We start from the raw sequence: 57,671 nt of genomic DNA, 5'->3' as shown, positions 1-57,671 counted from the left end.
CACCTTGGATAATATTATGAATCGATTGACCCACAACCCGTTCTGAAAGGGTGAAGGTCGGAACTTCCGCATTTGTACTATCACCTAATAGAAGTAGAACGCCTTCATTACCAATTTCAGCCATACGGTGAATATCAGCCGGCTCTCCAACAGGTGTAAAGTCAAATTTATAATCCCCTGTAAAGACAATGTTTCCTTCAGGTGTTTTTACAACAATTCCGTGTGCTTCGGGAATCGAGTGAACGGTTCTATAAAAGCTAATCGATAATTTACGGAAGTTAACGACTGTATCTTCATTAAATTCAGTAATTTCCGCATCACGCAATAAGCCATTTTCTTGTAGTTTGTCGCGAATTAACGCGGCAGCAAGAGGGTCAGCATAGATTGGTACATTGATTTGTTTTAAAAGATAAGGAATTCCACCAATATGGTCTAAATGCCCATGACTGATAAAAAGACCTTTAACTTTATGACGATTTTCTAAGATATATTGAAAATCATTAATTACGTAGTCAATTCCTAATAATTCATCTTCTGGGAAGAGAATTCCGCAGTCTAAAATAACAATTTCGTCTTGGAATTGGACACCATACATGTTTTTCCCAATTTCGCCTAGTCCACCAATGGCGAATACTCCGACTTCATTGTTTCTAAGATTTACTGCCATCTAGGGTTTCACAACCTCAAAATCAGGATTGTTTTCTTTCTCATATTCTAAGAAATCTCCTGATATTTCAGTGATGTGTTCGATCATGTATGGTGTAGTTTCAGATAAATATTCTCGCACTTCACTTACTGCATTAGCTTCCACGTACATAGTTTTAGTATATTCACGACGCGGTGCTTCATTTGTTGTTTCTTGATAAAATACTTTAAATATCATTAATATTTGCTCCTTTTCATTAATTTGTTTTCAAACGAGTAGTGAATTAATTGAATTCACAGCTATAACCATTTTATCACATTCATTATTTCAAGTATATCCCAATTTAGTTAACTCATTTAAAAAGGGAAAAACGGATGATGTTACTCCAATACTTCATATTATCCTTTCAAATCCAGAATAGTCAAATATTTTAACGCAAAATAACGATTTTAAAAAAAGTGAAAATAAAATAATGGAAATGGCCATTTTTTACGTATATATATATAGGCTAGTTTAAAGGAGTGAGATGATGATTGAAGGTGATGCAAAAAAACTAATACAAGCGGCGATCGATGAATCGGTCTCTGATATTCACATATTACCAACGAAGGAACAGTATGTGATTCATTTCAGAGCGAATGGACGGTTAATGTTATTTGAGGAGAAGTCATTAGAGTGGGGAAAGCGATTGATTAGTCACTTTAAGTATTTGGCAAATATGGATGTGGGTGAGAAGCGAAGACCACAATCTGGTTCCACCACTATTGAACTTGAAACTGAAGCGGTAGAATTAAGGTTTTCAACTATTACAAATGTCTTATTACTTGAGTCAATGGTTATTCGAGTTTTACAAACTCAGAAGTTTGACCGTGATCAAGTGGTCACTTACTTTCCCCAAGATATTGAGGAACTTCGGAAGTTAACCAAAAGAAAGAGTGGGTTGATTTTATTCTCTGGTCCGGTGGGGTCGGGAAAGACGACGACAATCTATCAATTGTTGCGTGAGCTGATTCAACATGAGTCACTACAAATAATAACGATGGAAGACCCGGTAGAGATATTTGAAGAGCGTTTCTTGCAGACGGAAGTGAATGAGAAAGCAGGAATAACTTATGATTTGTTGATTAAGTCTTCTTTGCGACATCATCCGGATGTCTTAATGATTGGAGAAATTCGTGATCAAGAGACGGCTCGGATGGCCATTCGAGGGGCGTTAACAGGGCATTTAATGATTGCGACCATCCATGCTAAGAATACCCGAGGGGTCATTGCAAGACTGCAAGAGTTAAGTATTAGCGATGAACAACTCAGACAAACCTTAATTGGTGTTATTTCGCAAAGATTGGTGCCGTCCGCAATTCAAAAGGATACACAATATTCACGGGCAGCAATCTTTGAGATTTTGGCTAAAGGAGCATTAAACGGCGTATTACATAATAATCACACATTAAGTCAGTATGACACGTTAAATGATAAATTACGAAAGGCATGGGCATATGGTTACATTGATGAAGCAACGTATACAAAATTCGAAATTATCTAAGAATATAAAAATACCTAAGAACTTGCAAGCCTACTTATTGCAAACTTTAAGTGAGTTATTGTTAGAAGGCTTCTCTATTCATCAAAGTTTAGTTTTTATGCGTGTTTTGATGAAGAAACAAACAACGGCGATTGACTATATCATTAGACAGTTGGAGTCGGGTATTTCCTTTGAAAAGTCTTTACGTGCTTTAGGTTATTCTAATTCACTCATTGCTCAATTATTCTACGCCCAACGACAAGGCAGATTCACTGAGTCATTGGCTGATGCGAGTAAGCAATTAAAAGAGGCTCATCATTATAAGCAGAAACTCGTAAAAACCTTAGTCTATCCAGTATTTCTATCGGTGGGATTGGTTGGGATGTTATTTGCTATGAGGCAATTTCTTCTACCGCAGGTCGCCAGCTTTATTTCGCAAGAAGTGTATGATGAGCAATATTTAGTTCGTGTTTTAGTTTACTTTTTTACTTATTTGCCACAGATTTTTGGAATATTACTAGCCTTCGTGTTAATTATTTATGGCGGTGTTGACATGTATTTGCTGAAACAAAGTGAAATGAGACGCTACCAAATATTAACTCGAATTCCATTAGTCGAAAAATGGGTAAGAAGTTATAGTTCTTATAAAGTTTCTAAAGAAATAGGGCATTTCTTTTCTGGAGGGTATTCTATTCAACAAACGCTGACGGTTATCGTCGATTATCCGATTGATCCATTCTTAAGTGAACTAGCCATTGAAATACAAGAAAGAATGTTAAAGGGTGAAGACTTGGCTGCCATTTTAGATGAGTTGAATATCTTTACGAAGGAATTACCTTTAGTGATTTACCAAGGAGAGTTAACAAGTCAAACAGCACAGAAATGTTATCTGTATTCAAGGAAAGTCTATTTAGATTTGATGGATGATATTCAAGCGAAGCTAACTTTAGTCCAGCCAATATTATTCATCCTAATCGGAATTTTAGTCATGTCGATGTATTTATTGATGATGTTACCTATGTTAACGATGCAAGGCATATGAAAGGATATAAAACATAATGAAAAAATTCAGAAAATTAAACAAAAAAGCGTTTACTTTAATCGAGATGCTAATTGTTTTAGTCGTAGTAAGTCTGCTTATGGCAATTATTATTCCAAACGTCGCAGGACAAAGAGAGCGTATTAATGAACAGGCACGTACAAATATCGAAGAAGTAATTGAAACACAGTCAAGTACGTATCAAATGGTGAATGGGTCTGAGGCACCAGATTTACAAACATTATTTGATGAAGGATACATTACTGAACGACAACTCCAAGAAGCTCAAAATTTATTAACGAATGATACCGGTAACTAATATGTATGAGTAAAAAAGGCTATACGCTCATGGAGTCCCTGGTAGTACTCGTCCTACTTTCAGCCATGAGTTTGCTACTAATGTTTCGTCCCAATATCAACTTAAGTAAGCAAATTGAAAGTCGAATCTTCTTTGATGAAGTCATGAGTCACTTAAAGCAAGCTCAACAAATAGCAATCTTACAAAAGCGACTAATTTCAGTTGAGTTTCACGCCAGTTTAAATCAGTTAAGAATTAGAGATGCTTATAGTCAAGAAAGGATTGCGACGTTGGACGCTCCTGAACATATACAGTTTCAAACACCTTATATGTTTATGTATTTGCAAGGTGGGGGTGTGGATCAATTTAGAACGATTAGTTTTTATGACTATGATCGTAATCAACGAATTTATTTAGTCTTTCAGTTAGGGAATGGTCAATTTGAATTACAAACATAAAGCCGGATTTTCAATGATAGAAACGGTGATTGGTTTTTTCTTATTTAGTTCGATGATGCTCCTCTACTTGCCGGCTTATTATAATGAGTTGAGGCGGATAGAGGATGCGGCACAGACGAGTCAAGTCTGGCGCTTATTCTCTGAATTAGTGGATGTCGAATTGGATGAGCAGATAGAAGATGAGGCGAAAGCACTTGTAAGCGAACAATTAATTCTAAATTGGGAAGCCTTAAATGAAGATAACGTGAGTGAATTCGCATGTGATTTAAATTATTGTTACATATCGTTAGAAGGCGGGAGTGAATTGTATGTCGAAATTCAAGACTTCAACTTTTAAAAAAGGATTTACTTTGTTAGAAGTAATAATCAGTCTATTCGTATTGAGTTTATTCATGCATTCCCTTATGACAATCTACAATAGTTACAACACAATTGAAACAGAAATTCGCACAGATCGCAGTGCGGATTTCTTACACTTTATGACGCTGCTTGAATTAGAATTGGAAAAATATACGGTGACAGGGGTCGATTCTAACATTATTCGCATTGAAAGTACTGAAACAAAGAGAAGTAGTCGCATCATCAACCAGAACAATAAAATTTATATCGCACCCGGTCATCAACCATTATTGTACGACGTATATTCCTGGCAAGTATTTCAAGTTGCTAACAAAGTAACTGTGACGGTAACCTTTAATAATGGACAAGTCTTTTCAGGCTTCATTTCAGTGAAACTTAATAGATAGTTAGAGGAGTATAATGATGCGAAATAACAAACAAGGAATGGTAATGGTTTACGTTATTGTCTTTTTACTCGTTAGCCAACTCATCTATTGGGGCTTACTGAGACTGAATCAAATCAACTTAAGTCGGTATTTGAATTTTAATGATTATTACACAGCGAATATTCAAGAAGAACTTGTGATGAATTTATTGCCACTGATTGAACAGATGGACGCACAAAACTTAGAAGAAGCCATTAAGATGCGCTTTAATGAGCAGGCTATAGCTTATATGCCGAAACAAGTCTTAGATCACATTGATTCACACAAGCAATTTGGTGTCTTACAATTAACAGCTAACCAACAATACGAGCAACTATATGTCTATACTCAAGAGGTATTTCTGCAAGATGCAGCACTAGACTATTGTGATGCATTCAATGCCATCGTTTGTAGTGGCGTGATTACACGACCAGGTCAAGTTGAAGGAACCAATCCAGAACTTGAAGCTTTATGGAAGGCGACAGAGGCATCTATATTAGACCAAGGTTTCCGTTTGAGTAAAGTTGATGACTTCCTACGAACATATGATTGGACTCCAGAAGATATTAGATTGTTACAAATACAAACTAATCATGGTATCACAAGCTACTCCCGAACAAATGGGGTTGAAATGCGGTCAACGGAATTAATGCCACGGAAATTTAGTCGACGAGAACAAAGTGAACAAATGCGATATAACTACTCTGTACGTTGGAGGGGCTACCTTTTTGAGAGAGAGTTCACTGAAGATATTTAAGCCATCTCTTCATTTAAATTAATAATAGCAACAAGTTTAACATCTATGTTTTATTTGATATAATACAACTATTGATTTAGAAAGAGGGCAAAGTATGAATAATAGAATAACTGAATTAAGATTAGAAATGAAAAAACAAAACTTAGACGCATTTTTAGTAACAGCGCCTAAAAATGTACGCTACTTATCAAGCTTCACAGGATCAGCGGGATTAATAGTCATTACACCTGAACATGAATACTTTATTACAGACTTCCGATATACTGACCAAGCCAAAGAGCAAGCGAAAGGCTTTGATGTCATTATCCATCAAGGAAAAATGTATGAAGAAATTAGCGAACTTCTTAACGCAGAAGACGTTAGAGCTATGGGAATTGAAGCTGATGATATGAATGTATCAACTTATTCTCGTTTAAGTGACTTATTCGAACCAATGTTAGTTCAAACATCTGGCGTCATTGAAACGATTCGTGAAGTTAAAAGCGAAGACGAAATTGAAACGATTCGCGAAGCTTGTGACATTACTGACCAAGCCTTTGAACATATCTTAACGTTTATCAAACCAGGTGTTACCGAAATTGAAGTGGCGAATGAATTAGACCGCTTCTTAAAAGGTAAAGGGGCATCAGGTATGTCGTTTGATACAATTGTTGCCAGTGGCGTAAGATCATCAATGCCTCACGGTGTTGCCAGTGATAAAGTAATTGAACACGGTGATTTAGTAACACTTGACTTTGGTTGCTACTACAAAGGTTATACTTCAGATATGACTCGTACAATTGCTGTAGGTGAAGTAGATCCGAAATTAGAAGAGATTTACAATATCGTCCTAGAAGCACATAACCGTGTAATTGCTGGAACTAAAGCAGGGATGACTGGTAAAGAAGTCGATGCCCTTGCACGTGATTACATTACCGAGAAAGGTTATGGACCAAACTTTGGTCATACAACAGGTCATGGGATTGGTTTAGATGTTCATGAAGGACCAGCGGTTGCTAGCCGAAATGAAAAAACATTAGTTGAAAACAATATCATTACCAATGAACCTGGTATTTATGTCTCTGGTTTAGGTGGCGTTCGTATTGAAGATGACTTAATTGTTAAAACAGACGGGGTAGAAAGTTTAAACCGTAGTCCTAAAAAATTAATAATTGTATAGCACTTTCTTAGAAATTCCGCTACAATAAGGAAAATGCGAACATAGATGAGTAAAGTATATAAAGGAGGGCTATTATGGCTAAAATAACCGAAGTACCATTTGAAACTCAAGCGAAAGAAAATTTAGGTGAAATTAAAATTACCACAGGTGTCCTAGAATCAATTGCCGCTCAAGCAGCAAGTGAAATCGAAGGTGTTGCCTCTAAAGTAACTGGTTTCCAAAAAGAAGTAGGAAACTTCTTAGGGATGGACCGTGACCGTATTAACACAAAAATCAAAACAGAGAACAATTCAATCGTTGTCGACGTTGAAATTCGTGTTCTTTATGGTTACTCAGTACCTGAAATTGCTATCGCAATCCAAGATAAAGTGAAAGAACAAATTCTATTCATGACCGACTTAGCAGTGACAGAAGTGAATGTTCACGTTATGTCAGTTGAGACTGAATCTTCAGAATCAGACTCAAATCTTGTTGAAGAAGCTGTTGAAACAATTGGTGAAGCTTTTGAGTAAGAAAGTAGTGAAACGACGTGAAGTGCGTCAAGTTGTTGTCCAAACACTTTATCAGATGATTTCAGCTCACAAAGATTTAGATATCAATGAAGCTGTGGCTTATGCATTGGAAGCAGGCGTATTTCCTGAAGAAGGCTATGAAGGCATCGATAATGAATACTTTTATGAGCTCATCGAAGGGGTTCGTTCAAAAGAAACCGAAATTGATAAACTCATTGAACCTTATTTAACAGGTTGGAGTTTAGATCGAATTGCACGTATTGATTTAATTATTTTACGCGTTGCATTCTATGAAATCTTTTTCGTCTCAAAAGAAGAAGTTCCAAATAATGTAGCAGCTGACGAAGCGATTGAATTAAGTAAATTCTTTAGTGACGACAAATCACGTCAATTCGTGAGTGGTGTTGTTGCAAAAGTTTTAGATGATACAAAAGCCGAAGCAGATAACGAATAAGCAAAAAACGCGATCCATTCAGTTGGATGGCGTTTTTTGCTATCTAATACTAAATATTATTCACATTTACGAAAAATGTATGAATAATATTTGCAGAAATGTCTCAAAGTAAAATAAAGAAATGTTCTGTGATATAATAAGGGTACATAAAAATTATAAATGGGGTATATAAATGAAAAAGAGATTACTATTGTCAGCAATGATTGCCTTAGTCGGTGCACCATTAACTCAACCAGTATTAAACTTTAATACAGATGGTATTCAACACGTTCAAGCACAAGAATTACAATTAGTTGCCTTAGGTGGATCATTAGATCAAAACCAAGCACAACAAACATTACAATTGTTAGGTGCAAACGCTGTTGATTCGAGCAACATTATCTATGTTGATGGTACGATGATTAACCAATACTTACAAGACGGTTCAGGTCCAGGAACAGTTGTATACTCAAGTGCATACATCCAAGGTATGAACGAAGGCTACGGTGTTCAAGTTCAAATCGTCACACAGCAAAACATTACTGGCGTATCAGCAACAACTTACCAAAATGCTGCAATTACTGCCGGTGCACGTAACGCTCAAATCCGTATCGCAACAGTATCTCCTGTAACAGGTGAAGGAGCTTTAGCGGGTGTTTATGCGTTACTAGAGCAACAAGGTGTTGCATTAAATCCTGAAGATGTTCAAGTAGCTCAAAATGAAATTTCGTTAGTAAATGAAATTATTGAGAGCGAAGGAGCAACGATTTCTGATTCACAAGTCAACCAAATGATTTCAGAAATCAAACAGGAAATTGTAAATACTAATATTAATGCTGAAAACTCGGACGTCAATGTTGATAACAGTGAAGAAACTAACACAAATATCAATAATATCGTCAACAACATTACAAACAATTACGGCGTATCTGATGAAGAATTACAACTTGCTTTAGAACAATTCGCACAAGAGTTTGCTAAAACTGAAGCGGCACAATCTGAAGATACAATTGGCCAACTTGAACAAAGTATCCAAGAAGATTGGACAGATGTGTTAGCTGGCTTAGAAGGTTCAGTTCCAGCTGAGGAATTATTATCTGCTGAACGTGTGGACTTCTCGGACACTGAAACTTATCACCCAATCTTACAAGCATTCTCGGATGAACTATATCGAGTGATTGAAGCTGGTGAAGTTGTTGACCGTGTTTATAGTGATACATTTATCTTTGAAGCAATGTCTCCAGATTTAACATCTGAAGAAAAATCTGCTTTAAACCACTTAAGAACAGTAATGTATCAATACGCTGCGAACCAAGATGAATTTATTGCATCTGGTGAGTATCAACCTGGTTTTACAAGCATTAAAGAAAACTGGACAAACAAATTAAACGCTTTTGAAGGCTTAAAAGCATCAGATCCAGTTCAAGCAGAAATTATTTCATGCTTAGCGATTGCTACTGGTCGCGCACCGCAAGTGTATAACTATGTGAATCCAACTCAAGAAGGAACTGTTATTTCATTAGAAAACATGTGGGATAATCCAGCGGGTAACCAAGCTGATTTCACAATGTATTCATTTGACGTTGCGACAGACGAGATGAGTGAATTAGATGTTGTAACGAATGAGATGGTTCCATTACAAGCTGCTTACGACTTTAACGCTATCTACGGAGTTTCTGTAGAGAACTTATACCAATCACAAGTTGAAATTCCAGCAGACTACACTCTTCCTGGTTATGTTCCAGAAGAATCAGAAGTAGAAGAAACAAGTTCAGAAGAAGAGACAAGTGAAGATGAAGTTTCATCTGAAGAGTCACTTTCAGAAGACGTTCCTTCTGAGGAAGTTCCAGTCGAAGAAGAGCCAGGTGAAGACTTATCAGAAAGTGAAGCAACTGAAACGGAAGAACAATCTGTAGAGGAATTAACTGATCCTGTTGAATAATCAACCAGTTAGATTCTCAATGACAATTCAATAAATAAGCATCGAACTTTAAATATTATAAACTCAGATAATTTGCTGAGTATAATATTTAAAGTTCGTTTTTGTGATTAAAACGTATGTCCTAAACAATTCGAACGATATGGGCAGTTACTTACTTTAAATGTCGACTAAGATTGTTAGATTTTACGAATTCAGTTATACTGAGTCTACGAATTAAAGTGACCGATGGGGTTTATAGATATCGGTTAATCTTGAATTTAAATTGCAGAAAGAAGGCGATACAATGTCTAAAACTCTAGTCTTAGATGGAAAGCAATTATCGTTACAACTACGTGAAGAATATAAACATGCGGTAGAAAAGCTGAAGGGAAAGCATATCATCCCGAAATTAGTCGTAATTACTGTTGGTGAAGATCCAGCAAGTAAAATTTATGTTGGGCAAAAAGAAAAAACGGCTCAATATATTGGCTTTGATTTTGAGTGGCTCACTTTAGAAGATTCGATTACTCAAGCTGAATTACATGAAACGATTGAAGGGTTAAATGATGACCCAACAGTCACTGGGATGATTGTTCAATTCCCACTACCAAAACATTTAAGTCAAGTGGCAGTAACAGAAGTTATTCGACCAGATAAAGACGTTGATGGCTTTCATCCTTATAATATGGGGAAAATTGTCGAAGGCACTGGCGATTTATATCCTTGTACACCAAGAGGAATTTTACGTTTACTTGACCGTTACAATATCGATATTAAAGGGAAAGACGTTACTGTTGTAGGTTACAGCCAAATTGTTGGAAAACCATTGTCGATTTTATTAGCTAATAAAGGTAGTACTGTCACAATTACACATCTCTTAACGCGAGAATTGCATCAACATTTAATTCATGCCGATGTTGTCATGGTCGCTGCCGGTTCACCGCATCTGGTGAAAGAAGAGGATTTAAAAGAGGGCGCGATTGTCATTGACGTTGGGATTAATCGTTTAGATGATGGGAAACTCGTCGGGGATGTTGATTATGAAGGGGTATTTGATAAAGTGAGTGCCATTACTCCAGTACCTGGTGGCGTTGGTCCAATGACGGTAGCGATGTTAATGGAACAAACGATTCTATGTGCCTGCATTCAACATGGATTAAATAGCGAGGACTATATAGACGGAGTTAGTTTATGAGTGAAAAAAATCAAGAGTACTTAACAGTACAAGCGTTAACCAAATATATTAAAAGAAAATTTGATGTCGATCCACATTTACAACGAGTGTTTGTTGTAGGAGAGGTTTCAAATTTTCGCTTGAGACCCAATTCTCATCAATATTTTAGCTTGAAAGATGAAGGAGCAAGAATTAGTGCAGTGATGTATCGTTCGGCTTTTCAACGCGTCAAGTTTAATATTGAAGAAGGGATGAAAGTATTCGTTACCGGAAAGATTACTTTATATGAACCCTCTGGCGCATATCAAATCGTGATTGATAGTATTCAACCAGATGGTATTGGTGCTTTATATCAACAACTTGAACAATTAAAAGAAAAATTCAACAAAGCCGGTCTATTTGATCGACCTAAATTACCAATTCCACGCTTTCCTAAGAAAATTGCAGTTATAACGAGTCCAAGTGGAGCAGTAATTAGAGACATTATTACGACCATCAATCGTCGCTATCCCATTGTTGAAATTACTGTCATTCCAACCAGAGTACAAGGGAAAGAAGCCGCTGGAGAAATCGTGACAGCCTTCAATAAAGTGAAAGATAGACAAGACGAATTTGACACAGTCATTGTTGCACGTGGTGGAGGTTCTATTGAGGACCTTTGGTGCTTTAATGACGAGCAAGTCGCGATGGCTATTCTAAATTGCCCGCTTCCAGTAATATCTTCAATTGGTCACGAAACAGATATAACCTTGTCTGATCTTGTTGCTGACATTCGAGTTGCTACGCCGACTGCTGCGGCTGAAATTGCCGTACCGGTCTTACAAGAAGTGTTAACTTATTTAACTCAGATGGAAGAGCGCGTATTTTACTCAATGAATCAACGCATTCAATATATGCGAAAGTATTATGACCGCTTTGCCCAATCTTATGTCATGACTCAACCTGAGCGTTTATATCAACCATACATGCAACAGCTAGACTTAGCGAATGAAAGACTGAATAATAACAAAGATAATTACTTTACTGAGCAAAATAATCAAGTAAAAGTATTAAAACAACGACTGTCCTTACAACAACCGCAAGGACTTATTAATCAATATCAAAAAGATTTAACTGCTTTTAGGAAACAATTAAATCGTAATATGGAACAATATCAATACAATAAGAAAGTTGTCTTTGGCAATCTCATGCAATTACTTGACGCATATAGCCCATTAAAGAGCGTTCAAAGGGGTTATGCTGTCGTGACTTCAAAAGATAACATTGTAAAACATATCACTGATGTTGAAAAAGATGATATGATTAAGGTGAATTTAAGTGATGGACAAATCGAAGCGCAAGTAACAAAAACATCCACAGACAATATATTTCAACAGCTTTCTGATACAGAGAAGGAGTAAACAATGGCAAAAACAAAACAACCAGAAAATTTCGAAGAAGCATTACAAGAATTAGAACAAATTGTATCTCAACTTGAAAAAGGCGATTTACCTTTAGAAAAAGCGTTAGAATCTTTCCAACGCGGTGTAGAATTAAGCCAATATTGCCAAAAATCTTTAACTGATGCAGAAAGCACAGTCGCTAAGATGATGACAGACAAAGGCGATGTTGAATTAGATAGAGAGGTTATGAATGATTAAGCAAGATTTAAACGATTTAAGAAATGTATTTGAAACTGAATTAGACAAACATATTCGCCTTCTTCAAACTCCGATTGAAATGTTAAAACCAATGATTTATTCATTAAAAGGTGGCGGCAAACGACTACGTCCGTTACTATTACTGGCTATCTTAAACGCAGAATCAGAGAAACATATGAAAAAAGGAGCAACTACAGCGGTTGCTTTAGAATTTATTCATACGTATTCTTTAATTCATGATGATTTACCAGCGATGGACAATGATGACTTGAGACGGGGTCAACCAACCGCTCATATTAAATTTGATGAAGCGACAGCTATCCTAGCAGGGGATGCATTATTAACGGACGCATTCAGTTTAATTAGCGACGATTCAAAATTAAAGAGCAAACAAAAAGTTAAAATTATTTCTTTACTGAGTTCTTCCGCAGGTTCACACGGGATGGTCGCAGGTCAATTAGGTGATATGCAAGCAGAGAATAAAGAGATAACGTTAGAAGAATTAAATCGAATACATGAATTTAAAACGGGGAAATTATTTACCTTTGCGACACAAGCCGCAGCCATTATTGGAGAATACAGTCCTGAAGTTGAAGAGTTATTAGTAAACTTTGGTGAAACCTTTGGCGTTTTATACCAAATTCACAATGATTTACTTGACGTGATTGATGACAGTACGTTATCTGGAAAAGGACATTCAAGTGATGAATTCAACAAGAAATCAACCTATCCAAACTTACTTGGTTTAGAAGAATCAAAAGAAGTTTTAGGTCAAGAACGTGAAAAAGCTGAAAAAATTATTGAAAAAATTACTAAGTTGAGTGGAACGGATTACAGTATTTTAAATAAATTTCTCTCATTCACAGATATAGACTAAGGAGTCATATGAAAAAAGAACGATTAGATAAATTAGTAGTTCAATCTGGACTAACAGACACACGTGAGCAAGCGAAACGCTTGATTATGGCAGGGCAAATTTATGATGCGAATAACCAGCGCTATGATAAACCAGGTGAGAAGATTGATATTACAAAAGAGTTGCATATTAAAGGAAAGACCATCCCATATGTGAGTCGCGGAGGCTTAAAATTAGAAAAAGCGATTAAACATTTTGGTATCGATATGACTGATCATATCTTACTTGATATAGGTTCTTCTACCGGTGGTTTTACGGATGCAGCCTTACAAAATGGTGCAAAGTTAAGTTATGCCTTGGATGTAGGTTATAATCAATTAGCTTATAAATTACGTCAAGATGAGCGAGTGGTAGTGATGGAGCGTCAAAACTTCCGTCATTCAGTGCCTGAGGATTTCACGGAAGGAATGCCAACGATTGCGAGTATTGATGTCTCGTTTATTTCACTTGGATTAATTTTACCACCACTTATTCCAATCTTAGAAGAAGACGGATCGGTATTAGTGCTTATTAAACCACAATTTGAAGCAGGACCAGAGCGTGTCGGTAAAAAAGGGATTATTAAGGATATGACCGTTCATAAAGATGTCTTACACGAAGTCATCGATATGATGTGCCGTATCGGCTATACCATCGAGAATTTAACTTATTCACCAATTACTGGTGGCGAAGGAAACATTGAATTTCTAGCCCATATTAAAAACTCAAAAGAATTGAACAATGATAGTAAAGCAAACATAAATATTGAAGGGATAGTGCAAATAGCACACGATAATTTATAAAAACCAATGGGGTGAAGTCATGCTACAAAGTTTAACAATTGAGAATTTTGCGATTATTGAAGCAGTGAATATCGATTTTACCGAAGGGATGACGGTTCTTTCAGGTGAGACAGGAGCCGGGAAATCAATTATTATTGATGCCCTAGGTATTCTTTGTGGTGGTCGTGGGTCAAGTGATTATATTCGACACGGAGACGATAAATTATTAATTGAAGGCTTATTTACTCTTGAGCAAATACCTGAAGACTTAGAAGATGTCCTAGTCGAATTTGGATTAGAGGTTAATATAGCCATGGATGGTTTGATTATTCGACGAGAAATTAATAAATCAGGGAAAAATACCATTCGAATTAATGGTCAATTAGCTAACGTCACCTTACTTAAAGAAATAGGGAATTATCTCGTAGATATTCATGGACAAAATGAACATCAAGAATTGTTGGACCGTACAAAGCATTTATCTTTATTGGATAATTATGGCAATAAAAGAATTAAAAAAGAGTTGGAGGACTATCAGAAAGCTTATATAACTTATAGCCAACTTCGTAAAGAATGGCTAGATGCTCAGCAATCTGATACGAATGACCGCCAACGGGTAAACTTCCTTGAATTTCAAATTAATGAGATCGAAGAAGCGCAAATAGTTATAGGTGAAGATGAAGAACTCGAAGAGATGAGTAAACAATTGCAACACGCTCAACAAATTAATCAAAATATGAGCACTATTAATAGCTTACTTAGCGAATCAGATCAAAGTGTCATCACGCAATTAGATCAAATCTTGTTACTATTAGAAGAGATTAAAGATTATCAACCTCAACTCGCAAAAATCCATGACGGACTCTCGTCATCTAAATATGATTTAGAAGAATACAGTCATCAATTGGCCGCACTTGATAATGACTTCGATGAAGAAAATCAAACCATTGATCAAGTTGAAGACCGATTAGGCGAATTAAGTCGCTTAAAGCGAAAGTATGGGATGGAATTAAGTGAGATATTAGATTATTTCAACGAAATATCTGAAGAAGTTTATCAAATTATTCATCGGGAAAGTTATCTTGAAGAACTTGAAGCTCAATTGAGTGAAGCTTATCAAAGTGCGTTAGATAAAGCTAAACGACTTAATGACAAAAGACAATCCATTGCCCAAGATTTAATTTCAGCCATTGAAGCAGAATTAAAAGATTTATATATGGAGAATAGCCGCTTTACAGTTCGATTTAGTGAACCTAGTATTGATACGGCTTTAAACATGGTTAATATCGATGAAATTGTGAGACTAACGCCAACTGGCTTTAATAGTGTGGAATTTTACGTCGCAACGAACGTAGGTGAAGAACAGAAACCCTTGGTACAAGTCGCTAGTGGGGGAGAGTTATCGCGTTTTATGTTGGCATTGAAAACCGTATTTAGTCGTGAAACATCACCAAAAGTGATGGTATTCGATGAGATAGATACTGGAGTCTCTGGCCGAGTTGGACAAGCCATCGCTGAAAAGATTCGCGAAGTATCTCATTTCCATCAAGTATTTTGTATTACGCATTTACCACAAGTTGCAGCAATTTCGAATAAGCAACTGTATATCTTTAAGCATGTCGAAGATCAAAAAACAGCTACAAATGTGAAGCAATTGTCATCGAATGAACGTATTGAAGCCATAGCACTCATGCTTTCAGGAAGAGATATGACTCAAACATCGCTTCGTATGGCTAAAGAATTATTAAAAGAATATCACCCAATGAAAAAGTAAGTATAAAGGATAATGTACATGGATTTAAAATCAATATCAATACTCGTCATAGCCGGACCTACAGGTGTAGGAAAGACGCAACTGAGTATTGATTTAGCGAAAGAATTTAATGGTGAGATTATCAATGGCGATAGTCTGCAAGTGTATAAGCACTTAGATATTGGAACAGGAAAAATTACGCCTTCTGAAATGGACGGCGTTCCCCATCATATGCTTGATATTCTTGAAGTTTCAGAACCTTATAACGCAAGTGAATTTAAACATGAATCTACAAAATTAATCAAAGAAATTCATCAAAGAGGGAAACTACCAATAATTGTCGGTGGAACAGGACTCTATTTAGAAGGCTTGTTATACGACTTAGAATTTGGGAGAGACGATAGCCAAGATGAGGCAGTTCGAAAAGAGTTAGAAGAACAAGCGTCAGAATTAGGTAACTTAGCCATGTGGAACCGATTGAACGACCTCGATCCAGAAGCAGCCAAGAAAATCCCATACCAAAACGTTCGCAGAACCATTCGCGCGCTTGAGGTTATTCAAGTAACGGGAAGGTCTTTTTCCAGTCAAACAGGACATGACACAAAAAAATCGGTATTTAATGAATGCTTATTAGTATTAAATCGCGAACGAGAAGCATTATATGATAGAATAAATTTAAGAGTGCATGAAATGGTCAAAGCCGGCTTAGAAAACGAGGCAAAATGGTTATATGATCAGGCAGAAGGTGCCGATTGGCAAAGTGTGAAAGGTATCGGCTATAAAGAATGGTGGCCTTACTTCAATAATCAAATGGATAAAGAAGAAGTCATTGAAACAATTCAACAAAACTCCAGACGTTATGCCAAACGACAATTAACGTGGTTTAGAAACCGTATGAAGCACCCACAATGGATCGATATGACGAATGAAAAAGGCGCAATAAATGAAGCTTCACGTATAGTGAAAGAACATATAGAGAATAATTGAAAGGTTGATAAAAAAATATGATAGAGACTGAAAATCACCCCGAGAGGGTACTTATAGTCGGAGTACAAACAGAAAACATTTCAGATTTAAAATTTGAAACGATCATGAAAGAAATGAAGGCACTAACGGAGACCGCTAATGGTCTACCGGTTGGAGAAATCACTCAAAAATTAAGGCGCATCGATCAGAAATCCGTCGTAGGTAGTGGAAAACTAGTGGATGTTCGTGATTTTGTCATTAACTCTGATATTGATTTAGTTATCTTTTTAAATAGATTATCACCAAACACAAATATGTATTTAGAAGAACAACTTGACGTAAAAGTCATTGACCGTGTACAATTGATTCTTGATATATTTGCTCAAAGAGCGCGAAGCCAAGCAGGGAAACTTCAAGTTGAACTAGCTCAATACCAATATTTACTTCCAAGAGTCATCGGACAAGGGACATCATTATCTCGACTAGCCGGTGGGATTGGAACTAGAGGACCCGGTGAGACTAAACTAGAACAAGATCGTCGTGTCATTCGTGGTCGCATTCATACGATTGAGAAAGACTTGAAACAATTGGAAGAACACCGTGAAAGAACGCGTATTAGAAGACAGTCTGGTCGAGAATTTAATATTGGTCTAGCAGGTTATACAAACGCAGGGAAATCAACCTTGTTACGCGAATTAACTGAAAGTGAGACGTATGTTCAAGACCAATTATTCGCAACCTTAGACCCTTTAACGCGTAAGTTAGAAATTAACGGTCATGATGCCTTCACTATTACAGATACGGTAGGTTTTATTGATGAACTACCTACAGAATTAATTCATGCATTTAATTCAACATTGGAAGAGATTCGCTTTGTGGATTTATTAATACACGTCGTAGATGCCTCTCATCCTGCAAGCAATATGCATGAAGATACCGTCGTAGAGTTGTTAAAAGAGTTAGATATGGATCATATCCCGGTCTTAACTGTCTACAACAAGATAGATAAAGCAGATCCAGGGTTTGAACCGACATTGCAACCTAATGTAACTATCTCAGCACTGGATAAAAAAGGTATTGAAACCTTAAAACAAGCGATTTGGGATATCTGTATATCGAATGCAGAAGAGTTTCAAGTAGAAATTCAACCTGAAGAAGCAGAGTTATTAGCGCTATACCGACAAAAAACTTTAATAAAAGATATTGAATTTAATGAAGAATATCAGTATTATATACTATCGGGATATCGACGACGTTTAACTGATATAAGAAATGAGGAATAATATGATAACAATGAAAGATTTTGTTCCTGAAAAAGAACCAATCTTAAGAGAAAAAGCTAAGCCAGTAGAGTTTCCAATCAATGAAGAATTGAAAGAGACAGTTGTGGCTATGAGACAATTCTTAATAAACAGCCAAGATTCAAAAATGGCTGAAAAATATAACTTGCGTCCAGGCGTAGGAGTAGCAGCACCACAAATTGGTATCGACCAACAAATATTTGCTGTATATTTAATGGATTATGATGAAGAGGGAAATGAAACTGAACCTCTGATTGATGAAATTTTTGTTAATCCAAAAATCATAAGCCATGCGGTTCAAAAAGTAGCGTTGAAAGAGGGCGAAGGCTGTCTTTCAGTTCCTCGTGAAGTACCAGGAATCGTTCCAAGACCTAAACGTGTAACGGTTAAATATAATGATTTAGAAGGTAACGAAAAGAAAATTCGTTTAAGAGATTATGAAGCAGTGGTTGTACAACACGAAATTGATCACTTAAAAGGAATCTTGTTCTACGATCATATTGACGAAAAAACACCTTGGGAACCAGATGAAGATACAACATTGATTTAGTGAGAAAAAATACGGCAACTCTTTTAAAAATGTTATTGACAAATCAGTCAATCATAGGATATAATATAAGAGTTGTCAGTATTAAACATGGTCTAGTAGCTCAGCTGGATAGAGCATTCGCCTTCTAAGCGAACGGTCGCAGGTTCGAATCCTGCCTAGATCGTACATAAACGTTGATATGATGCGATTTATAGCGTGTCGTTCTAACTGAGGGTAAGTTATTTTATGAAAAATCCCCTAAAAGTCGCCTATTATAAGCTTGTCGTATCATGCTGAAATAGGATTATATTGTTGACTGAATAAACCTCTTACTTACTAAGGTAGGAGGTTTTTTTGCTTTTTAAAATTTCAGATAGAACATCTATCTGAGAATAGTAACATTTTCCTGAAAGGTGTATAGTAGTAATTATCAAAAAAGTTAGGTGATCGGTATGGAATATAAACTCATAACTAAAGACGAAGAAGCAGCATTGAATTTACCGAATGAGCCGTTTGAATTATATGGCAAGTTAGTTGTTTCATTAAATAATAAACAATGGACTTATAAAGAAGAATTGTTCGAGCAAGTTGAAGAACAAACTTTTCCTGAAGAGAACTATATATATGAAGAGATTGTTGAAAAAGGATTTGCCATTGGAGCTTTTCAAGATTCAAAATGTGTCGCATTAGCAATCTTTGAAAATCACTGGAATAAGTATATGTACTTAGCTGATTTAAAAGTAATGAAAGCATACCGCCGATTTGGACACGGTCAAGCATTGATTAAACAGGGTCTCATAGAAGCCCAAAGTCTAGGTTATAAAGGCGTATTCACTATTGGACAAGATAATAATTTAGGCGCTTGTAAATTTTATTTAAAACAAGGTTTTGAGATTGGTGGCTTTAACAATTACGATTATGATTTTACTCAACAAGAGGGTAAATCAGATATATATTTCTATTTAAATGAGATTAGAAATTAGAGACCTTTATTAAAAAATTATTATGAAAAACAAAGCTGTGTTATAATGACATATACGAAAAGAGGAGTGACACATAATGGCAAATAATTATATGACGCGTGTTTATGACAAATTATCAAAAACTTTTGAGCATGAAACAGAATTTTTACAAGCTGTGAAAGATTTTCTTGATGCAATTGAACCAGTGATTGAAAAACATCCTGAATATGAAGATTTGGCAATACTTGAACGAATCACTGAGCCAGAAAGAATTATTTCTTTCCGTGTTCCTTGGGTAGATGACCAAGGGAAAGTTCAAGTGAATCGTGGTTACCGTGTGCAATTTAATTCCTTAAATGGACCCTATAAAGGTGGTATTCGCTTCCATCCATCAGTAAACCAAAGTATCATGAAGTTTCTTGCTTTTGAGCAAATCTTCAAAAATGATTTAACAGGTCTACCAATCGGCGGAGGTAAAGGTGGTGCTGATTTTGATCCTAAAGGGAAATCAGACAATGAAGTTATGAACTTTACTCAAAGTTTTATGACTGAATTACAAAAATACATTGGTGCGGACGATGATGTGCCTGCTGGAGATATTGGTGTAGGTGCACGAGAAATTGGATACATGTTCGGGCAATACAAACGCTTAAACGCTAAGACTCCAGGTGTATTAACTGGGAAACCAATTCCAGCTGGGGGGAGTCAAGGACGTACTGAAGCAACGGGTTACGGATTAATTTACTTCTTATTAGAAATGTTGACTGAAGTGAATGAATCACTAGAAGGCAAACGAGTGATGATTTCTGGTTCTGGGAATGTTGCTTATTATGCTGCGAAGAAAGCCATGGAACTTGGTGGTGTAGTTGTTTCTTTTAGTGATTCAGATGGGGCAATTTACGCTGAAAATGGTATCGATTTAGATACGGTAAAACAAATTAAAATTGATAACCGTGGAAGAATTAAAGAATATATTGATGCTCATTCAGCTGCTGAGTATTTTGAAGGTTCACTTTGGGATCATGATATTAAAGCAGATATTGCCTTACCATGTGCAACTCAAAATGAAATTAACGAAGAACAAGCCCAACGTATAGTTGATAATGGAATTAAATTTATCGCTGAAGGGGCAAATATGCCAAGCCATACAAATGCAGTAAAAGTATATAAAGAAAACAAATTATACTATGGGCCTGGTAAGGCCGCTAACGCTGGTGGGGTTGCGGTATCTGCGCTTGAGATGAGTCAAAACTCTCAAAGACTAAGATGGACAACGGAAGAAGTTGACGAGAAACTTAAAGTCATCATGAAAGATATCTTCAAACAAGCATTAGATGCAAGTAATAATTACAACTTAGATCATGATTATGCTGCCGGAGCAGATATTGCGTCATTTGAAAGTATTGCTAAATTAATGATTATGAATGGTGTCGTATAATACACACGAAATAATAAGCTATTGGGTGAATTTTTCATCTGATAGCTTTTTTTAATTTCAAAAATCTCAGGGACATTTTTCATATTTCCACACTTTAAATACGACCCAACACATATCTTCAACAAAATAAAGCTATAATAATACTTAAAACGATTACACAATATAACAATAATGATTTGAATAATCGCCATTCCTAATAGTTTCTATCATCTTAAAAAAACTTTAAACTTTTATAGTTTGACAATCAAACTAATATCATTTATTATTTGACTATCAAATAGTTTGATTATCAAACGAAGTTGATGAGAGGTGATAATGAGTGGATAAAGGGACCGTTACAAAAATTAACGATTATTTGGTCCAAATATTTAATGAAGTACTATTAATTGAAGAAAATTCGCTTAGACAAAGTGAGTTTTCAGATCTAACTATTAAAGAGATGCATACTATTGAAGCAATTGGTCTTGAAGGAGATTTAAGTTCATCACAAGTAGCAGAGAAATTATCTGTCACTAAAGGTACTTTGTCTGTGTCCATTCAAAATCTTGTGACAAAAGGCTATGTTGAACGGGTGCGTTTAGAAGAAGATCGTCGAGTTGTTAGACTTAAGTTGTCTAAAAAAGGAAAACTACTCTTTCGCTTGCACCGCAAATTCCATCTAGATATGGTAAGAGATACAATCGCAGGTCTAGATAAAGAAGAAGCGGAAATGTTAATAAAGGGATTAGGTAATCTACATAATTTCTTAAATGACATTAAAGAGAAATTGTAAAAAAGGAAGATGATATGAGTCGTATTATTGCTACAGGAGCGTATTTACCGGAGAAAGCTGTATCAAACACAGAATTAATCGAGGTAAATCAGTTAGACTCATCCACAGAATGGATTGAGCAACGAACTGGTATAAAACAACGTTTTTTTGCAAATGATGAAGAGACAGTGGCGAGTATCGCGACAAATGCCGTAGACGATTTACTCAGTAAACTGGATGAAGATATTCGACAAGACATTAAGTTGATTATAGTAGCAACGATGTCACAAAGAGAATATACACCTTCAACAGCCAATAAAGTGCAATTAAATCTGAATTGTCACAATGCCATTAGTTTTGATATTAATGCCGCATGTAGTGGATTTGTGTATGCATTGGATGTGGCTGAGAAAATGTCAAAATCATTTCCATCTGGCTACACATTAGTAATTGGTGCTGAGAAGATGAGTCAGATTTTAGATTTCAATAATCGTGGTACATCTATCTTATTCGGTGATGGCGCTGGAGCAATGTTAATTGCCAATGACGGCGAAGGCCTACCAGAATATGATAGTAGCTTGTATTCTCAAGGTGATGAAAATCTATCCATCGCAGTAGCTCCTAATGAAGAAGGAGATATTACTTTGACGATGAATGGACGCGAAGTGTTCAATTTCGTTCAAAGAACGGTTCTTCCGTCATTAGATCAATTTGTAAACAAACAAGAATCTTTGGATTATATCATTAGTCATCAAGCGAATTACCGCTTTATAAAGATGATGTCCAAAAAACTAAAGATGGATTTATCAAAAATACCATCAAATATAGACCGTGTTGGGAATGTATCTGCTGGAAGTATTCCAATTCTATTAAATGAATTGGTTGAAGCAAAACAAATCAGACTAGATGGCACACAAAGTGTTGTCATGACTGGTTTTGGTGCAGGCTTAACATGGGGCGAAGTACATACAAAAATATAAAAAATTATTGGAGGAAAATATTATGTTTGAAAAAATTAAAGAAATTATCGTGGATCAATTAGGTGTAGAAGAGAATGAAGTAACTTTAGAAACTAGCTTTGAAAATGACTTAGAAGCAGATAGCTTAGATATCTTCCAAGTAATCAATGAAATTGAAGACGAATTCGATATTACAATTGATACAGACCAAGACTTAAAAACAGTTGGAGATTTAGTTAGTTACGTAGAAGGATTAGACAAATAATTTTTCTCGTTAGATAAAGGAAGGTATATATGAAGACAGCCATTACAGAATTATTAAACATTGAATATCCTATTGTTCAAGGTGCAATGGCATGGGTTGCTGATGCGGATTTAGCGAGCGCAGTATCAAATGCTGGTGGATTAGGCGTTATAGGAACAGGACATGACCCTGTTGAATTAGTTCGAGAAAAAGTTGAATTAATGAAGTCAAAAACTGACAAACCATTTGCAGTGAATGTCATGCTTTTAAACGCAAATACCCAAGAGGTTGTTGATTACTTAATCGAATCTGGAATAAAAATCATCACAACAGGTGCAGGAAATCCTGCAAAATACATGCAAAGATTTCACGATGCAGGTATTAGCGTCATTCCAGTTGTAGCTTCAGTCGCTCTAGCGAAACGAATGGAGAAAATTGGAGCATCTGCTGTTGTTGTTGAAGGGATGGAAGCTGGGGGACATATCGGTAAATTAACGAGTTTAGCCCTTTTAGCTCAAGTCACAGAAGTTGTAAATATTCCTGTCATTGCGGCTGGAGGATTCGGAGACGGTCGTGCTTTAGCAGCAGCTTTAATGCTAGGTGCTGACGGTATCCAAGTGGGTACTCGTTTCGTTGTTGCAGAAGAATCAAATGCACATGATAACTTTAAGAATGCAATTCTTAAAGCAAGTGACATTGATACTGTTGTAACAGGTCAGATTACAGGACATCCTGTCCGTGTACTGAGAAACCGACTAACAAAAGAATATTTACAAGTCGAAAAAGAAATCACAAGTCTTCCAGGTCAAGACTTTTCACGCTTGGAGCAAATGGCTCAAGGCGCTTTAAGAAAGGCCGTTGTGGAAGGCGATACAGTAGGTGGATCAATGATGGCTGGCCAGATTGCCGGTTTAATTAAAGAAAGACAAACTGTTAAAGAAATTATCGAAGATTATATTCAAGTAGCAAAAGAAACGTATAAGGAAAAAGCAAATTATTTTGAAGCTTAATTGAAAGGGTGATTTTATGGAATTGGCTATTATATTTAATGGTCAAGGTGCACACTATGAGGGAATGGGAATGGATTTTGTAGAAGCATTTCAAGAAGCAAAAGAAATCTTCACTCAAGCAGAAGACATCACTCAATTACCGATTCAAACGTGGAACAATTCTGATATCAATCAATTGGCTTTAACAAAAAATGCTCAACCTGCAATCGTTACAACAAGCTTAGCTATTTATGAATCGATTAAAACTAAACTCCCAGCCATACAATATATGGCTGGGTTAAGTTTAGGCGAGTATAGTTCTTTAATTGCCAGTGATGTATTAGAACTTGACGAAGGATTAAATTTAATTAAAAAGCGTGGAGATATTATGTCTGCGTACTGTGAACACATCGAAAAGGATGCAAGTTACCTTATGGCAGCTGTAATTAATATGCCCATCGATGAAATTAAGACACTTGTTGAAAGTATTCATACTGAAGAGACACCTTTATATATTGCTAATTACAACTCGCCAACTCAAATTGTTGTCGCTGGGATAAAAGAAGCAGTCACTGCTTTTAGAAAAGAAGCAAAAAGTTTAGGTTATCGGAAAGTCATCCCATTAAAAGTAGAAGGACCTTTCCATACTCCGATTATGAAAGGGATGCAAGCAGACTTCGAAGAAGTACTCGCAAACACACAGTTTCAAGCAGGAACAGTTCCAGTAATTAGTAATGTAACTGTTGAGAATCATTCAACAGATCAGATTCGTACTTTATTAAGCGACCATTTGGTTAAACCAGTGAAATGGTTCCCAACGGTTCATCGCTTAAAAGAAGAAGGAATTACACATGTTATCCAAATTGGACCAGGAAATACCTTAGCTAAATTAATGGCGAAGGATGAATTGGCTCCAGAAGTTTTTGTAGTGGATAAAGTTGAAGATGTTGAAGAATTAACACAATGGTTAAGTAGTGGAGGGAAATAATGACATTAACATGTTTAATCAGCGGTAGCTCAAGAGGAATTGGTCTAGGTATCGCTAAACATTTAGCAGAAGCTGGGCATCAAGTAATTTTAAATAGTCGTAAACCAATTGCTGAGGAAGTACTTCAAGAATTTGCTGACTATGAATTGGAAGTAGGTCAAGCCATCGGAGATATTAGTGACTTTGATGGAGCGAAACAACTTGTTGAGGAAGTTCGCGAAGCATATGGCAGAATCGACGTTTTAATTAATAATGCGGGTATTACAAGCGATGGATTATTCCTTCGTATGACAGAAGAAGATTTTGATAATGTAATCAATACAAACTTAAAAGGAACTTTTAACTTAACAAGATTTGTATCACCGATTATGTTAAAACAAAAATCTGGGACGATTATTAATATGTCTAGTGTTGTAGGTGTAACAGGGAATCCAGGGCAAGCAAATTATGCTGCCAGTAAAGCAGGCGTAATCGGTTTAACTAAGTCTTTAGCGAAAGAGCTAGGAAGTCGATCAATCACTGTCAATGCGATAGCGCCAGGTTATATTGAAACAGATATGACTGACGCTTTGAGTGATAAAGTTAAGAAAACAATGTTAAGTCACATTCCATTAAAACGCTTTGGTCAAGTTGAAGAGATTAGTTCTGTCGTTGATTTCTTGATTACTAACCGATATATTACCGGTCAAGTCATCGAAGTTAACGGTGGATTACATATTTAAGGAGGATTCTATGAGAAGAGTCGTAATAACAGGTCTAGGAACTGTATCACCTATTGGTAATAGTGTCGATGCATTCTGGGATAGTGTATTAACAAATAAATCAGGTATTGCACCAATTGAAGGTTTTGATGCATCTGAAACAGGCGTAACTGTTGCAGGGGAAGTTAAAGGCTTTGATGCAAGAGAAGAATTAGGAAGAAAAGATAGCCAGAGAATGGACAAATTCTCACAATTTGGTGTCGCAGCAAGTAAAGAAGCTGTTGAGATGAGTGGTTATGATATTTCAAGTAATCCATTTAATGTAGGGGTAATGGTGAGTTCAGGAATTGGTGGACTACATGCTATTCAAAACGGTATTTTAAAGATGAAAGATAAAGGTCCTAAAAGAGTACCGCCTTTATTTGTTCCATTAACAATTGGGAACATGGCCGCTGGGAATATTTCAATGCAGTTTGGTGCACGTGGAATCAGTTTAGATATTGTAACAGCTTGTGCCAGTGCAACTAATGCGATAGGTGAGGCGTTTATTAAGATTCAAAATGGTTTATTAGATGCTTGTATCGCGGGTGGCGCTGAGTCAACGATTAACGAAATCGGAATCTCTGGTTTCGCGGCTTTAACTGCTTTATCTACAAATGAAGATCCAGCAAAAGCGTCTCGTCCATTTGATAAAGATCGTGATGGCTTTGTTATGGGTGAGGGTGCTGGGATTGTATTCTTAGAATCATTAGAATCAGCTCAAGCACGTAATGCAACAATTTATGGTGAAGTCGTTGGTTATGGTTCAAACTCAGATGCTTACCACATGACTGCTCCATTACCTGACGGAAGTGGTGCAGGAGAAGCGATGCTCCAAGCCATTAAGATGGCAGGTATTCAACCAGAAGATGTTGATTATATTAATGCCCATGGAACAAGTACACCAACAAATGATTCAGGTGAAACGACAGCGATTAAATATGCTTTAGGAGATTACGCACATAAAGTGCCAATTTCAAGTTCTAAAGGACATTTTGGTCATTTATTAGGTGCTGCCGGTGGTGTTGAATCAATTATGGCGGTTAAAGCATTACAAGAAGGCTTTATCCCACCAACATTAGGCTTAGAAAATTCAGACGAAGCATGTGATCTTGACTATGTACCTGGTGAAGGACGTAAACAAGACATTCAATATGCTCTATCTAATTCGCTAGGTTTTGGTGGACATAATGCGGTACTTTGCTTTAAACGTTGGGACGGTGCGTAATTTTGAATCAAGAACAATTACTATCATTAATCGATAAATTAGATCAATCTTCATTAGCTTTCTTAAACTATGAAACAGACGATGTAAAACTCGTTCTTTCAAAAGAAATGCCTAAAGAAGCCCCGGTTTACTACGGTCAACAAGAAGAAAGTAAACCAACACCAACACCGACAGTGGAGCAAGAAACAGCTCCAACTCAGATCGATGAAACGAAACCAGTAACAAACGACATCGACGTTGAGGAAGGTGTATTAATTACATCACCAATGGTTGGGGTAGTATATTTACAACCTAACCCAGATAGCGATGCTTTCGTTAAGGTTGGTGACACTGTGTCTGAAGGAGATACAGTCGTAATTATAGAAGCAATGAAATTAATGAATGAAATTCAAGCGAACCATTCAGGAACAGTTGTAGAAATTCTTGTTGAGAATGAAACTGTTGTTGAATTTGGTCAACCAATTATGAGAATTAAGTAGGAGGAAAACAATGACACTATTAACAGCAACTCAAGTAATGGAAATTATTCCAAATCGTTACCCAATTTTCTTTATCGATGCAGTGGATGAATTAATTCCGGGTGAAAAAGTTGTCGCACGTAAGAACGTGACAATTAACGAAGAAGTATTCCAAGGACACTTCCCTGGAGAACCTGTATTCCCAGGCGTTCTAATTGTAGAATCATTAGCACAAGCCGGATCAATTCCATTATTATCATTAGAAGGATTTGACGGAAAGACAGCTTACTTAGGTGGTTTAAATAAAGTTAAATTCCGTAAAAAAGTTGTTCCTGGAGATGTATTACGTCTTGAAGTTAATATTAAAAAACTAAAAAGTAATGCAGGTATCGGAATTGGTAAAGCATACGTTGGGGATAAAGTCGTATGTGAATGTGAAATGACATTCATTATAGGGGCGAAATAAGATGTTTAAAAAAGTTCTCGTGGCAAACCGTGGAGAAATCGCGGTTAGAATTATACGTGCGCTCCGCGAGATGGATATTACTTCAGTGGCTATCTTCAGTGAAGCAGATCGGAATGCCTTGCATACTGAATTAGCGGACGAAGCCATTTGTATTGGTCCAGCAAAATCATTGGATTCTTATGCAAATCCAGTCGCTGTCATCAGTGCTGCTTTAGCAACAGGTGTGGATGCGATTCACCCCGGTTACGGTTTTTTATCAGAACGTAGTGACTTTGTGACTTTATGTGAAGATGTAGGGATTGAATTCATCGGACCAAATAGTCATATTATTGATGTCATGGGACATAAACAACATGCCAGAGATACAATGCGTAAGTCTGGTATTCCAATTACTCCCGGTAGTGCTGGTTTAATTTATTCAATAGAAGAAGCCCGTGATATCGCACTTGATATTGGCTACCCATTGATGATTAAAGCTGCAGATGGTGGTGGCGGTAAAGGGATGCGCCGTGTTGAAGATGCTTCACAATTAGATTTATTATTTAATCAAGCGCAAAATGAGACGGAAGCAATATATGGGAATAAAGATTTATATATTGAGCGTATCATTGCGCCTGCAAAACATATTGAAGTTCAATTATTAGGCGATAAATACGGAAATGTTATCCATCTAGGAGAAAGAGATTGCTCATTCCAACGTAACAATCAAAAAGTTCTAGAAATCTCACCTGCGGTCAGTCTGCCTTTAGAGGTCAGAAAAAACATATGTGAAACAGCTGTAAAAGCAGCGGAAGCCATAGGCTATCAGAACGCTGGAACCATTGAGTTTTTAGTTGATAAAGACAATAACTTCTTCTTTATGGAGATGAATACTCGTTTACAAGTTGAGCATCCCGTAACCGAAATGGTAACAGGTGTAGATATTGTAAAAGAACAAATCCGTGTAGGCATGGGTGAACCATTAACGTATAAGCAAGCTGATATTCAAGTAGAAGGCTTTGCGGTTGAAGTACGTTTGAACGCAGAGAATCCAAGAGATAATTTTAGACCTTCCGCTGGTCACATTGATCAATTAATGTTTCCTTCAGGCGGTCTAGGTTTACGAGTTGAATCGGCTCTATATCCTAATTACACATTACCACCATTCTATGATTCAATGGTTGCGAAAGTAATTACGCATTCAAATACTTTAGAAGACGCTTTGAAGATAATGGAGCGTGCTTTATATGAAGTGACTGTTGAAGGTGTTGAGACAAATATCGACTTACTTGAAGCACTTGTAAGTGATGAATATATCGATTGGGACAGAGTGCATACGAAGTGGTTAGAAACCCACTATATGCCAAAATGGTTAGAAATAGAAGAAAATACTGAAGAATAAGAGGTGATGTTTTGGCTTTATTTAGGCGAAAAAAAACAATAAGAATTAATCCAATTAGTCCCGCTGAAGTAGCCACACAAAGATCATCTATTCCAGATAATATTGCAGAAAAATGTCCACATTGTAATCGAATTATATTACAAAATCAAATTACAGAAGATTACTGTTGCCCACATTGCAGTGAACATCTACATTTTCCAGCTTATGAACGTATCCAATGGTTAGTAGATGAAGGGTCATTTAAGGAATGGGATAGCGATCTAAACGCGAAGAACCCACTAGATTTTCCAGGCTATAGTGCCAAGTTAGAAAAAGCGCAAGAAAATACTCAATTGAAAGAAGCAGTCGTCACAGGCGAAGCAAGGATTGATGGTAGAGAACTAGCAATTGGTGTGATGGATAAACGATTCGTCATGGCGAGTATGGGAACAATTGTTGGGGAGAAAATTACACGACTGTTCGAACATGCGAATGAGAATAAACTTCCAGTAGTTCTGTACATTGCTTCGGGTGGAGCTAGAATGCAAGAAGGTATCTTATCCTTAATCCAGATGGCGAAAATCTCGCAAGTGGTTTCTAAGCATCAAGATGCAGGCTTATTTTATTGTAGTGTGTTGACAAATCCGACAACGGGTGGAGTCACAGCGAGTTTTGCGATGCAAGGAGACGTAACTCTTGCTGAACCGCGAGCGATCGTAGGTTTTGCTGGGAAGCGTGTGATTGAACAAACAATCAAAAGTAAATTGACGAAAGACTTTCAACAAGCTGAATGGGTATTTGATAATGGTTTTATCGATTCAATTATACCAAGATCAAACCAGAAACAAATCATCAGCCAATTAGTCCAAGCTCATTCATATGAAGGTGGTGTGAAATTATGAGCCAAGCATATGAAAAAGTCTTAAAAGCAAGAGATTTAAAAAGAATCTCAACGATTGATATCATTGAGAATTTAACCGATTGGTTTATTGAATTACATGGGGACCGTCATATGGAAGACGATAAATCCATTATTGGCGGTATCGGTATGTATGACGGGCAACCTATAACGATTATCGGTATTCAAAAAGGCCGTACAACCCGTGAGAACATTGAACGAAACTTTGGGTCCGTCGGCCCGGGTGGTTACCGAAAAGCTATTCGCCTTGTCGAACAAGCGAATAAATTTAATCGTCCGATATTAACCTTAATTAATACAGCTGGAGCACATGCCTCACCAGAATCAGAAGAGACAGGTATTGGGGAAGCAATTGCCCAATCACTATTAACTTTTGCGAAAGTTGAAGTACCTACCTTATCGATAATTCTAGGAGAAGGCGGAAGTGGAGGAGCGTTAGCTTTAGCATTAACAGATGAAGTGTGGATGCTTGAGAATAGTGTTTACTCCATTCTATCTCCAGAAGGCTTTGCATCTATATTATGGAAGGACGCGAAACTGGCTTCTAAAGCAGCGGACGTCATGAAACTTACGGCATCTGATTTACACGAATTAAAAGTCGTAGAAAAAATCATTCCAGAGATAAATCATGGAGTTCCTTTAAATAGAGATGTCATCTTAAAACGTACTATAAATGATATTAAAGCGAAGTTTAAAGAATTAAGTCAACTAGATGTTGATACACGATTAGCCAATCGTAATAAACGATTTAGATCTTTTTAAGCGATATAATAAATAAGTGTTAGTGAAATAGTTCACTGACACTTATTTTTTTGTGGCAAAATATTTTGTTTAAGTGAAAATAATACTAAATGAATAAAATTAACTTATTACTTCTAGAAATAATAATTACTTTAGTATATTAAAAATAAACAGTTAACAATGTAGATGCAACAAGTATTTATATGAAATTTTATGCAATAGTTGACTCAAAACATTAAATAGAAACAATTTATAAAAAGAACTATAAAAAAACATTATAACAAACAAATTGGAATCATCTCATTTGATTATAATAAATGTTACAGGCGAATTTTGTACTACAACAGAATTTCCTTATTGAAACACATTTTCACTGAAAATATAACAACAAATAAAATTTTAAATTTCAATCGCCAGATTGAGAAAAGTTTCACAATTAGCTTAAAATCAAGTTTTGTAACCGATTTATAATATTTTTAATACTTGCAATTATTTAGTAAGCGTGATAAATTAGAAGCAACTGAATAGTACAGTTTATTTTGCTTTGTATTATTCTATATTATTTTAAGAGAGGAATGTGTAATAGCATGGCAAATAAAAAAGCTCCTGCAAAAATGGAAGATCTGCTAAGAGCAGACAACTTTGATTTTAGCACAGTTCAAATATTAGATAATGACGGAAAGGTAGTTAATGAGGAATTAATGCCTGAACTTTCAGACGAAGAATTAGTAACATTTATGGAAGATATGGTTTTCTACCGCGAGTGGTATAACCGTACTCAAGCATTAAGTCGTCAAGGACGTTTAGGATTCGTAGCTCCAACAACTGGACAAGAAGCTTCTCAATTAGGAACAATTGCGGCAACAACTGAAGATGACATTATCTTCCCAGGATACCGTGATCTACCTCAATTAATGCAACATGGATTACCAAGTTACAAAGCATACTTATGGTCTAAAGGACATGTTGAAGGAAGTACTTACCCTGAAGATTTCCGCGCTTACCCACCACAAATTATTATTGGTGCACAGTATGTTCAAACTGCTGGTGCAGCTTTAGGAATCAAGAAAAATGGTCGTAAAGCCGTAGCAATGACTTGGACAGGTGACGGTGGTTCATCTCAAGGTGATGTGTATGAAGGAATGAACTTTGCCGGAGCTTACAAAGCACCAGCAATCTTCGTAATTCAAAACAACGGTTGGGCTATCTCAACTCCACGTGAATTCCAAACTGCAGCACCAACATTAGCTCAAAAAGCTGTAGCAGCTGGTATCCCAGGTGTTCAAGTTGATGGTATGGATATTTTAGCGGTTTATGCTGTAACGAAAGCTGCGCGTGAATATGCGATTGCAGGAAACGGACCAGTATTAATCGAAACATTATGTTACCGTTTCGGACCTCACTCACTATCAGGTGATGATCCAAAACGTTACCAACCAGAAGGTGCTCAAGACGAATGGCGTCAACGTGACCCATTAAACCGTTACCGTAAATTCTTAACTGAAAAAGGATTATGGACAGAAGAAAAAGAAAACGAAGTAGTTGAAAACACTAAAGAAGCTGCTAAAGAAGCAATTAAACAAGCAGAATCTACTCCTAAACAAAAAGTTTCGGACTTCTTGAAAAATATGTTTGAAACTCCTGACTATGTAACACAAGAACAAATTGAATACTACGAAGCAAAGGAGAATAAATAATCATGGCTCAAATGACATTGATTCAAGCGATCACAAACGCTTTAGAAATTGAACTAGGCAAAGATGACCGTACTTTAGTCTTCGGTGAAGACGTAGGAGCTAACGGTGGGGTATTCCGTGCCACAGAAGGTTTACAAGAAAAATTCGGAGAGGACCGTGTGTTTAATACACCATTAGCAGAGTCTGGTATTGGTGGTTTAGCTGTTGGTTTAACATTCGAAAATTTCCGTCCAATTATGGAAATCCAATTCTTCGGTTTCGTATTCGAAGTTATGGACTCAATCGTAGGACAAGCAGCGCGTACTCGTTACCGTACAGGTGGATCACGCACTATGCCAATTACAATCCGTTCACCATTTGGTGGGGGAGTTGCGACACCAGAAATGCACGCGGACTCATTAGAAGGTCTAATTGCACAATCTCCTGGTATTAAAGTAGTTATCCCATCTAACCCATATGATGCAAAAGGATTATTAATCTCTGCAATTCGTGATAATGACCCTGTTGTTTACTTAGAACATATGAAACTTTACCGTTCATTCCGTGAGGAAGTTCCAGAAGAAGAATATACAGTTCCTTTAGGAAAAGCAAACGTTGTTAAAGAAGGTACTGACGTATCTATCATTACTTATGGTGCAATGGTTCGTGAAGCTATCTCAGCAGCGGAAGCACTTGAAAAAGACGGCGTTTCAGCTGAAATCGTTGACTTACGTACTGTTCATCCATTAGATATCGAAACAATTGTTGCTTCAGCTGAAAAGACTGGACGTGTTGTCGTTGTTCAAGAAGCACAACGTCAAGCAGGTGTTGGTGAGAAAGTAATTTCTGAAATTTCACAACGCGCAATTCTTTCATTAAAAGCTCCAATTGGATTTGTAGCAGCTCCTAATACTGTCTTCTCATTCGGTATGGCAGAAAAAGACTGGTTACCAAATGCTGATGATATCGTAGCAAAAGTAAAAGAAGCTACTGATTTCTAATTATAAATACTTAGGGTAGTTCTGCTACCCTTTGGTTATTTGTTAAACATATCTGAAAACGAGAAAGGATGTAAACACCCAATGGCATTTAAATTTAAATTACCTGAATTAGGCGAAGGTATCGTTGAAGGTGAAGTTGTATCTTGGTTAGTTGCTGAAGGCGACCAAGTTCAAGAAGACGATATTTTAGTAGAAATTCAAAATGATAAAGCAGTAGAAGAATTACCTTCTCCAGTAAGTGGAACAGTTTCAAAAATCGTTGCACAAGAAGGTGAAGTAACAACAGTTGGTCAAGTACTAATCGAAATTGACGCACCTGGTTACGAAGATGAAGCTGAAGAAGAAGCGGCTCCAGCAGCTGCACCGGCAGCTCAACCAGCAGCAGGTGGATCTAACTTCATGTTCCGTTTACCTGAATTAGGTGAAGGGATTGTTGAAGGTGAAGTTGTATCTTGGCTAGTAGCTGAAGGTGATACAGTTGAAGAAGATCAAATTCTTGTAGAAATTCAAAACGATAAAGCAGTAGAAGAACTACCATCACCATATGCTGGTAAAGTAGTTAAAATCCATGCATCAGAAGGAACTGTTGCAGTCGTTGATGATATCTTAGTTGAAATTGATGCACCAGACTACGAAGGTTCAGGTGAAGATACTCAATCAACACCAGCATCACCAACAGCTGAAGCAGGCGAAGATCCAGCACAACAAACTGCGGATTCTAACGCTCAACCAGCAGCATCTACAGGTACTGCAGGCGTAAACAGCGCAACAGGACGCGTTCTAGCAATGCCTTCTGTACGTAAATTAGCACGTGACAAAGGAATTGATATCACATCAGTAACACCATCTGGTAAAGGTGGACGTGTTACAGCTGATGACGTGAATAACTTTGATCCAAATCAAACAACTGCTCAAGCTCCAGCAGCGCCAGCATCACAAACTGAAACAGCTTCTGAAGTGAAAGCAGCTCCAGCTAAAGCAGCAGAACCAGCTTCTGTACCAGTTTCAGAACGTCAAACTCGCGAACCAATGTCAGGTATGCGTAAAGCAATCGCTCGTGCAATGGTTAACTCTAAACATACAGCACCTCATGTTACATTACATGATGAAATTGAAGTTTCTAAAATATGGGATCACCGTAAGAAATTCAAAAATGTTGCTGCAGAACGCGATACTAAATTAACATTCTTACCATATGTTGTTAAAGCTTTAGTAGCAGCTGTTAAGAAATACCCAGTATTAAACGCATCGATTGATGACTCAACTAACGAAATAGTCTACAAAAACTACTTCAATATTGGAATCGCAACAGATACAGATCGCGGATTATACGTACCAAACATTAAAGATGCTAACGCATTAAGCATGTTTGATATTGCAGACGCAATCACTGATTTATCAGGTAAAGCTCACGAAGGTAAATTATCTGCTACTGAAATGGGAGACGGAACTGTTACAATCTCTAATATCGGTTCTGCAGGTGGTAAATGGTTCACACCAGTTATCAATTACCCAGAAGTAGCTATCTTAGGATTCGGTTCAATTGTACAACAACCTGTTGTTAATGACGAAGGTGAATTAGCAGTTGGACGTGTTGTTAAATTATCATTAAGTTTTGACCACCGTATCGTTGACGGTGCTACAGCACAACACGCTATGAACGAAATCAAACGTTACTTAGCAGATCCAGAATTATTGTTAATGGAAGGATAAGGTGAATAAATAAATGGTAGTTGGAGATTTCGCAGTTGAATTAGATACAGTTGTTATCGGTTCAGGCCCTGGTGGATATGTTGCAGCGATTCGTGCAGCACAACTAGGCCAAAAAGTTGCCATCATTGAACGTGAACATATTGGTGGAGTTTGTTTAAACGTAGGATGTATTCCTTCTAAAGCACTTATTAGTGCTGGACATGCATACCACAATGCACAAAACAGTGAAGTATTTGGTGTAACAACTAACGAAGTTAAATTAGACTTCAAACGCACACAAGAATGGAAAGACAATGAAGTTGTTTCAAAATTAACTGGTGGCGTTGGAATGTTACTTAAAAAGAATAAAGTTGAAATCATTAAGGGAGAAGCTTTCTTCCAAGATGATCATCATTTACGTGTTATTCATGAAGATGGAGCAGAAAGTTATTCATACAAAAATGCAATCATCGCAACAGGTTCTCGCCCAATTGAAATCCCAGGATTCAAATTTGGTGGACGTGTTATCGATTCAACTGGTGCTTTAAACTTAACTGAAGTACCTAAAAAATTAGTTGTTATCGGTGGTGGAGTGATTGGTTCAGAATTAGGTATGGCTTATGCTAACTTAGGTTCTGAAGTAACTATCCTTGAAGGTTCACCTCAATTATTACCATCGTTTGAAAAAGACATGGTAAGAGTTGTTGAGAAAGAAATGAAAAACCGTAATATGACTGTTCATACAGGCGCAATGGCTAAAGAAGCAGTTGATAACGGAGATTCAGTTACTGTTAAATTTGAAGTTAACGGTAAAGAAGAAGAAGTAAATGCTGATTACGTATTAGTATCAGTAGGACGTCGTCCAAACACTGACGAAATGGGCTTAGATTTAGCAGGCGTTAAGATGACTGATCGTGGTTTAATCGAAGTTGATAACCAAGGTCGTACTAACTTACCTAACATCTATGCAATTGGTGATATCGTTGCTGGTGCGGCATTAGCACATAAAGCTTCATACGAAGGTAAAGTTGCAGCAGCTGCAATCAGCGGTGAAGCTGACACTGTAGACTACGTTGCAATGCCAGCAGTAGCATTTACAGATCCAGAATTAGCTTCTGTAGGTCATACTGCAAAAACAGCTAAAGATGCTGGATTATCAGTTAAAGCATCTAAATTCCCATTCGGTGGTAACGGTCGTGCAATTTCATTAGACCAAACTGAAGGATTCGTTCGTTTAGTTACAACAACAGAAGATAATATTCTTGTTGGTGCTCAAGTAGTAGGACCAAACGCTTCTGAAGTACTAACTGAATTAATTGTCGCTGTAGAAGGTGGCTTAAATGCTGAAGATTTAGCGTTGACTATTCACTCTCACCCATCATTAGGTGAAGTTGTAATGGATACTTCTGAATTAGCATTAGGACAACCAATCCACATTTAATTTAATTTTTTAGAGAGTAAGTAAAAAACTTACTCTCTCTTTTTTTGTATATTTTTATGAACTATAACAACATGTGGGTGTATATAAAGTACAAAGGAACACTAAAAAAACTTGAAATATTAAAAATAAATTGTTTTTATTATTTTTGTATGCATTTGATTTAATCAAGGTGGTAGCGCAATCATTATGAAATATATAAAAATAATCGCCCGAAAAAATTAAAATAAAAAATAAAATATTTTTTGTTAGTAAACTTAATACAAAAAAATAAATACTATAATGTAAAATATATTCAAGGTCAATATAGTACTACACAAAAAAACGCTGTGATTACTGACTAGTAAGTATTTGTGTTAATGTAATTTCCATGGTAAAATAAAAAATGTTGAATAAATATTTAATAGTTTTTTATTTGACGTGATATAAACTATAAAAAGTTTGTGCACAATATTTTTAAAGAAAGAGGGGTCGCTTTTGAGTGAGACAAAATTAGTTAATATATTCGGTATTAATGTCGGGTTTAATACATTGATTGCAATGATTGCTACTTTGATTATTGTATTTATTCTATCTGTATTTTTCACACGTAAGCTGAAGGTTGAAAATCCTGGAAAGACACAAACTGTCTTTGAGTATTTAATATCATTTATTAATGGGATTGTTGAGGAATCATTTGGTAGTCAAAGTCAACCTGTCTACGTCATGTTAGCTTTGACGCTATTTCTATTCGTTTTTGTATCAAATGTGCTTGGTTTACCATTTTTAGTGGAAGCTCATGAGATTTCGTATTGGAAAAGTCCGACAGCGGATCCAATCGTCTGTATTGCATTAGCTCTTACTATGAATTTCATTTCGCATATTCTAGGGATCAAGAAATTTGGTTTTGGCGGATATTTCAAAAAGAATTATGCTACACCTAATGTAGCCGTACTCCCGATTAAAGCTGCAGATGAAATTATTTCAATTGCTACTTTGTCATTACGTTTATTTGGGAATATCTTTGCAGGTGAGATACTACTCGTATTAATCGCTCAATTAGGTAACAGTTTCGGCTTAGTTACTTGGTTAGCTGGGATACCATTACAAATGGTATGGCAAGGATTTTCATTATTCATTGGGGCATTACAAGCATATATCTTTGTAACGTTATCCATGGTTTATTTATCACATAAAGTTGTTACTGAACATTAAAATTTTAAAATATAAAGGAGACATATAATTATGAACGGAATTGGTGCTGCAATAGCGATTGCTTTCGCTGCTTTAGGGTCTGCGATCGGGAACGGTATGGTTATTTCAAAAGCAATTGAGTCAATGGCTCGTCAACCAGAGATGGAAAGTAAAATTAGAGGGACAATGTTTATCGGTGTGGGTATGATTGAGGCTATCCCAATTATGGCTGCCGTTATTGCATTCATGTTATTATTCTTGTAAGAATTAACTACGGAAAATGGAGGGAATTAAATGCTTGAATCAATACTTCAAACAGGAGTAGGTCATTTTTTAATGACAATTGTATCCTTTGCTATTCTCCTATTTATCGTTTCTAAATTTGCTTGGGATCCCATATCAAAGATTTTACAAGAACGTGAAGAAATGATTGATAGTAATATTAACGATGCTAAATCAGCCAAAGAAGATGCTGAAGCAACTAAAGATGAAGCAAGGGAAATGTTAACTAACGCAAGAACTGAAGCCAATAAATTAGTACAAGATACAAAATGGCAAGTTTCAAAGATGAAAGCTGATCAAATCGATCGAGCGAAAGAAGAGATAGAAGAAATGCGTACACAAGCAGAATTATCTATCCAACGCGAACGTAGACAAATGCTTGAATCGATGGAAGATCAAATTGGTAAATTATCTATTGAAATTGCTGAACAAGTATTAAGACGTGAAGTGAATTCAGAAGATCACCAACAATTAATATCAGAATTAGTATTAGAAATGGATGCGAGTATAAATGAAAGTAGATAATGTAAATAATTCTCTCAATGAAGAACAATTATTACAACAACTTGCTTCATCTTCTATCAATAAAAAACGAATCATAGAAGCAAATGAGCAAGATGATTATCGTTCGAATGAAAAAGTGAGAATAACCAGTGCGCAACAATTAACTGATGATGAAAGAAAAACAGTCATTGATGCGGTGAGTCATGTCATTCCTTTCGACAATGATAAAGTCGATTTCCGTGTGGATCCATCGATGATTGCAGGAATCAGAGTACAAAGTACAACTTACTTTTACGATAACAGTTTAAAACGTAAATTAAATGATTTAAATGGTTATCTACACAAACAAATCAATATGAAATAGAGGTGAAATAATTGGAAACTGAAAAATTAACTACGCGGTTACGTCAACAGATCCAACAATTTGATGCATCGCATCACCTCGAAGAGATTGGAATCATTTCTTTCGTTGGGGATGGTATTGCCAGAGTAAATGGATTAGATAATGCCATGAACGGCGAGATGATTGAATTCGCTAACGGTACTATTGGTATGGTCCAAAACTTAGAAAAAGATGATATCGGTGTTATTATCCTTGGAGAATATGTTGATATTGATGAAGGTGATTTAGTTCGTCGGACGAATCGAGTGATGCAGGTTCCAGTAGGAGAAGCCCTATTAGGAAGAGTTGTCAATCCACTTGGAGAACCCTTAGATGGGAATGGACAAATTATCACTAAGAAAAACCGTCCGATTGAAGCAGAAGCACCAGCAATTATGGATAGAGAAAGTGTTGCTGAGCCAATGCAAACTGGGATTAAATCCATTGATACATTAGTTCCAGTTGGACGAGGACAACGTGAATTAATTATCGGAGACAGAAAGACTGGTAAGACAACTTTAGCGGTAGATACAATTATTAATCAAAAAGATGAAGATGTTATTTGTATTTATGTAGCGATTGGTCAAAAAGAATCTACTGTCAAAAACTTAGTGACAACATTGGAACACCACGGAGCAATGGATCATACGATTGTTGTTTCTGCAAGTGCTTCATCAATGTCAAGTTTATTATATTTAGCTCCATATGCTGCTACAGCTATGGGTGAAGAATTTATGTATAACGGACGTCACGTATTAATTATTTATGATGATTTATCAAAACAAGCAGCAGCTTATCGTGAGATGAGTTTATTACTTAAACGACCACCAGGACGTGAAGCATATCCCGGTGATGTATTCTACTTACACTCACGCTTATTAGAACGTTCAGCTAAATTGAATAAAGAAATGGGTGGCGGTTCAATGACTGCTTTACCGATTGTAGAAACACTTGCTGGAGATATATCCGCATATATTCCAACAAACGTTATTTCGATTACTGATGGACAGATTTTCTTGGATCAAAATCTATTCTTCTCTGGTGTAAGACCTGCGATTGATGCTGGATTATCAGTATCTCGTGTAGGGGGATCAGCACAATTGAAAGCAATGAAGAAAGTAGCAGGGACACTTCGCTTAAACTTAGCAAGTTACCGAGAACTCGAGGCATTCTCTCAATTCGGAGCAGACTTAGATGAGTTCACTCAAAGAAGATTAGATCAAGGTAAATTAACGGTTGAAGTATTAAAACAACCGGCACATTCACCAATACCCGTATCGAATCAAGTTATTATGTTATTCGCATTAACTCACGGATATTTAGAAAATATCCCTGTTGATCAAGTGAAATATTATGAAGAGCAATTATACGATTATGTCGAGACAACTCACTCAGACGTCTTGAAAGAAATTGTAGATACAGGTGATTTACCGGATCAAGAAAGATTAGACAATTTATTAAGTAACTTTGGAGAAATGTTCCGAACAATGCAAACAGTAGATTAATCGAGGTGATATATATTGGCATTAGAAGAAATTAGAAGACAAATTGATTCAATCAATAAGACATCTCAAATTACTAAAGCGATGAGTTTAGTATCTACAACAAAGTACAACCGAATTGTTAACATATCAAGTAATTATGAAATATATGCAACAAAAATTAGACAAACGGTTGCGAACTTAATGCGCCAAGTGGGTGATATTAGTAACGCTGGTTATGTTACGAATAGTGATTTAACAAGTATTGTCGATTTTCATGATTTATTGATTAATCGACCAGTTAAGAAATCAGGTTACTTAGTGATTACTTCGGACAAAGGATTAGCTGGAGGATACAACTCAACGATATTGAAAGAATTTAAAGCATTATTGGACGAAAGAAATCAAGGTGCAGAAGATATCGTTGTGATGGCTGTCGGTGAAACTATTATGAAATTATGTCGAAAAGAAAATTTTCATGTTGCACACGAGTTGAATCATTTACCTGACTTTCCGACATTTACACAAGTTCAAAGTTTAATCCAAAAATGTGTTGAGTTATTTAAAAACGAGACTTTCGATGAATTATATCTAGTTTATAATCACTCAATTAACGCATTACAGAATGAATTTCGTTGTGAGCAATTATTACCTTTGTCAGATCTTCCAACTGAAGAAAAAGCAGATGTTGACTACGCTATTGAACCTGATGTTCCAGATGTGTTAGATATACTGCTTTCTCAATATGCAGAAAGTATGATTTATGGAACAATCTTAGATGCAAAAACAGCAGAGCAAGCAAGTCGTATGCAAGCAATGACTCAAGCAACGGATAATGCAAGTGATTTAATTAAGAATTTACAATATGTCTATAATCAACAAAGACAAAAACGCGTAACGAATGAAATCATCGAGATTACGAGTGGTGCGAATGCACAAAATTAAAGGAAAGAAGGCAAGATAACATGAGAATTGGAAAAGTAGAACAAGTTATCGGCCCAGTCGTCGATGTTCGATTTCCTAAAGACGATGGTGTCCCTCATATTCAGAATGCTTTAGTGATTATTCCAAATGTCACTGAAGAAACTGTAACCGAAGAGGATTTAAATCGTGATGATGTAACAGTCGTCGAAGTATCATTGGACTTAGGTGAAGGAACTGTTAGAACAATTGCTATGAATGCGACTGAAGGATTAAGTCGTGATATGGTAGTGGTTGATACAGGTTCAACTATCCAAGTTCCTGTTGGAAAAGAAGTTTTAGGACGAGTATTTAATGTGCTTGGTCAGACAATCGATCGCCGTGGTCCATTAGAAACTGGCTATGAGCTGAAAAGTATTTATAATGATGCTCCGAAGTATGAAGATTTAGAAAGTAACTTTGAAGTGTTAGAAACTGGGATTAAAGTTATCGATTTACTTGCACCTTATTTACGAGGTGGGAAAGTCGGACTCTTTGGTGGTGCTGGGGTCGGTAAGACAGTACTTATTCAAGAATTAATCCACAATATCGCACAAGAACGGGACGGGATCTCCGTCTTTGCTGGTGTTGGAGAACGTTCTCGTGAAGGGAATGACTTAATTCAAGAGATGGCTGAGAGTGGTGTTGATAAGAATACTGCCTTAGTGTTTGGTCAAATGAATGAGCCACCTGGAGCCAGAATGAGAACTGTATTAACTGGTTTAACGATGGCAGAATATTTCAGAGATACAATGAAACAAGATGTACTACTATTCGTTGATAATATTTATCGTTTCACTCAAGCGGGTTCTGAGGTATCTGCACTATTAGGACGTATGCCGTCTGCTGTAGGTTACCAACCGACATTAGCAAGTGAAATGGGTGCAATGCAAGAACGTATTGCTTCTACAGTTGATGGTGCGATTACATCGATTCAAGCTGTATATGTGCCAGCGGATGACTATACTGACCCGGCGCCAGCAACTACGTTCGCCCATCTGGATTCAACAACAAACTTAGACCGTAAGTTAACGTCACAAGGTATTTATCCAGCGGTGAACCCATTAGAATCAACATCAATTGCTTTATCTGAAGATATCGTTGGGAATAGACATTATCATATCGCCACACAAGTTCAACAAACATTGCAAAGATATAATGAATTGCAAGATATTATCGCAATTCTTGGTATTGAAGAATTAAGTGATGAAGAGAAAGTGACAGTGACACGTGCACGTCGTATTCAATTATTCTTATCACAAAACTTCCATGTGGCTGAACAGTTTACTGGCGTTCCAGGTTCATTTGTAACCGTTGAGGAAACGTTAGATGGCTTTGAAGGTATCTTAGAAGGTAAATATGACTCTCTACCTGAAGAAGCGTTTAGAAACGTGGGTGCGATTAATCAAGTGATTGATAAAGCAGAAGAATTAGGTATTGATGTTTCCCAATATAAATAAATAATCCGATTCAGGAAGTGAGGTAAGTAACATTGGCTAAAAAACACGAACTATTACAAGTTAATATTTATGCTCCTGAAGGATTAATTTATACTCACTACTCACGAGGTGTTGTAGTGAAGACAACAGACGGAGAGATGACGATACTTCCCAATCATATTCCAGTGATCACTTCGTTAACTGTTGGTTCAATTAAAGTGAGCCGACGTGAGGAATCGATGGCGGATAACTATATTGCGATTAATGGTGGTATTCTCGAAATGCATGATAATGTCGTTGAAATTACTGCGACGTATGCGATTCGTTCTAGAGATATTGACGAAGGAAAAGCACTCATTGAGAAGCAACAAGCCGAGGCAGAATTAGAAACCGCCTTATCAAATAATGATACGGTTGCTCACCGTCGTGCTCGAATTGCTTTAAGTCGAGCAATTAATAAGATTAACGTTAGAGCAAAAAATATTTAAAAATATCCAGAACCTACTTTTTTAAGTAAGGTCTGGATATTTTTTTGTTTATTTTATTAATTTATGAAGGGGTTTATAAATTTGATTAAGTGTTTGATATAAATCAAAATCTTCTGTATCCTTTGAAAGGGTTTGTGACAGATTCTTAATTGTCGCGATGTATTTAGAGGCTAAAGTAGTAATTTTTGCTTTATCAGCGCCTTTAAGCTGCTGTGCTTCTTTCATAATAATGTCCTTTAAAAGTGATAAATTACGGCGTGCATCTGGTCTTTTCTTATCATCAAGTAAAGTCATGCCATCATCAGCTAAACGTCTTAAATCGCGAATGTGTTGCGTTAATTCCGTATCATTTGAGTCTTGGAGTAATGCTTCGCTTGTCATCTCATTAATATCCATTGTATCATGCTCCTTTTCTTCATTGATACATTCATTGTAACAAGATATACTAAAAAGAACGATTATTCTAACTTGAGAAGGAGTAAATTATGCAGAAAAAACAAACATGGATTGATTACTATAATATGGAAGCCCATCCTGAAGGTGGCTTTTTTCATCAAGTATTAAAGTCAGACGAAACATTTGAAAGAGAGAATCAATCTCCGACGGCACTCTATACAAGTATTTACTTTCTATTAACCGATTCAAATCCGTCTAGATTTCATCGGTTAACGTCTGATGAGATTTGGTACTATCATTACGGAAATCCATTAACAATTCATATGATTACCCCAGAAGGGGAGTATCAACAAGTATCTTTAGGGACGGACATCGAGAAGGGGCAAGTGCTTCAAGCGGTCGTACCCAAAAACACAATCTTCGGATCGACGGTTGAGGAGAAAGACGGTTATTCGCTTGTAGGTTGTATGGTGAGCCCAGGCTTTAAATTTGAAGACTTTGAATTATTTGAACGACAAGCATTGTTAGAACAATACCCCGAACATAAAGAAATTATTACTCGCTTAACTACAGAAGAAAAATAATTATAAAAAATAAGCCACACTAGATTTAATTTTCTAGTGTGGCTTTCATTATGTGATTATTTTAAATCTTTTAAGCGAGCATTTTTAACGTCAGTGATTGTTTGTGTTCCTGCAAGTTGCATTACACGTTTTAAGTCGTTTTCGAAGTATTCGAATACGCTCTTAACGCCTTTCCATCCACCTAAAGCTAAACTGAATAATACTGGACGACCGATGGCAACGATATCAGCACCACTTGCTAGCGCTTTGAAGATGTGCTCTCCACGACGGATTCCACTATCGAATACGATTGGCACACGACCAGCAACTACTTCAGCGATTTCTTCTAAGACTTCGAACGAAGCAGGAGCGCCATCTAATTGACGACCACCATGGTTAGAAACCCAGATTCCATCCACACCAACAGCGATTGCTGCCATAGCGTCTTCAGGTGTTTGTACACCTTTTAAGAATACTGGTAGACCAGAGTATTGTTTAATGAATTGGATATCTTTTAAATCGATTTTTTGTTTAGATTGTCCATAAATATTGTTTAGAGACATGTTTTCCCCTGAACCAGTTAAGTAACGAGAAACAATTGGCATACCGAATGGGTATACGAATTCGTTACGAGTATCGCGGTCACGGTTACCACTTACAGTAGCATCTGCAGTTAGGATGATTGCTGAAGCACCATCTGCTTTAGCTTCGTCTAAGATGTTTTTGTTTAATTTATCATCTTTACTCATGTAAATTTGGAACCAACGTGGGTTACCAGCTAAGCCTTCTTCAATCTCTTCGAATGAAGCACCTGAATAAGCACTGATTGACATAATTGTTCCGCCAAATTCGCTAATCCCTTTAGCTGTTCCAGCTTCTTTAGATTCGTGAGCTAGACCATGAGCAGCGATTGGAGCCATAATGAATGGTACTTTTAAGTCATGGCCAAAGATTTTTGTTTGTGTATCAGGGAATTCAACGTCAGCTGCCATACGAGGTAAGATTCCTTTTTGGTTAAATGCTGAAACGTTACGACGTAATGTAAACTCATCACCAGATCCACCAGCCATGTAATCAAATCCGCCATGAGGAACGATTTCTTTAGCAAAGTCCTCTAATTCAATTGCATTGATAATATTTAAATCTTTTACCTCTTGAGGTGCATTATATTTGTTTTCTTCAGTCATGTTTATATTCTCCTTTTCTTAATTAAAATAATAATTGTAAAATTTGTGCACCAATTGGTGCGATAACAACAACAACAATACCCGTAACTACAATTGCTAAACCAGACATTGCTCCTTGGACTTCTCCAACTTCAATAGCTTTTGACGTTCCCATTGCATGAGCACTTGAACCAAAAGCAATTCCTTGAGCAACCGGGTTAGTAATATTGGCTACTCTGAATAGAGTAGGTCCAATTAAAGCCCCCACAACACCAGTGAATACTACGACCGCAACAGTTAACGGTACTAATCCACCAACAGATTCAGATATACCAATTGCAATCGCAGTCGTTACCGATTTAGGTAAGAATGTCGCTGCTAATGGATAGTCGAATCTGAACAACAAGCTAAATAGAATGATCAATACAGTATGGAATGCCACACCGGATACAATCCCTGTTAAGATTGCTGGGTAATTCTCTTTTAAGTACTTGAAGTTTTTCTCAAGCTTGATTGCTAAAGCAACCGTTGCTGGAGTAACCCAGATACTTATATATCTTCCTCCCTCATTATAAGTTTCATATGACACATTCGTTAGAAGTAACATAATGATGACACATATGATAGCGAATACTAAAGGATTAAAAAGTGGAAATTTAATCCGCTTATAAAGAATACTTCCAAGTAAATAAAAGCCAATAGAAACCATAAAACCAAAAAATGGTGTTGCAACTAAAGTACTTATCATTTTTTAGCCCCCTTATTCTGACGTTTGTCGATCAGTTTTTGAACAACTGTACCGACACACCACATCATTAATGCAGTCGTAACAAATAAAATTATTAGTAGCTGCCACCAAACGTTCCCGCCCAGTACTTCGAACTGAGTCATTAATCCCACCCCAGCTGGGACAAATAAGAAAGCTATGTTATCAGTTAGCCAAGTTCCAACGTCTTCTACTTTTTCAATCGGTAAAATATTGAAATGCAGAGCTAAGAACAATACGACCATTCCGATAACACTACCAGGAATTGCAACAAACGGTGAAATAACTAGCGACAATATTTCCCCGATATATGAGAAAATAAGTAGCCAAAATAACTGTTTTAACTTATCCATGTATGTCATCCTTTTCAATTATGATATAATCAATATGGAGCAAAATCCACATGATATGGAAGCGTTTCATAACTGTATAATACCATATAGATATAAAATTAATAAATATCGATTTATTATTAAAGATAAATATAATTTATGAAGTGAGGAATAATTATGAATATTAGAGATTTAAAATACTTTATTCATTTAGCAGGAAGTTTGAGCTTTACTAAGACTGCCGAAGCATTCTATGTATCGCAACCATCTATCTCTATAGCGTTAAAGAGATTGGAGGAGAATTTCGAAACAACATTAATCCAACGTAATCGTGCTGTTCAAAATGTTCAATTAACAGAATCAGGTGAAATCTTATATAGATCTGCTCATGAGATATTACAAACACTTGACCGTACGAAACAAGAAATTATCAATTCACAAGCAGAGACAGTATCGTTTGGTTTCTTACCAACGATTGGCGGTTTTTACTTACCGAAGATTCTTCCAGATTTAGCTGAATACAGTATGTTACTTAACTTTATCGAAGAAGAGAGTTCTGAAGTGATGTTTGAAATGATTCGAAATAATCAAGTTTCATCAGCAATTATTTCAAGTGAAAAACCTATTTTTGTGGAAAAATGGTTAACTCAAGTTCCTATGGAAGAACATGACTTTGCGATTTATGTAAATAAAAATCATAAATTAGCAGACCGTAAGAGTCTTTCAGTAGAAGAACTTGAAGAGTTAGACTTCATTACGTTAGGTAATGGGTATACGCATAATACAATTATGAATCATTGGGTAAGTGATAATGGCCTGAAATTGAAGAAAGTTCGTTTTTCGAATGAGATTCAAACAATTAATTCAATGATTGATTCAGGAATTTATGCTGGTTTCATGACAGATATTATTATCAGAAACCAAGACCACTTAATTAAGGTTCCTGTCGAAGATGCACCAAATGTGTATACAAGCTTAATTATCAATAACGAAACACCGGTAACAGCGATTCAGAAGAAATTTAATGATGAAGTGTTAGCGATTGTAAATAAACTATATACAGAGGACTAAAGTTTATTTTCAGCAATTTAATATAGCAAGGAGATTCTATTTGAAAAACTATCAATATCCAATCGACCCAGATTGGTCAAATGAAGACATCGTTCATGTCATCACTTTTCTTAATGCAGTTGAATCAACGTATGAACAAGGTATTCACTTTGAAAAATTCCAAAAAGCTTATAACCAATTCAAAGAAGTGGTTCCAAGTAAGAGTCAAGAAAAGCATATGGGGAAAAAATTCGAAGACATAAGTGGGTATTCAATATACAGAGCGGTTCAATTGATGCGAACAAAATTAAAAGAAGAGAATTTAAATAAAAATGCTCAAATTATGAATTTAACTACGGAACAAAGGAGAAAATAAGTGGACTATCAATTACATCATCGTATCTTAGTTTGGATGGAACAAGCAGCAGAGACATTAAAATATTCTTTAGAGCGCGAGTTACAAGTTGAAGAGAAGAAAAGTCCGAGTGATTTAGTCACTGAGATGGATAAAGCAACGGAGCAATTCTTTATTAACAAAATCCGTAAATATTATCCAACACATCAAATTATTGGTGAAGAAGGACAAGGGGATGCCGTGAACGATGCAAAAGGCACTGTTTGGGTGATTGATCCCATCGATGGCACTTTAAATTTTGTTAAAGCTAAAAATCACTTTGGAATTATGATCGGTATTTTTGAAGATGGTTTACCTGTTGCAGGTTATATCTATGATGTAATGAATAGTGATTTATACTACGGAATTGTGGGTGAAGACGTTTACTTAAATAATCATCCCCTCGAATCACTAAAAATTTCTCAATTAAATGAATCTTTAGTGCTCGGAAATGTAGAATCTTTCTCCAACAACGTGTATAATATGAAAGCCTTACTAAATGTTTCACTCGGCGCAAGATCTTATGGATCAGCTGCGATAGAAATCATTGGCTTAATTAGAGGCGAGGCGGCACTCTATTTTTCAGCTGGTTTACAACCCTGGGATTTTGCTGCTGGCTATGCTATATGCGAGTCAATGGGATATAAAGTAACAACAATTGATGGAAGTCGACCAGATATATTAACCCGGTCACCAATATTATTTGCACATCCGAATGTGCATCAAGAGGCATTAGAATTGCTAAGTCATAAATAGATAAGGATTGAATAAAATAATGGAATTACGTAATGATATAAGAAACATCGCAATAATCGCTCACGTTGACCACGGTAAAACATCGTTGGTTAATGAACTGTTAATACAATCGGACACTTTAGATGGACATACACAACTTGACGATCGTGCGATGGACAACAATGATATTGAAAGAGAACGTGGAATCACAATCTTAGCTAAAAATACAGCGGTAGATTATAAAGGGACTCGCGTAAATATCATGGATACACCAGGACACGCGGACTTCGGTGGAGAAGTAGAGCGTATTATGAAGATGGTCGACGGTGTTGTATTAGTTGTCGATGCCTATGAAGGAACTATGCCACAAACACGTTTCGTATTAAAACGTGCTTTAGATGAAGGATTAGTTCCAGTTGTTGTTGTAAATAAAATTGATAAACCATCAGCAAGACCTGAAGAAGTCGTGGATGAAGTTTTAGAATTATTCATCGAGCTAGGTGCCGATGATGATCAAATTGAATTCCCAGTTGTATATGCTTCTGCATTAAACGGAACTTCAAGTACATCAAGTGATCCAGCAGATCAAGATGATAATATGGATGCTATCTTTGATGCAGTATTAGAACACGTCCCTGCACCTGCAGATAATCGTGACGAGCCTCTACAATTCCAAGTGTCAATGTTAGATTATAGTGATTACGTTGGACGTATCGGTATTGGTCGAGTGTTCCAAGGAACAATCAAAGTAGGAGATAGCGTGACATTAATGAAGACAGATGGAAGCACTAAAAACTTCCGTGTATCAAAAATGTTCGGTTTCTTCGGCTTAAACAGAGTTGAAATTAACGAAGCCATTGGTGGAGATTTAATCGCTTTATCAGGTATGGATGATATCTTCGTTGGGGAAACAGTATCAAGTAGTACTGATCCAATTGCAATGCCACTATTACATGTGGATGAGCCAACATTACAAATGAAGTTCTTAACGAACAACTCACCATTTGCAGGTAGAGAAGGTAAATATGTCACAGCGCGTAATCTAGAAGATAGATTATCACGTGAACTACAAACCGACGTTTCTTTAAACGTAGAACCTACAGATTCACCTGATGCCTTTACTGTATCAGGACGTGGGGAACTACATTTATCAATCTTAATTGAGAATATGAGACGTGAAGGATACGAATTCCAAGTATCAAGACCAGAAGTTATTATTCGTGAGATTGACGGTGTAGCAAGTGAGCCATTTGAAAGATTACAAATTGATACTCCTGAAGAATATATGGGATCAATTATTGAAGCTTTAGGTACAAGAAAAGCTGAAATGGCTGATATGATTAACCCAGGTAACGGACAAGTTCGTCTGATCTTCTTAGTTCCAGCGCGTGGATTAATTGGATTCGCAACAGAATTTATGTCATTAACACGTGGTTACGGAATTATGAACCATACTTTTGATGAGTATAGACCAGCTGTAGGTGGATCAATTGGTCGTCGTCGTAACGGTGCCTTAGTATCGTTAGACTCAGGTCAAGCGACAACTTACAGTATTATGAACATCGAAGAACGTGGACAAATCTTCATCACTCCAGGAACGGAAGTTTATGGAGGAATGATTATCGGTGAACATAACCGTGAGAATGACTTAACAGTTAACATCACTAAAGCGAAACAACAAACAAACGTACGTTCAGCGAATAAAGACCAAACAAATGTTATTAAACAACCTAAAGTTTTAACATTAGAAGAGTCAATACAATTTATGGACGAAGATGAGTACTGTGAAATAACACCAGAAAGTATTCGTTTACGTAAACAAATCTTAGATAAAAGTGCTCGTGAAAAAGCATCTAAAAAAGATAAAAAATAATATTTCTCAAAACGCTCACTTTCTGTGAGCGTTTTATTTTGTTATTCATTACTAGGATGATACTATGGATATATCATGAGAAATATATAGGAGGAATTTAATTATGGCTTTTACTTTACCAAATTTACCATATGCAAGTGATGCTTTAGAGCCAGTTATCGATAAGGAAACAATGGAAATCCATCACGGCAAACACCATAATGGATATGTAACGAAATTAAATGATGCATTGGAAGGAACTGAGTTTGCTGATAAAGCAATCGAAGATGTTGTTGCAAACTTAAACGATATTCCAGAAGAAAAACGTACAGCTGTACGTAATAACGGTGGAGGACACTTAAACCACTCATTATTCTGGGAATCATTACAAGCAACTTCAGATAATAATGAGGTTCCTGCTGAATTAGCTAAAAAATTAGAAGATGCATTCGGATCAGTAGATGCATTTAAAGAAAAATTTGAAGCTGCAGGTGCAGGTCAATTTGGATCTGGTTGGGCATGGCTAGTTGATATCAACGGAACATTAGAAGTTGTTGGAACTCCAAACCAAGATAACCCAATTACAGATGGTAAGAAACCATTATTAGGTGTAGATGTATGGGAACATGCTTACTACTTAAACTACCAAAACCGTCGTCCAGAATACTTATCAGCTTTCTGGAAAGTTGTTAACTGGTCGAAAGTTGCAGAACGTTTAAACGCATAATCTAAACTTTAAATGGATAGTGTCAGTGAGAGAAGTCTCAGTGACACTATTTTTTTGCTAGTAAGTTAGAATTTTAATAGCAAGTGAGTCATTTGACTATTCAATAAATTGTCATTTTTAATTAAGCGATACATGTTATAATAGCTTATATGAAAAATCTTACACTTTTCAATACACTTTTTGAAGTGGTATACTGAGTGTAATTATCTATGCATGAGGAGGCGTTTGATGGCAAACAATGAGGAACATCATGATGCTTCAAAAAGTATGAGGCTTAAAAAGTCATTAAAAGGTTTTTTTTCTAAAAAAGAGATGACAAAGAATTTTAGATTGATTGACAAATCTATCGTATTAATTACAACTTTATTAGTGGTGATTGGTTTGATTTCAGTCTTTAGTGCGACAATGTATGGTAATCCAATTAGCGCGATCACAACACAAAGTCTTTCGGTGGTCATTGGTGTTACCATCATCGGTATAATGCTCGTCGTACCTTTTGAATTGTTTAAAAATATCAGGCTCATTCTATTAATGATGACCATTTTAATTGTATTATTGGGATATACTTTAGCTACTCAAGAAAGTGTTTGGGGGGCAACCAGTTGGTTTCTTGTACTCGGAGTTAGTTTTCAGCCAAGTGAGTTCGTTAAAGTCATTGGGATTCTAGTGATTAGTTGGCTAATCAAGTACTATGATAGGGAAGTTATCCTTACAAAACGTAAATTGCCTAACTGGATAAACGTGAATAATGCAGCCATAGCATCATTAGTAATTTCTTGGTTTCTGATTTTATTACAACCCGATTTAGGAATGTTGATTATCCTAACTGTAACTCTTGGACTTATCTTCCTGTTAACTAAAGGGTCTTTAAAGTGGAATGTTATCGCCTATAGTGTTGTATTTGTCGGTTATTTATTACTGACGATCATTGGACGGCAATTTGGAGATTGGTTAGTTTCGAAAGATTTCCATATGTTTGAACGGATTGCATCATTCATTGATCCATTCAGATATTCATCCGATTCAGGTTACCAGATTATCCAAGGCCTAATGGCATTTAGTCGGGGCGGTTGGTTTGGAATGGGATTAGGCGAAGGTGTATCGAAGCAAGGGGCTTTACCGGTCATTGAATCCGATTATATATTGGCAAATATCGCTGAAGAACTTGGCTTAATTGGTGTGTTAGTCGTGGTAGGCTTATTATTTAGCCTCATAGTAATCATTTACCAACGCGCTGCAGCAAGTACAGAGTTATACCGCAAATCAGTTCTAATAGGTGTTGCATCTTTACTTCTCGTACAATCTGTGATTAACATCGGAGGAGTCGTGAGTATACTGCCATTAACTGGGGTCACGTTACCATTTATAAGTTATGGGGGGACAAGTATGATTGCAATGCTAAGTGCGATTGGACTGGCTTTAAGAATGATTGTTGAAGAAGGTAAAGAACCAAATATCAACTTAGTTTATTCTAAACAGAAAGGGGAGTAATATGGAATTTAATGTGATTGAAAGACAAGCGCTTATTATTTGGCTATATTCAACAAAGCAGATTAAAGAATTAAGAAAGCATGGCTACATTCATTACTATAGTCGTAAGATGAAGTACGCGATCATGTACGTGAATAAAAAAGATGCAGAAAAAGTTGAGAGAATAGTGAATGACTATTATTTCGTCAGAGAAGTCGAGTACTCATATCGAGACGACATTGACATGACATTTGCAAATGCGATTGAGCACTCATCAGACAATTCTTTATCTGGTCCTTTTTCTGTACAGGATGAAGAAGAATCATTAATCGAGTCAATTGCAGAATCACTTCGCAACAAAAAAATGAATAATGGATAATTGGTGGTAGTATATGCGAGTAATATCAGGAAATTATGGAAGTAGACGACTAAAAGCAGTCCCAGGTCAAAATACACGCCCAACAACAGATAAAATTAAAGAAAGCATGTTTAATTTAATTGGTGGGTACTTTGACGGTGGTATTTGTTTAGATTTATATGCGGGAAGTGGGGCTTTAGCCATCGAAGCTGTTTCTAGAGGCATGGATTCTGCCGTTCTTTGTGAAAAACACAGACCAGCCATCGAAACAATCAACGAAAACCTTAAGATGACTAAAGAGGAAGAACGATTCACTTTATTAAAGGGTGACAATCATAAGAGTTTACGAAATTACGCAAGCAGTCAAATGACTGAGCCATTTAAACTACTCTTTCTAGATCCTCCATATCATAAACAACAAATTGAAAAAGATATTCAATGGCTCTGGGAATTAGAGATGATTAATAACCAAACGACAATTGTCTGCGAAACAGATTCAGATGTAATCCTTCCAGATAGGATTGAAGGTTATGAGTTAGTAAAAGTAAAAGATTATGGTGCAACCCGCATTCATATTTACGAAGGTGAGGAGAATAGTGTTGAGTAATAAACCAAAGATTGGTATCTTTGCTGGAACGTTTGACCCCTTAACAAAAGGGCATTTAAATTTAATCGAACGTAGTAGTAAATTGTTCGATGAAGTCATTGTCGTTATCGCAATCAATACAAATAAGAAAACATTATTTACGGTTGATGAGCGCATTAAATTAGTAGAAGACAGCGTGAAGCATATTGATAACGTGACTGTAGATACTTTAAAGGATGGGCTAATTGCTCATTATTACGAAGAAAAACAAGCGACTGCACTTATTAGAGGTTTGCGTAACACAACGGATGTGGATTACGAGTACGCCATCGCTTCTGCGAATGCGCGTCAAGTGGAAGGCCTAGAGACGATGATATTATATGCAGCCGATCAATATCGTTACTTAAGTTCGACAATTATTAAAGAAATCGCCTTTTTCGATGGGGACATTAGTGACATGGTTCCACCAAATGTTGAAGAAGCCATGCATGAAAAAATTAATTCTAAGTAAATAGTCACATTAATTAGGTCACTAAAAAAATAATTTGGTCGATTTTCATTTTAAAAAATGAAAATCGGCTTTTTTTTTGTATATATATATATACAAATTTTTAGGAGGAATAATATGAATTTTCAAAATGTGACCTTTAAGACAATCGTGACTCATATTAAACAGAATATTTTTAAGATATTAATACTGACGGTGTTAGTTATCGTCTTATTATCCGCCATCTTACCAAACCGACAATCGTCAACCGATTATGTCAAACTGTTCGAAAGTGGATCAACTCAATCGGAGGAATCCACCCAAGAGCCAGAAGTTAATACAGATTTAGCAGCAATACCGGGGATAGAACAACAGACAGATGAACAGGCTGAAGACAATGAACAACTAGTGGTTTATGTCGATATTAAAGGAGCGGTAGCCAAACCAGATATGTACGCCTTGCCTATAGGTAGTAGAGTTTATGATGCGATAGAAATGGCAGGAGGCTTAACGGAAGAAGCCGCCACTGAAACGTTAAACCAAGCGAAACTACTTGAAGATCAGATGTTGTTGTACATTTATAGCTATTCAGATTTGGAACAGGCAGAGGCGACACCGAATTTAGGAATGGTTGAACCAGCTTATACTGAAGGACCTGATTCATTTAATGACAATGTATCTGGTGTTGTAAATATAAATTCAGCCACTGTAGATGAGTTGATGACTCTCCCGAATATTGGACCAAAAAAGGCTGCCGCAATCATTCAATTTAGAGAAGAGAATGGAAGCTTTAGTGTTGTAGAAGATATTATGGCTGTTTCAGGTATAGGTGAGAAGACATTCGAGAACCTAAAAGACCTCATTACGGTTTCGCCATGATTAATAAGTATTTACAAAACATTCAATATGAATGGCCATTTATTTTTCTGTTTATTTATGTCGTTTTACAGGCTTTTTATAACTTTAACCTTTGGCTGATATTACCTGTTATCGTCATTGCCTTAAGAATAATCACTTTGAGTAATCTGAAGACATTGATAACCGTTTCTGTCATGACTGTTTTTGTTATTGGATATGCTAGGTTTCAAGCAACTCTGTTTCAAAATCTCGAGCATTTACCCATAGAGTCGCAAGAAATGCGAGCCATTTTATATACGAATCCTTTTGATGTAAAAAGTGATGAGGAATCAGTCCGTGGTGAGGGTAAGGTTCAAGTCGTTCATCAATCTGAAAAAATCGAATTAAAAGTAAACTTTATTCAGTGGTTAGAAGATGACGACCCTCAATTTCAAAGCTTACGTGAAGAATCAACTGTTTGGTACGTTGAAGGAAAGTTTGAAAAGCTGGATGAAGCAAGAAACTTTGATGTATTCGATTATAAATCCTACTTAGCCACCCAAAACATCGCCTGGGAATTTGAAATTACTAATATATATCAGCTTAAATCGGACCTTTCATTTGTTGGTAAGTTAGATACATTCAGGTATACGTTATTGGAACCCTTTATTAAGCTAAACCATCATGAGTGGATTGCAATTCATAATAAGCTTCTTTACAATATCGACTCTGATACTTACCGGCATTACAAAGATAACTTTACTGCTTTAGGCGTTGCACCCTTTTTTGCGATATCTGGTTTTCATATATATTTCATTAGACGCTTATTAAACAATGTATTGCTCAGGTTAGGCATGCCGATTGAGTATGCAAAGATGTTAATTACGGTTTTGTTATGGCTTTACACGTGGTTAGTCGGTTGGCCGATTGGGGTCATCCGTGTCTTATCCATGAGTAGCTTAAGTTCTTTAAAAACAAAGTATCATTTACCTATCGCTTCTTTAGATAGCCTTGCCATCGTGGGGATTTTATTCATTTGTTTTAACCCATTAAATGTCTTGTCACTAGGCTATACTTTAAGTTTTGTGATGACTTTTGTTGTCATGAGTTATAACCAAGCCTCTCCAAGTAAACATAGTGCCATTCAAAGTATTGAAATGACTTTTGCCTGCTTGTTATTGTCCTGGCCAATTATAATGCAGACATCTTTTGAATGGAATGTGATTCAAATATTAGTAGTTATTTTGTTTACAGTCGTTTTTAATCATCTGATTATGCCGCTCGTCTTTTTAACGACTTTATGGATTGTATTTTCTTTACCGGGGTTAGAAACATTGAGTGCATGGTTAGATAGAGGTGTCATCTTCTTTAATGAACTGTTAAGTCAATCTGACGTATTTCATTCCTTTAATTTGATTGTCGGGAAACAGGCGCCAGTAATTTTTTATTTACTTATACTTGTCGCGTTATTTTTTATTGCTTGCATTCATGTTCGCCCATTTTTAAGTTATGGTGTCTTCTTGTTGATGTATTTAATTATTTTGTTTGGGGTACCCTATTTGGACCCAACGGTTAAATTAACGATGATTGATGTGGGGCAAGGGGATGCGATGTTATTTCAATTAGGTCATCAACAAGGGAATTGGTTAATTGATACCGGTGGTAAGCGATTGTGGGAGCCGGTGGAAGGGTCGAATATCGACTATAGTTATGCAGAGTGGAATTTAATCCCCGCTTTAAAAGCCCTAGGTGTGAATCAATTAGATGGAGTCATTATTACCCATCCCGATATTGATCACATTGGGAACTTACAAGCTTTGTCTCAAGCGATCAATATTCAAGAATTATGGGTAAGTAATTATACTTTGGAGAGTGATATTTGGGAAGAGATTTCAGCTGAAGTTAAAGTGAATACTGTTGTGAGTTTAGACATGGGTCAAAGCTATAAGCATCCAACCGTTCCACTGACATTGTATAGCCCAGCGCTCTCTGATATTAAATATTCGCAAAGTGAATCCAATGACTCTTCATTGATTACCCAAATTGATATAGAAGGACTCGCGGTATTATCTTTAGGGGATGTGACTAAGCGAATAGAAACAAAAATCTTAGCCACCTATCCAGAAATCCGAGCGGATATTTTAAAAGTAGCGCATCACGGGAGTGACACAAGTACTTCTGAAGAATTATTGACACATACTCAACCATCTCTCTCCTTTATTTCTGCTGGGTTAGATAATCAATACGGTCATCCCCATACCGAGGTGACGGATTTGCTTAATCAGTACAGCATCCCTTATTTAAGTACTGAAAAAGTCGGTGCTGTTCAACTAACATATCACCCATTAAAGGGTTATCAAATACGGACAGTTATTAAGAAATAAGGGGGAATTTCAATGCAAACAAAGACCGTCATATCAACGTTTTAAGAGGGGTCGGAAATTTACATAAACTTTACAATAAAAGTGACAAAAAGTGATTGCTTATTTTGAATTATTAGCTATAATTATTTTGTTTTTTGATTTGTCAAATTAAGCTAGACAAAACAGCTTCATCTAAGTAACTCAAAAATACTTCCAACGGTGTTTGGTAGTGCAAGGATTTCCGTGGAATCGTGTTCCGTTTGTGTGCAATCGATGACACA

Annotated in this window: 64 protein-coding genes, 1 tRNA gene and 1 pseudogene (1 of these 66 running past the window's edge); 59 read left to right on the top strand and 7 right to left on the bottom strand. The window is 36.5% G+C overall.

The features are described from left to right. Both rnjA and FEZ33_RS03890 read right to left on the bottom strand, forming a co-directional pair. Positions 1-667, bottom strand: the start of a protein-coding gene (gene rnjA, locus FEZ33_RS03895) for a ribonuclease J1 (protein ID WP_138404091.1). Its footprint begins 1,043 nt before the window's first position; only the first 667 of its 1,710 coding nucleotides appear in the window; the start codon lies at positions 665-667; its stop codon lies beyond the left edge, outside the window. Then, positions 668-883 (bottom strand): RNA polymerase epsilon subunit, encoded by a 216-nt coding sequence (locus tag FEZ33_RS03890; RefSeq protein WP_138404090.1) that lies wholly within the window; start codon positions 881-883, stop codon positions 668-670. 292 nt (positions 884-1,175) lie between these two features. Between FEZ33_RS03890 and comGA the strand changes: the two genes are divergently transcribed. From comGA to atpC, 47 genes are all read left to right on the top strand, one after another. Continuing rightward, positions 1,176-2,189: a competence type IV pilus ATPase ComGA gene (gene comGA, locus FEZ33_RS03885; protein WP_138404089.1), complete on the top strand. Its 1,014-nt coding sequence runs from the start codon at positions 1,176-1,178 to the stop codon at positions 2,187-2,189. Continuing rightward, positions 2,155-3,210 carry a competence type IV pilus assembly protein ComGB gene (gene comGB / locus FEZ33_RS03880; protein WP_171031272.1) on the top strand — a complete coding sequence of 352 codons (1,056 nt, stop codon included), beginning with the start codon at positions 2,155-2,157 and terminating at the stop codon, positions 3,208-3,210. Before comGA ends, comGB begins: the two co-directional genes overlap by 35 nt. Positions 3,211-3,226: 16 nt before the next feature. Continuing rightward, on the top strand, positions 3,227-3,526 hold the full coding sequence (gene comGC / locus FEZ33_RS03875; RefSeq protein WP_138404087.1) for a competence type IV pilus major pilin ComGC: 300 nt from the start codon (positions 3,227-3,229) through the stop codon (positions 3,524-3,526). A 5-nt stretch (positions 3,527-3,531) separates the two neighbouring features. Beyond that, positions 3,532-3,963, top strand: a complete 432-nt coding sequence (gene comGD, locus FEZ33_RS03870; RefSeq protein ID WP_138404086.1) for a competence type IV pilus minor pilin ComGD — start codon at positions 3,532-3,534, stop codon at positions 3,961-3,963. After that, positions 3,947-4,300 carry a hypothetical protein gene (locus FEZ33_RS03865; protein ID WP_138404085.1) on the top strand — a complete coding sequence of 118 codons (354 nt, stop codon included), beginning with the start codon at positions 3,947-3,949 and terminating at the stop codon, positions 4,298-4,300. The genes comGD and FEZ33_RS03865 overlap by 17 nt, the downstream gene beginning before the upstream one ends. Then, positions 4,272-4,709, top strand: a complete 438-nt coding sequence (locus tag FEZ33_RS03860) for a competence type IV pilus minor pilin ComGF (protein ID WP_138404084.1) — start codon at positions 4,272-4,274, stop codon at positions 4,707-4,709. Before FEZ33_RS03865 ends, FEZ33_RS03860 begins: the two co-directional genes overlap by 29 nt. 16 nt (positions 4,710-4,725) lie before the next feature. Beyond that, the gene (locus tag FEZ33_RS03855; protein WP_138404083.1) at positions 4,726-5,484 is read left to right on the top strand and encodes a hypothetical protein; all 759 of its coding nucleotides are present in this window, start codon (positions 4,726-4,728) and stop codon (positions 5,482-5,484) included. A gap of 94 nt (positions 5,485-5,578) precedes the next feature. After that, the gene (locus FEZ33_RS03850) at positions 5,579-6,643 is read left to right on the top strand and encodes a M24 family metallopeptidase (RefSeq protein WP_138404082.1); all 1,065 of its coding nucleotides are present in this window, start codon (positions 5,579-5,581) and stop codon (positions 6,641-6,643) included. 74 nt (positions 6,644-6,717) lie between these two features. Next, positions 6,718-7,155 carry an Asp23/Gls24 family envelope stress response protein gene (locus FEZ33_RS03845; RefSeq protein ID WP_138404081.1) on the top strand — a complete coding sequence of 146 codons (438 nt, stop codon included), beginning with the start codon at positions 6,718-6,720 and terminating at the stop codon, positions 7,153-7,155. Further along, complete coding sequence (gene nusB, locus FEZ33_RS03840) at positions 7,139-7,609, top strand: transcription antitermination factor NusB (RefSeq protein WP_407089269.1); 471 nt, start codon at positions 7,139-7,141, stop codon at positions 7,607-7,609. Before FEZ33_RS03845 ends, nusB begins: the two co-directional genes overlap by 17 nt. Positions 7,610-7,781: 172 nt before the next feature. Then, positions 7,782-9,530, top strand: a complete 1,749-nt coding sequence (locus tag FEZ33_RS03835; protein WP_138404079.1) for a DUF1002 domain-containing protein — start codon at positions 7,782-7,784, stop codon at positions 9,528-9,530. 283 nt (positions 9,531-9,813) lie between these two features. Continuing rightward, complete coding sequence (locus FEZ33_RS03830) at positions 9,814-10,704, top strand: bifunctional 5,10-methylenetetrahydrofolate dehydrogenase/5,10-methenyltetrahydrofolate cyclohydrolase (RefSeq protein ID WP_138404078.1); 891 nt, start codon at positions 9,814-9,816, stop codon at positions 10,702-10,704. After that, positions 10,701-12,083 carry an exodeoxyribonuclease VII large subunit gene (gene xseA, locus FEZ33_RS03825; protein WP_138404077.1) on the top strand — a complete coding sequence of 461 codons (1,383 nt, stop codon included), beginning with the start codon at positions 10,701-10,703 and terminating at the stop codon, positions 12,081-12,083. Before FEZ33_RS03830 ends, xseA begins: the two co-directional genes overlap by 4 nt. Positions 12,084-12,086: 3 nt before the next feature. Continuing rightward, positions 12,087-12,323, top strand: a complete 237-nt coding sequence (locus tag FEZ33_RS03820; RefSeq protein WP_138404076.1) for an exodeoxyribonuclease VII small subunit — start codon at positions 12,087-12,089, stop codon at positions 12,321-12,323. Continuing rightward, positions 12,316-13,200: a polyprenyl synthetase family protein gene (locus tag FEZ33_RS03815; protein WP_138404075.1), complete on the top strand. Its 885-nt coding sequence runs from the start codon at positions 12,316-12,318 to the stop codon at positions 13,198-13,200. Before FEZ33_RS03820 ends, FEZ33_RS03815 begins: the two co-directional genes overlap by 8 nt. Before the next feature lie 8 nt (positions 13,201-13,208). Beyond that, the gene (locus tag FEZ33_RS03810; protein ID WP_138404074.1) at positions 13,209-14,021 is read left to right on the top strand and encodes a TlyA family RNA methyltransferase; all 813 of its coding nucleotides are present in this window, start codon (positions 13,209-13,211) and stop codon (positions 14,019-14,021) included. 19 nt (positions 14,022-14,040) lie between these two features. Beyond that, positions 14,041-15,774, top strand: coding sequence for a DNA repair protein RecN (gene recN, locus FEZ33_RS03805; RefSeq protein ID WP_138404073.1), 1,734 nt, complete (start codon positions 14,041-14,043; stop codon positions 15,772-15,774). An 18-nt stretch (positions 15,775-15,792) separates the two neighbouring features. Beyond that, entirely contained in the window at positions 15,793-16,740 is a 948-nt protein-coding gene (gene miaA, locus FEZ33_RS03800) for a tRNA (adenosine(37)-N6)-dimethylallyltransferase MiaA (protein WP_138404072.1), read from the top strand. Positions 16,741-16,757: 17 nt separating this feature from the next. Beyond that, positions 16,758-18,002, top strand: coding sequence for a GTPase HflX (hflX, locus tag FEZ33_RS03795; RefSeq protein ID WP_138404071.1), 1,245 nt, complete (start codon positions 16,758-16,760; stop codon positions 18,000-18,002). A 1-nt stretch (position 18,003) separates the two neighbouring features. Then, entirely contained in the window at positions 18,004-18,570 is a 567-nt protein-coding gene (gene def, locus FEZ33_RS03790; RefSeq protein ID WP_138404070.1) for a peptide deformylase, read from the top strand. Positions 18,571-18,659: 89 nt separating this feature from the next. Then, positions 18,660-18,733: transfer RNA gene (locus FEZ33_RS03785), tRNA-Arg, on the top strand. A gap of 268 nt (positions 18,734-19,001) precedes the next feature. Then, positions 19,002-19,532 carry a GNAT family N-acetyltransferase gene (locus tag FEZ33_RS03780; RefSeq protein WP_138404069.1) on the top strand — a complete coding sequence of 177 codons (531 nt, stop codon included), beginning with the start codon at positions 19,002-19,004 and terminating at the stop codon, positions 19,530-19,532. Positions 19,533-19,608: 76 nt separating this feature from the next. Further along, entirely contained in the window at positions 19,609-20,949 is a 1,341-nt protein-coding gene (gene gdhA / locus FEZ33_RS03775) for an NADP-specific glutamate dehydrogenase (RefSeq protein WP_138404068.1), read from the top strand. A 319-nt stretch (positions 20,950-21,268) separates the two neighbouring features. Next, a complete protein-coding gene (fabT, locus tag FEZ33_RS03770) occupies positions 21,269-21,721 on the top strand; it encodes a fatty acid biosynthesis transcriptional regulator FabT (RefSeq protein ID WP_138404067.1) in 453 nt (150 codons plus the stop codon). Between the two features lie 14 nt (positions 21,722-21,735). Then, a complete protein-coding gene (locus FEZ33_RS03765; RefSeq protein ID WP_138404066.1) occupies positions 21,736-22,680 on the top strand; it encodes a beta-ketoacyl-ACP synthase 3 in 945 nt (314 codons plus the stop codon). A gap of 22 nt (positions 22,681-22,702) precedes the next feature. Further along, a complete protein-coding gene (locus FEZ33_RS03760) occupies positions 22,703-22,924 on the top strand; it encodes an acyl carrier protein (RefSeq protein WP_138404065.1) in 222 nt (73 codons plus the stop codon). Positions 22,925-22,953: 29 nt separating this feature from the next. After that, positions 22,954-23,913, top strand: a complete 960-nt coding sequence (gene fabK / locus FEZ33_RS03755; protein ID WP_138404064.1) for an enoyl-[acyl-carrier-protein] reductase FabK — start codon at positions 22,954-22,956, stop codon at positions 23,911-23,913. A gap of 16 nt (positions 23,914-23,929) precedes the next feature. Next, the gene (locus FEZ33_RS03750) at positions 23,930-24,880 is read left to right on the top strand and encodes an ACP S-malonyltransferase (protein WP_138404063.1); all 951 of its coding nucleotides are present in this window, start codon (positions 23,930-23,932) and stop codon (positions 24,878-24,880) included. After that, positions 24,880-25,602 carry a 3-oxoacyl-[acyl-carrier-protein] reductase gene (gene fabG, locus FEZ33_RS03745; RefSeq protein WP_138404062.1) on the top strand — a complete coding sequence of 241 codons (723 nt, stop codon included), beginning with the start codon at positions 24,880-24,882 and terminating at the stop codon, positions 25,600-25,602. The genes FEZ33_RS03750 and fabG overlap by 1 nt, the downstream gene beginning before the upstream one ends. A gap of 10 nt (positions 25,603-25,612) precedes the next feature. Continuing rightward, on the top strand, positions 25,613-26,848 hold the full coding sequence (fabF, locus tag FEZ33_RS03740) for a beta-ketoacyl-ACP synthase II (protein WP_138404061.1): 1,236 nt from the start codon (positions 25,613-25,615) through the stop codon (positions 26,846-26,848). Between the two features lie 2 nt (positions 26,849-26,850). After that, a complete protein-coding gene (gene accB, locus FEZ33_RS03735) occupies positions 26,851-27,327 on the top strand; it encodes an acetyl-CoA carboxylase biotin carboxyl carrier protein (RefSeq protein WP_138404060.1) in 477 nt (158 codons plus the stop codon). 10 nt (positions 27,328-27,337) lie between these two features. Next, entirely contained in the window at positions 27,338-27,772 is a 435-nt protein-coding gene (fabZ, locus tag FEZ33_RS03730; RefSeq protein WP_138404059.1) for a 3-hydroxyacyl-ACP dehydratase FabZ, read from the top strand. A gap of 1 nt (position 27,773) precedes the next feature. Then, positions 27,774-29,153 (top strand): acetyl-CoA carboxylase biotin carboxylase subunit, encoded by a 1,380-nt coding sequence (locus FEZ33_RS03725; RefSeq protein ID WP_138404058.1) that lies wholly within the window; start codon positions 27,774-27,776, stop codon positions 29,151-29,153. A gap of 11 nt (positions 29,154-29,164) precedes the next feature. Next, the gene (gene accD, locus FEZ33_RS03720) at positions 29,165-30,034 is read left to right on the top strand and encodes an acetyl-CoA carboxylase, carboxyltransferase subunit beta (RefSeq protein ID WP_138404057.1); all 870 of its coding nucleotides are present in this window, start codon (positions 29,165-29,167) and stop codon (positions 30,032-30,034) included. Further along, on the top strand, positions 30,031-30,813 hold the full coding sequence (gene accA, locus FEZ33_RS03715) for a carboxyltransferase subunit alpha (RefSeq protein ID WP_138404056.1): 783 nt from the start codon (positions 30,031-30,033) through the stop codon (positions 30,811-30,813). Before accD ends, accA begins: the two co-directional genes overlap by 4 nt. A 566-nt stretch (positions 30,814-31,379) precedes the next feature. After that, positions 31,380-32,489 carry a pyruvate dehydrogenase (acetyl-transferring) E1 component subunit alpha gene (gene pdhA / locus FEZ33_RS03710; protein ID WP_138404055.1) on the top strand — a complete coding sequence of 370 codons (1,110 nt, stop codon included), beginning with the start codon at positions 31,380-31,382 and terminating at the stop codon, positions 32,487-32,489. A 2-nt stretch (positions 32,490-32,491) separates the two neighbouring features. Continuing rightward, the gene (locus FEZ33_RS03705; protein WP_138404054.1) at positions 32,492-33,469 is read left to right on the top strand and encodes an alpha-ketoacid dehydrogenase subunit beta; all 978 of its coding nucleotides are present in this window, start codon (positions 32,492-32,494) and stop codon (positions 33,467-33,469) included. Positions 33,470-33,550: 81 nt separating this feature from the next. Then, on the top strand, positions 33,551-35,182 hold the full coding sequence (locus FEZ33_RS03700; protein ID WP_138404053.1) for a dihydrolipoyllysine-residue acetyltransferase: 1,632 nt from the start codon (positions 33,551-33,553) through the stop codon (positions 35,180-35,182). Positions 35,183-35,195: 13 nt separating this feature from the next. Further along, on the top strand, positions 35,196-36,602 hold the full coding sequence (lpdA, locus tag FEZ33_RS03695; protein ID WP_138404052.1) for a dihydrolipoyl dehydrogenase: 1,407 nt from the start codon (positions 35,196-35,198) through the stop codon (positions 36,600-36,602). A 474-nt stretch (positions 36,603-37,076) separates the two neighbouring features. Then, a complete protein-coding gene (gene atpB, locus FEZ33_RS03690) occupies positions 37,077-37,793 on the top strand; it encodes a F0F1 ATP synthase subunit A (protein ID WP_138404051.1) in 717 nt (238 codons plus the stop codon). Positions 37,794-37,823: 30 nt separating this feature from the next. Beyond that, on the top strand, positions 37,824-38,036 hold the full coding sequence (atpE, locus tag FEZ33_RS03685; protein WP_138404050.1) for an ATP synthase F0 subunit C: 213 nt from the start codon (positions 37,824-37,826) through the stop codon (positions 38,034-38,036). Positions 38,037-38,066: 30 nt separating this feature from the next. Beyond that, entirely contained in the window at positions 38,067-38,579 is a 513-nt protein-coding gene (atpF, locus tag FEZ33_RS03680; protein WP_138404049.1) for a F0F1 ATP synthase subunit B, read from the top strand. Then, complete coding sequence (locus tag FEZ33_RS03675; protein WP_138404048.1) at positions 38,566-38,922, top strand: F0F1 ATP synthase subunit delta; 357 nt, start codon at positions 38,566-38,568, stop codon at positions 38,920-38,922. Before atpF ends, FEZ33_RS03675 begins: the two co-directional genes overlap by 14 nt. An 11-nt stretch (positions 38,923-38,933) precedes the next feature. Continuing rightward, positions 38,934-40,445: a F0F1 ATP synthase subunit alpha gene (gene atpA / locus FEZ33_RS03670; protein WP_138404047.1), complete on the top strand. Its 1,512-nt coding sequence runs from the start codon at positions 38,934-38,936 to the stop codon at positions 40,443-40,445. A 15-nt stretch (positions 40,446-40,460) separates the two neighbouring features. Next, entirely contained in the window at positions 40,461-41,366 is a 906-nt protein-coding gene (atpG, locus tag FEZ33_RS03665; protein ID WP_138404046.1) for an ATP synthase F1 subunit gamma, read from the top strand. A gap of 20 nt (positions 41,367-41,386) precedes the next feature. Beyond that, the gene (gene atpD / locus FEZ33_RS03660) at positions 41,387-42,841 is read left to right on the top strand and encodes a F0F1 ATP synthase subunit beta (protein WP_138404045.1); all 1,455 of its coding nucleotides are present in this window, start codon (positions 41,387-41,389) and stop codon (positions 42,839-42,841) included. A gap of 32 nt (positions 42,842-42,873) precedes the next feature. Continuing rightward, positions 42,874-43,308, top strand: coding sequence for an ATP synthase F1 subunit epsilon (gene atpC, locus FEZ33_RS03655; RefSeq protein ID WP_138404044.1), 435 nt, complete (start codon positions 42,874-42,876; stop codon positions 43,306-43,308). 48 nt (positions 43,309-43,356) lie between these two features. Here atpC and FEZ33_RS03650 read toward each other — a convergent pair whose 3' ends face one another. After that, positions 43,357-43,704, bottom strand: coding sequence for a hypothetical protein (locus FEZ33_RS03650; RefSeq protein ID WP_138404043.1), 348 nt, complete (start codon positions 43,702-43,704; stop codon positions 43,357-43,359). 89 nt (positions 43,705-43,793) lie between these two features. Between FEZ33_RS03650 and FEZ33_RS03645 the strand changes: the two genes are divergently transcribed. Further along, positions 43,794-44,288, top strand: a complete 495-nt coding sequence (locus FEZ33_RS03645; RefSeq protein WP_138404042.1) for a cupin domain-containing protein — start codon at positions 43,794-43,796, stop codon at positions 44,286-44,288. 56 nt (positions 44,289-44,344) lie between these two features. Here the strand turns inward: FEZ33_RS03645 and FEZ33_RS03640 are convergent, their stop codons facing one another. Genes FEZ33_RS03640 through FEZ33_RS03630 form a run of 3 tightly spaced genes read right to left on the bottom strand, consistent with a single transcriptional unit; the run spans position 44,345 to position 46,552 of the window. Further along, positions 44,345-45,454 (bottom strand): alpha-hydroxy-acid oxidizing protein, encoded by a 1,110-nt coding sequence (locus FEZ33_RS03640; RefSeq protein ID WP_138404041.1) that lies wholly within the window; start codon positions 45,452-45,454, stop codon positions 44,345-44,347. A gap of 22 nt (positions 45,455-45,476) precedes the next feature. After that, positions 45,477-46,181 carry an LrgB family protein gene (locus tag FEZ33_RS03635; RefSeq protein WP_138404040.1) on the bottom strand — a complete coding sequence of 235 codons (705 nt, stop codon included), beginning with the start codon at positions 46,179-46,181 and terminating at the stop codon, positions 45,477-45,479. Continuing rightward, the gene (locus FEZ33_RS03630; protein WP_138404039.1) at positions 46,178-46,552 is read right to left on the bottom strand and encodes a CidA/LrgA family protein; all 375 of its coding nucleotides are present in this window, start codon (positions 46,550-46,552) and stop codon (positions 46,178-46,180) included. Before FEZ33_RS03630 ends, FEZ33_RS03635 begins: the two co-directional genes overlap by 4 nt. Before the next feature lie 156 nt (positions 46,553-46,708). Between FEZ33_RS03630 and FEZ33_RS03625 the strand changes: the two genes are divergently transcribed. The 11 genes from FEZ33_RS03625 (at position 46,709) to FEZ33_RS03575 (ending at position 57,411) form a co-directional block, all read left to right on the top strand. After that, a complete protein-coding gene (locus FEZ33_RS03625) occupies positions 46,709-47,602 on the top strand; it encodes a LysR family transcriptional regulator (RefSeq protein ID WP_138404038.1) in 894 nt (297 codons plus the stop codon). 40 nt (positions 47,603-47,642) lie between these two features. Continuing rightward, positions 47,643-47,957 carry a UPF0223 family protein gene (locus FEZ33_RS03620; protein ID WP_138404037.1) on the top strand — a complete coding sequence of 105 codons (315 nt, stop codon included), beginning with the start codon at positions 47,643-47,645 and terminating at the stop codon, positions 47,955-47,957. Then, complete coding sequence (locus FEZ33_RS03615) at positions 47,958-48,731, top strand: inositol monophosphatase family protein (protein WP_138404036.1); 774 nt, start codon at positions 47,958-47,960, stop codon at positions 48,729-48,731. Positions 48,732-48,750: 19 nt separating this feature from the next. Next, on the top strand, positions 48,751-50,583 hold the full coding sequence (gene typA / locus FEZ33_RS03610) for a translational GTPase TypA (protein ID WP_138404035.1): 1,833 nt from the start codon (positions 48,751-48,753) through the stop codon (positions 50,581-50,583). 103 nt (positions 50,584-50,686) lie between these two features. Continuing rightward, complete coding sequence (locus FEZ33_RS03605; protein ID WP_138404034.1) at positions 50,687-51,289, top strand: superoxide dismutase; 603 nt, start codon at positions 50,687-50,689, stop codon at positions 51,287-51,289. Positions 51,290-51,517: 228 nt separating this feature from the next. Then, positions 51,518-52,780, top strand: a complete 1,263-nt coding sequence (locus FEZ33_RS03600; protein ID WP_171031271.1) for an FtsW/RodA/SpoVE family cell cycle protein — start codon at positions 51,518-51,520, stop codon at positions 52,778-52,780. Position 52,781: 1 nt separating this feature from the next. Further along, the gene (locus tag FEZ33_RS03595; protein ID WP_138404032.1) at positions 52,782-53,138 is read left to right on the top strand and encodes a YlbG family protein; all 357 of its coding nucleotides are present in this window, start codon (positions 52,782-52,784) and stop codon (positions 53,136-53,138) included. Between the two features lie 13 nt (positions 53,139-53,151). After that, positions 53,152-53,724, top strand: coding sequence for a 16S rRNA (guanine(966)-N(2))-methyltransferase RsmD (gene rsmD, locus FEZ33_RS03590; RefSeq protein WP_138404031.1), 573 nt, complete (start codon positions 53,152-53,154; stop codon positions 53,722-53,724). Next, positions 53,717-54,214 (top strand): pantetheine-phosphate adenylyltransferase, encoded by a 498-nt coding sequence (gene coaD, locus FEZ33_RS03585; RefSeq protein WP_231606907.1) that lies wholly within the window; start codon positions 53,717-53,719, stop codon positions 54,212-54,214. The genes rsmD and coaD overlap by 8 nt, the downstream gene beginning before the upstream one ends. A gap of 114 nt (positions 54,215-54,328) precedes the next feature. Next, a complete protein-coding gene (locus FEZ33_RS03580; protein ID WP_171031270.1) occupies positions 54,329-55,069 on the top strand; it encodes a helix-hairpin-helix domain-containing protein in 741 nt (246 codons plus the stop codon). Then, complete coding sequence (locus FEZ33_RS03575; RefSeq protein WP_138404028.1) at positions 55,066-57,411, top strand: DNA internalization-related competence protein ComEC/Rec2; 2,346 nt, start codon at positions 55,066-55,068, stop codon at positions 57,409-57,411. Before FEZ33_RS03580 ends, FEZ33_RS03575 begins: the two co-directional genes overlap by 4 nt. A gap of 142 nt (positions 57,412-57,553) precedes the next feature. On the opposite strand, the pseudogene FEZ33_RS03570 reads toward FEZ33_RS03575, so the two are convergent. Then, positions 57,554-57,671: pseudogene (locus FEZ33_RS03570) on the bottom strand (IS30 family transposase); the annotation flags it as partial.

The organism is Ruoffia tabacinasalis (assembly GCF_005864045.1).
Classification (GTDB): domain Bacteria; phylum Bacillota; class Bacilli; order Lactobacillales; family Aerococcaceae; genus Ruoffia; species Ruoffia tabacinasalis.
This window is presented reverse-complemented; position numbering and strand designations above follow the sequence as displayed.

Bases quoted from the DNA above. Each gene is read 5' to 3' on its own strand.
- FEZ33_RS03890 (WP_138404090.1), bottom strand. From the start codon at position 883: ATGATATTTAAAGTATTTTATCAAGAAACAACAAATGAAGCACCGCGT.
- comGA (WP_138404089.1), top strand. From the start codon at position 1,176: ATGATTGAAGGTGATGCAAAAAAACTAATACAAGCGGCGATCGATGAA.
- comGB (WP_171031272.1), top strand. From the start codon at position 2,155: ATGAAGCAACGTATACAAAATTCGAAATTATCTAAGAATATAAAAATA.
- comGC (WP_138404087.1), top strand. From the start codon at position 3,227: ATGAAAAAATTCAGAAAATTAAACAAAAAAGCGTTTACTTTAATCGAG.
- comGD (WP_138404086.1), top strand. From the start codon at position 3,532: ATGAGTAAAAAAGGCTATACGCTCATGGAGTCCCTGGTAGTACTCGTC.
- FEZ33_RS03860 (WP_138404084.1), top strand. From the start codon at position 4,272: ATGTCGAAATTCAAGACTTCAACTTTTAAAAAAGGATTTACTTTGTTA.
- FEZ33_RS03855 (WP_138404083.1), top strand. From the start codon at position 4,726: ATGCGAAATAACAAACAAGGAATGGTAATGGTTTACGTTATTGTCTTT.
- FEZ33_RS03850 (WP_138404082.1), top strand. From the start codon at position 5,579: ATGAATAATAGAATAACTGAATTAAGATTAGAAATGAAAAAACAAAAC.
- FEZ33_RS03845 (WP_138404081.1), top strand. From the start codon at position 6,718: ATGGCTAAAATAACCGAAGTACCATTTGAAACTCAAGCGAAAGAAAAT.
- FEZ33_RS03835 (WP_138404079.1), top strand. From the start codon at position 7,782: ATGAAAAAGAGATTACTATTGTCAGCAATGATTGCCTTAGTCGGTGCA.
- FEZ33_RS03830 (WP_138404078.1), top strand. From the start codon at position 9,814: ATGTCTAAAACTCTAGTCTTAGATGGAAAGCAATTATCGTTACAACTA.
- xseA (WP_138404077.1), top strand. From the start codon at position 10,701: ATGAGTGAAAAAAATCAAGAGTACTTAACAGTACAAGCGTTAACCAAA.
- FEZ33_RS03820 (WP_138404076.1), top strand. From the start codon at position 12,087: ATGGCAAAAACAAAACAACCAGAAAATTTCGAAGAAGCATTACAAGAA.
- FEZ33_RS03815 (WP_138404075.1), top strand. From the start codon at position 12,316: ATGATTAAGCAAGATTTAAACGATTTAAGAAATGTATTTGAAACTGAA.
- FEZ33_RS03810 (WP_138404074.1), top strand. From the start codon at position 13,209: ATGAAAAAAGAACGATTAGATAAATTAGTAGTTCAATCTGGACTAACA.
- recN (WP_138404073.1), top strand. From the start codon at position 14,041: ATGCTACAAAGTTTAACAATTGAGAATTTTGCGATTATTGAAGCAGTG.
- miaA (WP_138404072.1), top strand. From the start codon at position 15,793: ATGGATTTAAAATCAATATCAATACTCGTCATAGCCGGACCTACAGGT.
- hflX (WP_138404071.1), top strand. From the start codon at position 16,758: ATGATAGAGACTGAAAATCACCCCGAGAGGGTACTTATAGTCGGAGTA.
- def (WP_138404070.1), top strand. From the start codon at position 18,004: ATGATAACAATGAAAGATTTTGTTCCTGAAAAAGAACCAATCTTAAGA.
- FEZ33_RS03780 (WP_138404069.1), top strand. From the start codon at position 19,002: ATGGAATATAAACTCATAACTAAAGACGAAGAAGCAGCATTGAATTTA.
- gdhA (WP_138404068.1), top strand. From the start codon at position 19,609: ATGGCAAATAATTATATGACGCGTGTTTATGACAAATTATCAAAAACT.
- FEZ33_RS03765 (WP_138404066.1), top strand. From the start codon at position 21,736: ATGAGTCGTATTATTGCTACAGGAGCGTATTTACCGGAGAAAGCTGTA.
- FEZ33_RS03760 (WP_138404065.1), top strand. From the start codon at position 22,703: ATGTTTGAAAAAATTAAAGAAATTATCGTGGATCAATTAGGTGTAGAA.
- fabK (WP_138404064.1), top strand. From the start codon at position 22,954: ATGAAGACAGCCATTACAGAATTATTAAACATTGAATATCCTATTGTT.
- FEZ33_RS03750 (WP_138404063.1), top strand. From the start codon at position 23,930: ATGGAATTGGCTATTATATTTAATGGTCAAGGTGCACACTATGAGGGA.
- fabG (WP_138404062.1), top strand. From the start codon at position 24,880: ATGACATTAACATGTTTAATCAGCGGTAGCTCAAGAGGAATTGGTCTA.
- fabF (WP_138404061.1), top strand. From the start codon at position 25,613: ATGAGAAGAGTCGTAATAACAGGTCTAGGAACTGTATCACCTATTGGT.
- fabZ (WP_138404059.1), top strand. From the start codon at position 27,338: ATGACACTATTAACAGCAACTCAAGTAATGGAAATTATTCCAAATCGT.
- FEZ33_RS03725 (WP_138404058.1), top strand. From the start codon at position 27,774: ATGTTTAAAAAAGTTCTCGTGGCAAACCGTGGAGAAATCGCGGTTAGA.
- accA (WP_138404056.1), top strand. From the start codon at position 30,031: ATGAGCCAAGCATATGAAAAAGTCTTAAAAGCAAGAGATTTAAAAAGA.
- pdhA (WP_138404055.1), top strand. From the start codon at position 31,380: ATGGCAAATAAAAAAGCTCCTGCAAAAATGGAAGATCTGCTAAGAGCA.
- FEZ33_RS03705 (WP_138404054.1), top strand. From the start codon at position 32,492: ATGGCTCAAATGACATTGATTCAAGCGATCACAAACGCTTTAGAAATT.
- FEZ33_RS03700 (WP_138404053.1), top strand. From the start codon at position 33,551: ATGGCATTTAAATTTAAATTACCTGAATTAGGCGAAGGTATCGTTGAA.
- lpdA (WP_138404052.1), top strand. From the start codon at position 35,196: ATGGTAGTTGGAGATTTCGCAGTTGAATTAGATACAGTTGTTATCGGT.
- atpE (WP_138404050.1), top strand. From the start codon at position 37,824: ATGAACGGAATTGGTGCTGCAATAGCGATTGCTTTCGCTGCTTTAGGG.
- atpF (WP_138404049.1), top strand. From the start codon at position 38,067: ATGCTTGAATCAATACTTCAAACAGGAGTAGGTCATTTTTTAATGACA.
- FEZ33_RS03675 (WP_138404048.1), top strand. From the start codon at position 38,566: ATGAAAGTAGATAATGTAAATAATTCTCTCAATGAAGAACAATTATTA.
- atpD (WP_138404045.1), top strand. From the start codon at position 41,387: ATGAGAATTGGAAAAGTAGAACAAGTTATCGGCCCAGTCGTCGATGTT.
- FEZ33_RS03650 (WP_138404043.1), bottom strand. From the start codon at position 43,704: ATGGATATTAATGAGATGACAAGCGAAGCATTACTCCAAGACTCAAAT.
- FEZ33_RS03645 (WP_138404042.1), top strand. From the start codon at position 43,794: ATGCAGAAAAAACAAACATGGATTGATTACTATAATATGGAAGCCCAT.
- FEZ33_RS03640 (WP_138404041.1), bottom strand. From the start codon at position 45,454: ATGACTGAAGAAAACAAATATAATGCACCTCAAGAGGTAAAAGATTTA.
- FEZ33_RS03635 (WP_138404040.1), bottom strand. From the start codon at position 46,181: ATGATAAGTACTTTAGTTGCAACACCATTTTTTGGTTTTATGGTTTCT.
- FEZ33_RS03630 (WP_138404039.1), bottom strand. From the start codon at position 46,552: ATGGATAAGTTAAAACAGTTATTTTGGCTACTTATTTTCTCATATATC.
- FEZ33_RS03625 (WP_138404038.1), top strand. From the start codon at position 46,709: ATGAATATTAGAGATTTAAAATACTTTATTCATTTAGCAGGAAGTTTG.
- typA (WP_138404035.1), top strand. From the start codon at position 48,751: ATGGAATTACGTAATGATATAAGAAACATCGCAATAATCGCTCACGTT.
- FEZ33_RS03605 (WP_138404034.1), top strand. From the start codon at position 50,687: ATGGCTTTTACTTTACCAAATTTACCATATGCAAGTGATGCTTTAGAG.
- FEZ33_RS03600 (WP_171031271.1), top strand. From the start codon at position 51,518: ATGGCAAACAATGAGGAACATCATGATGCTTCAAAAAGTATGAGGCTT.
- FEZ33_RS03595 (WP_138404032.1), top strand. From the start codon at position 52,782: ATGGAATTTAATGTGATTGAAAGACAAGCGCTTATTATTTGGCTATAT.
- rsmD (WP_138404031.1), top strand. From the start codon at position 53,152: ATGCGAGTAATATCAGGAAATTATGGAAGTAGACGACTAAAAGCAGTC.
- FEZ33_RS03580 (WP_171031270.1), top strand. From the start codon at position 54,329: ATGAATTTTCAAAATGTGACCTTTAAGACAATCGTGACTCATATTAAA.
- FEZ33_RS03575 (WP_138404028.1), top strand. From the start codon at position 55,066: ATGATTAATAAGTATTTACAAAACATTCAATATGAATGGCCATTTATT.